Here is a 54,864-nt window from a genome sequence, read left to right as displayed (position 1 = left end):
CTCGCAGTCGGTGTAGCCGACCTCGTCCAGGGAGAGCTCGACCGGCCGGCTGCCGGCCGCCTCGGCGTTGTCGACGAGGACGACAAGTTCGCGATGGCCGAGTCTGGCCAGGTGCTTGCCCAGTTTGGCCGCCGCCTCGGTTTCGTCGATCGCCACCCAGGACAGGTCGGGGTGGTCGCCGCGGTCGGTCGAGACCATCGGGATGCCACGGTTCTTCAGGGTCTCCAGGGCCGGGTGACCACCGGCGACGCAGAAGATCGCGGCCGCGTCGATCGCGGCCTGCTGGACCGCGTTGGTCCCGCCCTGGATGTCGGTCGAGCTGAGCGGCATCAGCAGCAGGCTGGTGGTGAACTCCTCGGCGACCTCGGCCAGGCCGGCCAGGAAGCCGACCGCGTACGGATCGGAGAAGGCGTAGGCGAGCTTGTCGGTGAACAGCACGCCGACCGCACCGGCCTTGCCGCTGCGCAGGGCGCGGGCGGAAGCGTCAGGCCCGGCGTACCCGAGCTCCTGGGCCTTGGCCAGGATCCGCTCGCGGACCGCGGCGGACAGCTGGTCGGGCTTGTTGTAGGCGTTCGAGACGGTCGACGGCGACACCCCGGCGGCCTGCGCGACGGTTTTGATGGTGACCCTCGGCGACATCGTCCGAACCTCTCTCTGAGCAGTCTTCTGTATCGTTCTTCTAAATCGTTCTAGAAAAACGATACAGAAGGCGGCCGGAGAGTGCAACCGATAATTTCCGGCGGCGGTGTGGGCCGATGCAGGATGATGGCGGCATGGGTTCGTTGCTGGAGGTCATCGCTTTGCATCCGGCGGATGCCGAAGCGGCTCAGGAGGGCGGCGCGGACCGGCTGGAGCTGTGCGCCTCGATGGAGGCCGACGGCCTGTGCCCGTCGGTGTCGACCGTCAGCGCCATCCGCCGGGTCACCGATCTGCCGTTGCGGGTGATGTTGCGGTTGTCGGACTCGTTCGGCACCAACGGCGCCGAGCTGAACCGGCTGACGGCGATGGCGCAGTCCTATCTCTCGGCCGGGGCCGACGGTTTCGTGTTCGGGTTCCTGACGCCGGACAACGAGGTCGACGCAGACTCGATCGCCGCGCTCGCGAGCACGTTCGCCGACACCCCGTGGACGTTCCACCGGGCGGTCGACCACGTGCTGGAGCAGCGGAAGGCCTGGCGCGCGCTGCGGAGTCTGCCCGGCCTCGACTGCGTACTGACCGCGGGCTCGTCGCTCGGCGTCGAGCACGGGCTGGACGACCTGCTCGAGCTCGCCAAGGAGGACCCGCAGATCGCGAAGGTGATGATGGCCGGCGGCTCGCTCCGCCCGGAACACGTGCCATGGCTGTACGGCGCCGGCGTCCGGCGGTTCCATGTTGGGTCGTCGGTGCGGCAGGACGGCTCGTGGACGAAGGCGTATGTGAACGCACGCTTCGTCCGCGCCTGGCGCAACCTGCTGGACGCGCAGGACGAGAAGGCATGATCTATATCGACCCACCGGCCTGGTCGGCTCACAATCGCCTGTGGTCCCACCTGGTCAGCGACGAGTCGTACGACGAACTGCACGAGTTCGCACGCAAGGCCGGCATCCCCGCCCGAGGTTTCGACCGCGATCACTACGACGTACCGTCCGACCTGTACGACGATCTGGTGGCGGCGGGTGCCGTCCCGGTGTCCAGCCGGGTGATCGTGGAGCGGCTGATCGCGTCCGGGCTGCGGCATCGCAAGGGCAGCTGAGATGGAGCTGACGGGCTTCGCCGGTCTGGGCGCGGTGGTCGGGGTGTCGCATCGCGGCCAGCGTGAGACGGCGGTGACCGGGGTTACTGTCGGTACGCAGTACCGGATCGCGTCGCTGACCAAGACGTTGACGGCGGCGGCGACCGTCAAAGCCTTGCAGGACAAGGGGTTTGCGCTGGATATGCCGGTGGCTGAGCTCCTGCCTGAGCTTGACACGCTGCTGACCGTGGAGCAGGTGCTGTCGCAGTCTTCGGGACTCAAGCAGACGGTGAATGCCGCTGATGCCGCGGCGTTGGGTGAGACCGATGACGTGTTCCTGGCCGCGGCGAAGCTGGTCGTGCAGGGCGGGCAGGAATATCCGCCGGGGGAGCGGTGGGCTTACTACAACGGGAACTATTTCCTCGCCGGCGCGCTGCTTGCAAGGTTGACCGGAGGCACTTTCGAGGATGGTCTCCAGGCGCTGATCTCGGCAGCGGGTCTGAAGGCGACCGCCTTCACGTCCGGCGACTATCCGCGCGCTCGTCGGCCTAGTGGTGGGCTGTGGTCGACTGTGCCCGATCTGCTGTCCTTCTGTGAGTTTCTCCTGCGGGACAAGGCGTTGCTGGCTGAGGTCTCCACGCCGCGAGTGTCGACGCCGCTGAGCTACGGCCTCGGATGGGCGTTGGGTCCGGCAGGAATGATGTACATGAACGGTCGCCTCACGGACTACCGCGCGGCGATGTTGTTGTCACCGGCCGATGAGTGGGCCGCCGTCATGCTCGTCAACGACACCGACGCACTGCCAGCCATCTCGCAGTACCTGGATGAGCTGCAGCGCCCGCTCACCGGCGTACCGATGGCTGAGCTGATCGACGCTTTCGCCGCACAGTGAAAGGTGCCCAAGGCAACTAGCCTGGGGCACCTTCACTTCAATCGAGTAGCTCGGTGACCGTTCCCGCGGCAACGGTGTGACCGCCCTCGCGGACCGCGAAGCCGAGGCCGACCGTCATCGCGACCGGCTTCTCCAGCTCCACACCGAGTTCGATCGTGTCACCCGGCATCACCAGGGCGATCTCACCCAGGTCGATCCCGCCGGACACGTCCGTCGTACGGAAATAGAACTGCGGCCGGTAGTCCGCGGCGAACGGCGTGTGCCGGCCACCCTCGGCGGTCGACAGCGCATGCAGCTGCGCCCGGAACTGCCGGTGCGGCTTCACGCTGCCCGGCAGCGCCACCACCTGGCCACGACGGACCTCGTCGCGCTTGATGCCACGCAGCAGGACGGCCGCGTTGTCACCCGCCTCGGCGGACTCCAGCGACTTGCCGAACGTCTCCAGCCCGATCGCCGTACTGGTGACGGTCGGGCCGAGACCCACCACCTCCACGGCGTCGCCGAGCCGCAGCGAGCCCTGCTCGACCGCGCCGGTGACGACGGTGCCACGGCCGCTGATGGTGAGCACGTTCTCGATCGGCATCAGGAACGGCTCGCCCAGCTCACGGTCCGGGACCGGCACGTAGTCGTCGACGGCGTCGAGCAGGTCGCCGACGGCCTTCATCCACTCGGGGTCGCCCTCGAGCGCACGCAGACCAGAGACACGCACGACCGGTACCTCGTCGCCCGGGAAGCCGTACTCCGACAGGAGTTCGCGGACCTCGAGCTCGACCAGGTCGAGCAGTTCTGGGTCGTCGACGGCGTCCGCCTTGTTCAGCGCGACCACCAGGTACGGCACCCCGACGCGTTGCGCGAGCAGCACGTGCTCCCGTGTCTGCGGCATGGCACCGTCCTGGGCCGACACGACCAGGATCGCGGCGTCCACCTGGGCGGCGCCGGTGATCATGTTCTTGACGTAGTCGGCGTGCCCGGGCATGTCGACGTGCGCGTAGTGCCGGTTGGCGGTCTCGTACTCGACATGCGAGATGTTGATCGTGATCCCGCGCTGGACCTCCTCGGGCGCCCGGTCGATCCCGTCGAACGCGACGAACGAGTTGAGGTCCGGGTAGCGCTCGGCGAGCACCTTGGTGATCGCGGCGGTCAGCGTGGTCTTGCCATGGTCGACGTGCCCCATGGTGCCGATGTTGAGGTGCGGCTTGGTCCGCACGAACTGGCTCTTGGCCATGATTTATCCCTTGCTGGTCAGAAGATTCGAAGAGCCAGGACCCCAGGGCCCGCCGTCCGTACCAGCTGGTGCTCAGCGGTCGGAGGGGGCCGGTTGCGTGCCACCCTCCTCCGCGGGTCCTGCTTCAGCAGGAGGAGGGTCGGCTTCGCGCGCCGGTGTGCAGAGCTGAATCCTCTGACGTCCACGCGGCAGCGCCTGACAGGCAAGTGCCTGACAGGTACGCAGCTGAATCCACGCGGAACATGAGCATCACGGTAGAGATGAACGCTGCCAGGGGCAACGGAATTCCCGGCTACTTCAGCTTCTCCGTGGCGTACCGCAAGGTGGGTCGTTGCATGGCGCTCGCATGCTGGTCGAGGAAGCTTCTGAGCGCCGGTTCGTCCAGCACGCCGGCGTATTTGAGGGCAATACCGACTGGCTTCGACACCACTGGATCCGTGTCATCGAGGAGGAGTTCGGCGATCGCGAAGAGGTCGGCCAGGTCCGCGGAGGTGCCGAAGCGGGCGAAGTACAGGGGTGCGGTGATCGCCGTACGTCGGCGCAGTGGGTCGGTGGTTCGGGCGAGCTTGAAGAGTGGGTCCCGTTTGCGGGTCAGGAGGTAGCGCCCGACTACGTGCGGTGCCGCGCGATCGACCATGTCCCAGGTGTCGATGGCCTCGTGGCGGCGCAGATACAGCTCGTACGCCGCTTGCCGCTCGTCATCCGCCGTCTTCTTGGCCCGCGCCTTGAAGTCGAGCACGCAGAAGCCGGCCAGCCGCCCCTCGTACGACGACTCGTCCAGCAGCCGCTCGATTTCCGCGAACTCCATGGTGGTGAACGTCTTCGTAGTGTCGAAGGTGGCCCGCATCGGCACACCCAGCACTTCGCCCGAGCCGTGGTAATGCTTGTGCACCACCTCGCCCGGCTTAGCCTGCTCCCGCAGAGCCGCCATCATTGCGGCCGCCGTCAACTCCATCTCCAAAGACTAAGGCCAGCCGAGTGCCGTGAGGGTGGCCTTCGCGGCGGCGGCGATGAGCGCGTCTTCCCGCTTTGCGTCCTTCACGCCTTTGGTGGACATGACGGCCAGCATGATCGGTGCGTGGTTCGGGGGCCACAGGATGGCTACGTCGTTGCGGCCGCCATAGCCCGCGCTGCCGGTCTTGTCGCCGATCTTCCAGGTCTTGGGAGCGCCGGCGCGGATCAGCTTGTCGCCGGTGGTGTTGGTCTGCAGCCAGCCGATCAGCAGCGCGCGCTTGGCCGGCGGGAGCGCTTCTCCCAGGGTCAGCTTCTGCAGGGTGGTGGAGAGGGCGCGTGGGGTGGTGGTGTCGCGGAGATCGCCGGGCTTGCCTTCGCTCAACTCTGGCTCGTCGCGGTCCGACCGCGTCACCGTGTCGCCCAGCTTCCGGAGCCCCGCCTGGAAGCCGCTCGGCCCGCCAAGCTCGGTCAGGATCAGGTTGGCCGCCGCGTTGTCGCTGTAGCGGATCGTGGCGTCGCACAGTTGCCGGAGCGTCATGCCGGTACGGACGTGCTTCTCGGTGATCGGGGAGTTGGCGACCAGGTCGGATGCGGAGTACCGGATCAGCTTGTCGAGGTCCTTGTCCTGAGCCAGCAGTACGCCGCACGCGTGCGCCTTGAAGGTGGAGGCGAAGGCGAAGCGCTCGTCGGCGCGATAGGTGATCGTGCGGTTGGTGCCGGTGTCCAGCGCAAACACCCCGAGCCTCGCGGAGTACTGCTTCTCCAGTACTGCGAACGCCGGCGCCGGCGCAGGCGTTGGAGTGGGTGTGGTGCTGGGGGTGGTGGAGGTGGGCGCCGGGGCTGCCACAGGGTCGGGGTCTGAGGAGCAGGCAGAGCTGGTCAGCAGTAGCGCGGTCAGGGCGGCAAGGAGGGCTCGTCGCATGCCCTCGACCCTAGCTAATGCCCCGCTCAGTTCAGGGCGAAGAGGCGGGTGCCGTCGCTGAAGACGGGGCGGCCGCTGGCCACCGTGACGGCTGGCTTGTTGCAGGTGACCTTCTTGGTATCGGCCACCGAAGCTGCTGTCGCGCCTGGCACAAGAGGCCGAGCCTGTACGCCGGTAGTGCCGACCATCACCGGAGCACAGCTGCCGTCGGGCTGGGGCATCAGTGTGACCACCCGGCCATCGGGCAGCAGCCCGAAGCCGTCACGCGGGAACTCGGGCTTCTGGAGCTTCGGCGGCACGGGCAGCAGGTGGTGCCACTGCGGTGTGCCGTCCGCCGGGCTAAGCGCGGACACGTCGTACGTCTGGTCCTCACCGACCTCGGTGCTCGTCCGGCAAGTCACCAGCACGATGGAGGCGTGTGTTGCGGCCAGCTGCGCGTCACAGGACGAACGCCCAAGCCGCGGCCTCGGCGTACCGGGCACTGGGCTGGTCCAAAGGATGCGGCCTTCGTTGACGTCTACTGACCACTGATGCAGTGTCCCGCCGGCCGCACCGGTCCAGATGAGCCCGGAGACCTCGCGGGTATCCGGTACGGCGACAAGCTCCCCGATCCACGTGCTCGGGTCCAGCTCGGCGCTCAGGTCGAACCGGACGCCGAGGTTGACCTCCCAGCGCTGGTCGCCGTCCACAAGGTCCAGCCCACGCAGTACGGCGCCGTTGCCGCCGCACGCGTCCACGACGACCGCCTGGTCATTCAGCAGGACGCCCTGCGTCACTGTGCACTTCAGCCGCGCCCGCCAATGGGTCGGGCTGCTCACCCCATGCGCGACGACGTCCCGGCCCTCTGCCACCAGCAGCCGGTTCGCGTCGACAGCCAGGGCCGTGCCGTCCGTGTGGACCTCGGTGAGCACCTTGCCGGACTCTGCATCCAGTACTGCGTACGTCGGCAAGTCGATCCCGCTAGGAGCGTGAGCACCGTCGTAGGGCAAGTGCGCGGCGAGGGTCCGGCCGTCACTGGAGACCAGCAGCCCTTCGGAGCCACTAGACGCGGCGTCGTCGACGTCTGCCCGGGTGTAGCGCCACCGGATCTGCCCAGTGGTCGCGTCGGACATCACTACTCCGTCCGACCGCAGTTCGGCCACGCCACCCACGGTCCCGGCGATAGCACCCGTCGCGGGCACCTCGCGGCTCCAGGCGACGCTGCCGTCGAGCTGCACCGGCCGTACGCCGGGCGGCATGGTGGCCTCGGTGCTCACGGTGTTCGCAGTCTCCAGGCGCGCCTGCACGAACGGCTCACCAGCCGACACCACGATCCAAGCGAGCAGCGAGGCGCACACCACGGTCACGCCAAGGCTCAGCGCTCGCGGTGGAGACAGCGCGTACGGCGGAGCCATCCGCAGCCGCCGTGCCAACCCGAGGAGCGCCCCGGCGAGCAGTAGAGCGATAGAGGCGAGCATGAGATACGGCCAGCGCTCACTCATGGCAGAGCCGGGTTGAGCCGCTGGCCAGCGCCACCAGCAGATCCCGATGGCGATCACACCGACGGCAGCGAACACCATCGCCGGAATCGTCACCAGCCGCGGTTGAGCCCTCCGGAACCAAGCACACGTCAGTCCGGCAGCAACCGCAGTACCGGCTATCGGTGCCCAGACGGGGAAGCCGTTGATCTCGTCCGGCGCGGCAGGCCAGCGTGGAGCTGCGCCGAGGCCGCGGCCGAGTAGTACGGAGGCTGCGACCACGACACCGAGTGCGGCGCCCAGGTAGATCATCGGGATCAGCCCGGCGATCGGACGGGCCGCCTTAGGGCCCCACAGCTTCAGCTCGCGACGGACGTTCTCCCGGGCCGTCTGCTCCCAGTGCTCGCGACCGTGGCTGGTCGCGTAGAGGGATGTCTCGGCGAGACCCTGCAGGAACGTCATCCGTCCGCGGGCGAAGTCGCGGTCCTCGATGTGCTGGTACTCCGCGCGGATGCCGACGGCGTACTCGTCGTACCGGGTCGCGGACAGACTCAGCACGCGCAGGTCGGCGTCGCACAGGACCGCGCCGTTCGCGTCGCCCGGCTCGCAGTCGTGTTTGGCGGTCAGCCGGATCAGCCGGCCGATCTCGGCCACTCTGGGCGCTTCGACGCCGTACGCCGACAGTTCGAGCTCGGCGAGCTGGGCCGAGACCTCCTCGTTTTCACCGGGTTCGGCCTGCGGGTCGTAGATCGCGTCGTGGAACCAGGCGGCGAGCCGGACCGCGTCGGCGTCGTCGGCGTACCGGGCGAGTTCGTCGATGGTCTCGAGCATCTCGGTCAGGTGCCGCTGGTCGTGATAGTCGCGATGTTGCTCTGCGTAACGAGCCAGCAGATCATCGCCCAACGGCTGCGCGTGCGGCAGCAGGCGATTCCACTGGTCGCGCAGGTCCATGGCGGTGAGTCTCGCACCCGCTGACGGCCCTCACCGACCGATCTGGGGTTCCCGGTTAGGGTCGTGGCCAAAGCGATATCGGCTCGTCACAAGGAGGACACCATGCGCTTTGGTTTGGTCGGAACCGGCCCGTGGGCCCAACTCACCCATGGCCCCGGTCTGAAGGCCGCCGAAGACGTCGAATTGGTGGGTGTCTGGGGCCGGGACCCAAGGAAAACAAGCGCTTTGGCTACAGACCTCCAGACAACTTCGTACAGTGACTACGCAGAGTTACTCGAAGACGTGGATGCGGTCGCTTTCGCGGTGCCGCCGAAGGTGCAGGCGTCGATGGCGCTCGAAGCCGCTGCCATCGGCAAGCACCTGCTGCTCGACAAGCCGGTCGCCGACTCGCTCGACGACGCCCGCGCGCTCGCCGAGGAGGTCACCAACGAGGGAATCGCCTCGGTCGTCTTCTTCACCGGCCGCTTCGAGCCGGCGACCCGTGCCTTCTTCGACCAGGTCCAGGCGACCGGCGGCTGGAAGGGCGGCTGGTCCCGGATGCTCGCGTCGCTCGACGCGCCCGGCAACCCGTTCAGCGAGTCACCCTGGCGGCGTGAGCAGCGCGGCGCCCTCTGGGACGTCGGCCCGCACGCACTGTCCAACCTGAGCGGCCTGCTCGGCCCGATCGCCGACCTCCGCGCAGTCGGCGGCGAAGGCGACCTCGTCCACCTGGTCCTCACCCACGAGTCCGGAGCGACGAGTACGGCGAGCCTGTCGCTGTCAGCACCGCCCGAAGGCAGCAACTTCGAGACCGGCATCTGGGGAGAGACCGGTACTGCGATCCTGCCGCCCAGTGACACCCCAGCCGTCGACTCCTTCGCACTGGCCGCAACCGAGCTTGTAGCCGCCGCCGAGTCCGGCGACTCCCACCCGGTCGACATCATCTTCGGCACCCGAGTAGTGGAGCTGCTGGCCTTGGCGGAGGAACAGCTCAGCGAAGGGCGATGACGCCCGCCGGCCCTGAGGTGAGGATCAGGTTGCCGATGGCGACCGGGTCCCGCGTGCAGGAGATGCCGGCGGGCAGGCGGACCTTGCGATAGCCGGTTCGGTCGATGACGTTCGCCCAGCAGTCGCTGGAGGGGCCGGTCAGGGAGACGACCCGGGCATCGGCGGTCACGGTGACTCTGGTCCGAGGGCTCACGGGTGCCACCGTCTGCCACGCGGTCTGACCGGTCACCGCGTCGATCGCCGTGACCACTGTCTTGGTGTTCTGCCGAGCGTCTGGTCCCGGACAGTCTACGACGAGCAGGAGTCGCCCGGCCGCCTTCAGCAGCGTCCGGCACGACCAGGTCGGCGGCACCGGCCACCGCCACTTCGTCTCGCCGGTCCGCGGCTCGATACCCACCAGCGCCGCCGGTACGTCGGAATCGCCGCCCGGCTCGGCCACGACGACCAGCCCGCCGACGACGACCGGCCGGCGGTACATGGTGTCCGGCGCCTTGCTCCAAAGCTTCTTCCCGCTCTCCAGATCCAGCCCTACGACCTCGTCCGGCTCGGACCCGCAGCTGTGCCCCAGGAAGGTGACCACCGTGTCCGAAGTCGCCACTGCTCCGATGTCGGTGCAGCGGCCCGGCTCGAAGGTCCACCGGTTGCCGCCGTCCGGATCGAACCCGGACAACTTGTCGGAGCCACCGGAGACCCGCTGGCCCATCAGTAGCGGATCGGCCTGCTGGATGTTCTGGTCCCGGGTGCCCCCGGGCCAGGCGGCCTTCCGCTTGCCGGTGTCCGCGTCCAGCAGCAGGTAGCCGATGTCGGCGAACTCAGCCAGCACGTACTCGCCGTTGCCGGTTGCGACGATGTCCGGCTTCTCATCCGAGTCGGACCTGCTGTAGCGCCACCGCAGCTCCCCAGTGGCTGCGTCGAGCATCTCCACGACCCCGCTCTGCCGCGGAACAGCGATCCCGTACTTCGTCCCGACTGCCTCCTCGGCACCCGCACTGGTCAACGCGCGGCTGACCCACGCGACGTTGCCGTCGATCACCGACTCCGGCCTGGCTTCAGCCGGCCGCCGTGAGCTTTCCGATCGCTCGTTGGAGCCCAGCACATAGCCCCGGGCCAGCGGCTGCACGACCAGTAGGAGAAGCAGAGCGATCACGCCCGGTACTGCGAGCCACGCCAGCTGCTGCCCGAGATTCCGGGAAGGCAGGAAGCGTGCGGCCTTAGTGCGCAGTAGGGACGCGACCAGGGCCGCAGTACCGGCTGCTAGGAGTAGTAGGAGTGCTGAGATGACCAGTGGCACCCGGAGGCCGATACCGACCGCAGGGTTGGTCACTGGGACTTTGGCCCAGGCAACCAGCAGCCCTGTGACCGCGACGGCGACCACTGCGCCCGCGATCAGCCTGGAGCGCTGGCTGGCACTGCGGGCCGAGCGGAAGAGCACCGGAGCGCTGAAGAGCGAGAAGACGGCCAGAGCAACGGGCGGCCATCCAGCCTCCGGCTCTACCACCGGGACCTGCCAGGGAGCCCCCGCGGCGGCAATAGAGGCGACTGCAGCCGCCACAGCCGAGAAGGTCGCAGTGGCCGCTAGTGCCGCCTGCTGCCACCCCCGCCACGGTGCAGGCAGCTCACTGTCGAGCCCGGCAAGCTCGGCCTCTAGGTTGGCGCGAGCCATCGCACCCATCCGCTGCCGAGCCAGCTGCGTCCGGTACAGGTGCCCGTCGAGCAGTTGCCGTACTTCGTCGTACCGGCGTCCGATGGCGGTAGCGCGGTCACCCGCGTCCCGGCGTACGTCGGAGGCATGGGCGGCATACCGGGAGGGAGCCGTCGCCAGGATGCCGTTGACTGCGTCAAGCAGTACGTCGCCGTTCGCGTCTCGCCGGGGTGGCGCATAGGAGTCGGTGGGTGGTGTGACCAGTTCGCCGGTCAGCCGGACCAGCCGAGCGACCTCGGCGACACGGATCGGATCCACCCCGTACTCCGGCAGCAGGCGCTCGGCCAGCCGGGCCGACGACTCCGCGTCCTCGGCCGGCCCTCCGCCCGGCTGGTGGACGGCGCGGTGAAACCAGGCCGCGAGCCGGACCGAGGTCGGATCGGTGCTGAGCTGGATGAGCGAATCGAGCGTGCTGAGGACCGCTTCGAGGTACTGGTCGCGGTACGCGCGACGGGTCCGCTCGACGTACCTGGCGACGAGGTCGTCCGCCAGCGGAGCGGAGCTGGGAAGCAGCTCGCTCCATCTCATCCGCAGGACCACCACCGCCACAGTCTGCCAGTCCCACCACAACGGTGACCGCTCGATCGGCACACCTCTGCCTTGCGGTTGGGGATCGGTCAGCCGATCAAGACCCTAGGAAGGTCCTCGCTGTGCAAGACGGCCAGCGAGGTGACAGCACGGGTCAGGCAGACGTACAGGCGGCGCAGGCCGGTCCGCTCGTCGGCCTCGCCCGCGACGATCCCAGCCGGCTCGACCAGGACCACATGGTCGAACTCCAGACCCTTCGCCAGCCCGGCCGGTACTACGTCCACGTGGGCGTCGACGTCATCCTCGTCGCCCAGTACCGCGAAGCTCAAACCCTTGTCTTGCAAGGCTTTCCGGGCCGCCGGGACGAGCGCGTCGGGCACGATCAGCCCGATCGACCCCGGCCGGTCCAACACCTGGCCGACCGTGTCCACCGCGGCAGCCAGGCTCTCGGGCACTCGCGTGATGGTCAGCTCACCGCGTGCCCGCCGTACCGCCGTCGGCGGGGTCAGGTGGGGAGCGATCTGCGGCAGGAGGCGGGCGGCGTACTCGATCACCTGACCCGGTACGCGGAAGCCGGCAGTCAGTTCCTCGGTGTGGGCGCCGCTCTTGCCCAGGTGCCCGAGTGCCTCGTCCCAAGAGGGTGTCGCCCACGGTGTCGTGCCCTGCGCGATGTCGCCGAGCACAGTCATCGAGCCGGTCGAGCACCTGCGCCCGACCGCCCGGAGCTGCATCGCCGACAGGTCCTGCGCCTCGTCGAGTACGACATGTCCCAGGCTGGGCGTCCGGTCGACCAGGTCGGCGATCTCGTCGATGAGGGTGGCATCGGCGACAGACCACTTCGCGGCTCCGGCCGATCTGGGCGCCTTCTCCCACAGCAGCATGGTCTGCTCGTGAGGAGTCAGGATCCCTGAGGCGTGCTCAGCGAGCAGGTCGGCGCCGGTGAACAGCTGGAACAGCAGCTTGGCCGGGTCGACCAGCGGCCACAGCGCCTCGGCGTACTGCTTGACCGGACGGCTCCGGGCCACCGAGTCCTGCACGCGGTCGTCGGGGGAGTCCCCGGCGGCTTCCATCCGCAGCAGGACTGCATGTGCGAGCCGCTGCGGCAGCATCGACCGCCCGGCGCCGTAGCGGACGCCCCGGGTCCGCAGCTCGTTGACCAACTCCTCAGCCTGGTATGCCGCTACGCGCCATCGGTGAGATCCCCTAGGAACCACCAAAGCTTCCTTAGGGAACTGGACCTGGGACCAGACCGCGCGATGCAGTACTTCGGCCATCCGCGCGTCGCCCTTGAGCACGTCCAGGGCGGCTGGACCGGGCCCGGCGATCTTCACCCGGGCGACCAGCTCCTCGACCGTGGTCTGCTTCGCCTCGATCTCGCCGAGCGCGGGGAGCACGTCGCCGATGTAGCGCAGGAAGCTCGCGTTCGGGCCGACTACCAGGACGCCGGCCCGGCTGAGCTGGTCGCGGTACGCGTAGAGCAGGTACGCCGCCCGGTGCAGCCCGACCGCGGTCTTCCCGGTTCCCGGTGCGCCCTGGACGCAGATGGTGTCCTCGACCCCGGCGCGGACGATCACGTCCTGCTCGGGCTGGATGGTGGCGACGATGTCGCGCATCGGGCCTGACCTGGGGCGCTCAATCTCAGCGTCCAGAATGTTGCTGTGCTGCTCGGGAGCGGCGGAGGTCAGGTCTTCATCCTCGAACGCGGTCATCTCGCCGTGCGTGAAACCGAACCGGCGGCGGGTTCCGACGCCCATCGGCTCGGTCTTGCTGGCCCGGTAGAACGGCACCGAGATCTCGGCCCGCCAGTCCACCACGAGCGGTTCGCCGGCGTCGTCGTTCACGTGCCGGCGGCCGATGTGGAAGGTCTCCCGAGCCGGCTGCAGGTAGTCCAGCCGGCCGAAGAACAGCGGCACGTCGGGGTCGTCCTCGAGTTCCTTCATCCGCCGCCAGATCGCGGCCTTGAGGAACTCGGTGTTGACCCGGTCGGCGCTGGCGATCTCCAGCGAGCCGGTCTTCTCCCGCATCCGGGCCAGCGCTGCGCGCGAAGTACTGAGGTAGGTCTTCTCGGCGTGGAGGATCGGGTCGTCAGGGGGCATGACAGGACCTCCGCAAAGCGGTCGTGGGTCAGGGAAGCCCCGCCACGTTACTTGAGCACCAACTCCCGGGCGACTGATTTATCCAGCTCGGGCCTGTCGCTGCGCAGTCCGGGCCGGAGCAGCAGTGGCAGGCAGACGGCCAGCAGGATCAGGGCGACGATGCCGTCCAGCCAGTAGTGGTTCGCCGTCACCACCACCACGCCGATCGTGATGATCGGGTGCAGCAGCCACAGCCAGCGCCACTTGGTCCGGGTGATCAGGATCATCGACAGCGCGATCAGCGCGGCCCAGCCGACGTGCAGGCTGGGCATCGCGGCGAACTGGTTCGCCACCCCGCTGGAGCTGTCCGGACCGTAGACCGACTGGCCGAACCGCAGCCCGGTGTCGACGAAGCCAGGCATCATCCGGGGCGGCGCGAGCGGAAACAGGATGTGCCCGATCGTGGCCAGGCCGGTCAGCGCCACGACCGTCCAGCGCACCTGCGGATAGGCCTTCGGGCGCCAGATGCTCAGCCAGATCAGCACCGCGCCGGTCAGCGGTGCGTGCACGGAGGCGTAGTACAGGTTCGCTGACTCGACCAGATGAGGGGTCTGGAGCGCTGCCTGCTGGATCGCTGACTCGTTGGGCAGGTGCAGCCAGTTCTGCCAGGAGAGCACCTCGCGGGCATGGTCGAAGGCGGAGCCGGTGTGCTTGGCAGCGAACTGACGGCCGGCGCTGTAGATCAGGAACATGGTCGCCAGCAGGACTGCTTCTCGCACCACCCTCCACAAAACTGGTGCAGGTCCCGATGGGGACCTCCCCCGTTCACCGACCAGTTCCACCCGCTCCAATGCTTGTGTCCCCATACCCCTCGACGGTACTGGCCGAAGCGTCGGGAAGGGCCCAGGCCGAACCCTGATGTTGCCCTGGGCAATCCCCTACCTCAGCCCTTGACCGCGCCGGTCAGCACGCCCTTGGCGAAATGCCGCTGGAGGAACGGGTAGACGAGCAGGATCGGCACGATCGAGACGACCAGGATGGCCATCTGGATCGAGGACTGGGGTGGCAGCTGCTCGGTGCCGAGTTCGGCGCTGCCGAGTTGGGTGTCGTTGATGACGTACGTTCGCAGTACCAGTTGCAACGGCCAGAGCTTGCTGTCGTTGAGGTAGAGCAGGGCGGAGAAGAACGCGTTCCAGTAGCCCACCGCGTAGAACAGCCCGATCACCGACAGCACCGCCTTGGACAGCGGCAGCACGATGTAGGCGAAGGTCTTCAGCTCGCCGGCGCCGTCGATCCGGGCGCTCTCGGTGATCTCACCCGGCAGGTTGGCGAAGAACGCGCGCAGCACGATCACGTTGAACGCGCTCACCATCGTCGGCACGATCAGCGCCCAGATGCTGTCCAGCAGGCCGGCGCCCTTCACCACCAGGTACGTCGGGATGATGCCGGGCGAGAACAACATGCTGAACAGCACTACCAGCAGGATCGGCCGTCCGGCGGTGAAGCCCGGCCGCGCCAGCGAGTAAGCCAGCAGACAGGACGCCGTGAGGCTGAGCAGTGTGCCGATCACGGTGACGAAGATGCTCACGAACAACGCCTGCGTGACCACACCACCCGCGAACAGGGACTGGTAGGCGCCGAGGTCGACCGATCGCGGCAGCAACACCAGGCCGCCGGAGTCGGTGACCTGCTTGTTCGGCGCGATGCTGGTCGAGATCACCGCGACGAACGGGATGATGACAGCAGCACAGAACACCAGCAACACAAGGCCTTTGAACCCTCGCATCGGCCACGAAGGCATCTGCACGCCATTGACGATTCGGCGGGTCATCGGCTGTACACCCCTTGCTCTCCGAAGATGTGCGCGACCTTGTTGGCCGCCAGGACCAGCACGACGCCGACGATGCCCTTCACCAGACCGACCGCCGCGGCCACGCCCCAGGCCCCGCCGATCACGCCGTTGTTGTAGACGTAGGTGTCCAGTACTTCGCTGACGTCGCGTCCTACTGCTGCTTGCTGCAGGATGATCTGCTCGAAGCCGACGGTCAGTGAGTCGCCCAGCCGCAGGATGAAGAGCAGGATGATGATTCCGCGCAGCCCGGGCATGGTGACGTGCCACAGCTGCCGCATCCGGCTCGCGCCGTCCACGCTCGCCGCCTCGTAGAGCTGCGAGTCGATCTGGGAAAGCGCCGCCAGGAACAGGATCGTCGCCCAGCCGGTGTCCTTCCAGATGATCTGCGACGTCAGCAGGACGTGGAACAGCTCGGAGTTCCCGATGATGTCGAGCGTGGCCAGGTCGTGCGATCTGAGGTAGTTGTTCAGCAGCCCGCTGCCGCCGAGCATCTGCTGGAACAGTGCGACCACGATCACCCAGGACATGAAGTGCGGCAGGTAAAGGATGCTCTGCGCGATCCGCTTGATCCGCTCGGAGAACAACGAGTTCAGCAGCAGTGCGAGCAGGATCGGCGCCGGGAACACGAACACCGACTGCAGGGTGGTCAGGATCAGCGTGTTCTTCAACGCCTGCAGGAAGGCCGGGTCGCCGGTGAAGATCACTGAGAAGTTCGCCCAGCCGGCCCAGTCGCTGCCATTGATGCCCAGGAACGGCTGGTAGTCCTTGAACGCGATCACGTTGCCGAGCAGTGGAACGTAGTGGAAGGCAACGATCAGCGCAGTACCGGGCAGCGCGAACAGCAGCAGCACTCGATCACGGAACAGTCGCTGACCGAGTGACAGCTGCTGCTGCGGCTTCGCCTTGGTGCCTTGCAGCATTTATTTTCCTGCCGCGTCGGTGAAGGCCTTCTCCAGCTCGGTCCGCATCGCGTCGCCGCCCGAGGACTTCCAGGTCTTGACCGCCGCGGTCCAGTCCGCGACCGGCTTCTTGCCCTGCACGATCTGGTTCTCCAGGTCGGTCATCGTCTTCGTGAGCTGGGTCTGCTTCTTCGACTGCGTGTCGGAGTACAGCCCGTACGACGCGTCGAAGGTGAGTCGTGGTGCGACCTTCTCCTGGATCGCGTGCTGCTTGCGCGGCACGTCCGGCTTGCCTGACCAGTACAGGGCCAACGCGGAGTCGCTGACGTACTGCAGGCCGATCCCGGTCTCCACCACGCCGGTCTTGGTCGGTACCGGGTCGGTGCCGACGAGCGAGTAGTGGCGGCCCTCGACGCCGTACTTGCGGAACAGGTACTCCTCGGTGCCGAACGGCGCGGCCATCCAGTTGGCGATCTTGAGCAACGTCTCGACCGAGTGCTTGCTGTCCTTGCTGAACGCGGTGACGTTGTTCAGCGCCGAACCCATCCAGGGCGCGCCCTGGCCGCCGGCGAAGCCGGGGACGTCGAGCGTGTTCACCGAGAACGCCTCGTCGGTCGTGTTGTCGGCGTAGTACTGGTTCCAGGCGACGAAGCTGTCGTAGTCGAAGGCGGCGATCCCGCCGTTGAACCACTGCTTGCGTGCGGTCGCCTTGTCGTTGAACGCGTCCGGGTTGATCACGCCGGCGGCGACCATCTTGCGGGCCGCTTCGAGCGCCTCGAGCTGCGCCTCGTGCTCGTACGTCGAGCTGAACTTGCCGCCGTCCTCCTTCCAGACGTTGGGCACCTCGAGCATCTGCCGGATGGTCGACAACGGCACCCGGGTCCAGGCCCACTTGTTCTGCTTGGGCGCGGTCATCTCCTTGGCCAAGTCGAAGAACTCCTGGAAGTTCTTCGGTGCCGGGTCCTTGATGCCCTTGGCTGCAAGCAGGTCTGCTCGATACAGCGGCAGTGACGTCCGCGACATCCCCCGCGGCACCGGTACGCCGTAGATGGCGCCGTTGAAGACACAGCCCTTCCAGTACTGCGTGGGGATGTTCGCCAGGAAGGGGTACTTCTTCACGGCGTCACCGGACAGTTGCTCGGTGAGATCCATGCACTTGGCCTTCACCAGGCCGGGAATCTGCACGGTGTCGACCGGGATGTTGATGACGTCGGGCAAGTCTCCGCCTGCGACGCGAGTGGCGAACTTGTCCTTGTACTCGTCGTTCGACGCCATGCTGATCTGCAGCTCGGAGCCGAGCCGCTCGTTCAGCGCCTGCCAGAACTGGTTCTTGTCCGCCGCCGGTGGGATCGCGCCGGGGATGTTGGTCATGAAGGTGATCGGCTGGCCGTCACCGGGTTTGTCGGTGATCGCCTTCAGCGGGTTCGCCGGGTACTTGAGGAACCCGTCCAGCACCAGGTCCGTGCCCGGCAGGTCGGGTTTCACGCCGGTGAAGCGCGTGTACGTCGGCAGTTTCACCGCGAGGTTGGCGGCCGCCTGATTCTTCTTGCCGGCCGCGCAGCCGCTGATCAAGGGCGTACCGGTGACCGCGACCGCCGCCGCGGCCAGGCCGCCACCGAGGAACGTTCGTCTGCTGAGCTGCATGAGGCCTCACTTCAGGGGGAGCGATTGTGGCTGCGGCCTCACAGTGACATAGTACGTCCTATGTCTTCAAGAGTCGGCGATCCAGAAATCGTCTTCGACCCGGTCGGCAGCCGCTATCACACGTTTCGGATTCCCGCCGTAATCGCTGTGGGCAAGGCGGTGCTGGCGTTCTGTGAGGGGCGCCTGCACTCGGCAGCTGACGCCGGTGAGATCGAGGTCGTCCTACGTCGCTCGCTAGATGGCGGCTTAAGCTGGCTTCCGGCCCAGGTGGTCTCGGCGGCTCCGGGCAAGACGTGTGGCAACCCGGTGCCGATGGTCGACCCGGCCAGCGGCGACCTCGTGCTGGTCAGCTGCCAGAACGGCGCCGACGCGATCGAGACTTCCGTTGCCCGGGGCACCGATCCCGAGAACGGCCGGCGGGTGTACGTGCAGCGCAGTACCGACCTCGGGGCTTCCTGGAGCGAGCCGGTGGAGATCACGGCGCAGGTGAAGCCGGCCGATTGGGGCTGGTACGCCACTGGACCATGCCATGGCATCACGCTCGCTCAAGGCCGGTTGGTCGTGCCGGCCAACCACTCGGTCGTGCCGACCGGGGTCAACGGCGGGCATTGCATCTTCAGCGACGACGGCGGGCTGACCTGGTCGCGCGGTTTCGTCGATCGCAACGACGGCGACGAGATCAACGCGAACGAGACGACCGTGGTCGAGCTCGCCGACGGCCGGCTCTACTTCAACGCGCGCAACCACCTCGGGACCGGCCCGGCCCGGGTGCACGCGTACTCCTCGGATGGCGGCGTCACCCTCGATTCGCAGTACGAGGGAATCAAGGAGATCACCGCACCCGGGATCCAGGGCAGCGTGCTCCGGGTCGGCGACCGGTTGCTGCTGAGCACGCCGGTGGATCCGTCGGTTCGGCGGGAGTTGACCGTGTTTGTCAGCGACGACTCAGGTCTGAGCTGGCGGCCGGGAGTAGTCGTCCATCCGGGCATGTCCGGGTACTCCGATCTGGTGGCGCTGCCCGGCGGCCGGGTCGGGGTGTTCTACGAGGCGGGGGAGACGTCGTCCTTCGCCACTTTGCGCTTTGCCACCTTCGATCCGTCCACGCTTTGACCGTTTGAACCAGGGGAGATCTTTGTGCCTACTTCCGCCCAGAAGCTCAGCGGTGTCGTGCCGCCGTTCGTCACACCGCTGACACCCGAGTACGACGTCGACACCGCCTCGCTGGCGCGGCTGGTCGAGCACCAGTTGACTGGCGGCGTCCGCGGCGTCTTCGTGCTCGGTACGTCGGGTGAGGGGACCTTCCTGACCGACGAGCAACGGCAGACCGTACTGGAGACCGTCGTCTCCGAGGTGGCCGGTCAGGTGCCGGTGCTGGCCGGGGCGATCGACACGTCCACCGCCCGGGCCGGCGCGCACATCTCCGCCGCGCTGAAGGCCGGCGTCGACGCGATTGTTGCCACGGCACCCTTTTATGCGGCGACGCATCCGGCCGAGATCGAGCGGCACTTCACCCGGTTGGCTTCGGTGGCAGAGGATACGCCGATCTACGCCTACGACATCCCGTCGCGGATCGGTGGAACGAAGCTGCCCTCCGCGGTGATGATCGAGCTGGGTCGTCAGGGGATCCTTGCCGGAGTCAAGGACTCCAGCGGCCAGGACACGAGCCTGCGCAAGCTGGTGCTCGATCGCACTGACGCCGGGCTCGACGGGTTCGCGATCATGACCGGCTCGGAGCTGACGGTCGACTGCGCGTTGGACTTCGGCGTGGACGGTGTGGTGCCCGGGCTGGGCAACGTCGATCCCGCCGGGTACGTACGGATCTTCGATGCCGTCGCCGCCGGGGATCGCGAGCTCGCGCGGCGCGAACAGGACCGGCTGTTCCGGTTGTTCGAGATCGTCGAGGTCGCGGATCGGAGCCGGATGGGAGCGAGCTCGGCAGCGCTCGGGGCGTTCAAGGTCGCGCTGTTCCTGCTCGGGGTGATCGCGTGCCCGCTGACGGCGTACCCGTCGATTCCCCTGGACGACGCCGAGATCTCCCGGATCGGCGGTCTGCTGGAGCGGGCCGGGTTACGGTAAGTCCGTGAACCAGTCCTTCATCCGCGACCAGATGAAGTCGTTCATCCTCGAACGCGGCCTCAAAGCCGGCGACCCGCTGCCCAACGAGCAGGAGCTGATGATCCAGCTCGGCGTCGGGCGGCATCCACTGCGCGAGGCGATGAAGGCGTTGCAGGCGGTCGGCATCATCGAGATCCGGCACGGCCACGGCACGTACGTCGGTCAGGTGACGCTGCAGTCGCTGGAGGACGGGCTGGCGTTCCGGATGTCGCAGTCGATGGCGGGCGACCTGCGCGACGTACGGAATGTCCTCGAGGTCCGGCAGGCGCTCGAGGTCGGCCTGGCCGAGGAGGTGGTCGCCCACTTCAGCGGTGCCGGCTTCGACCAGCTGGACGAGATCGTCGCCCGGATGGAGTCGAAGGCTTCAGCAGGCGAATACTTCCCCACCGAGGACTGGGCCTTCCACGAAGCTCTGTACGAACCCCTTGGCAACGCCTTGATCATCGACCTCCTCAGCGTCTTCTGGCGAACCTTCGCCGACGTGGACGCCCGCCTCCCCGGCGCCCGCTACACCCCCACCGACGCCGCCGGCTGGCACCGAGACCTCCTCAACACCCTGAAGACCGGCCACCCCGAAGCCTTCGCCCACTCAATGAAGGCCCACTTCGTCGGCATCCACACCCGCCTCGCCTGAGCTCAGGCGAAGAGGTTTTCCGCGTCGACGATGGTGTACGCGTAGCCCTGTTCAGCTAGGAAGCGTTGGCGGTGGGCGGCGAATTCGGCGTCTACGGTGTCGCGGGCGACGATGGAGTAGAAGCGGGCGGTCCGGCCGTCACCCTTCGGGCGTAGTACGCGGCCCAGGCGCTGGGCTTCTTCCTGGCGGGAGCCGAAGGTGCCGGAGACCTGGATGGCGACCGACGCCTCGGGCAGGTCGATGGAGAAGTTGGCGACCTTGCTGACCACCAGCCGGTCGATCTCGCCGGTCCGGAACGCCTGGAATAGCCGCTGCCGTTCCTTCACCGTCGTCTCGCCCTTGATCACCGGGCATTCCAGCCGCTCACCGAGCTCGTCGAGCTGATCGATGTACTGGCCGATCACCAGCATCGGCTCACCCTTGTGGTGCTCGGCGATCCGCTGGACCAGCCGGGACTTGGCCGGTGTCGACGCGGCCAGCCGGTACCGGTCCTCCGGCTCGGCGGTCGCATAGACGAACCGCTCGGTCTGCTCCAGATCGACCCGTACTTCGACGCAGTCCGCCGGCGCGATCCAGCCTTGCGCCTCGATGTCCTTCCACGGCGCGTCGTACCGCTTCGGCCCGATCAGCGAGAACACGTCGCCCTCGCGTCCGTCCTCGCGGACCAGCGTCGCGGTCAGCCCGATCCGCCGCCGGGTCTGCAGATCCGCCGTCATCCGGAAGATCGGGGCCGGCAGCAGGTGCACCTCGTCGTACACGATCAGGCCCCAGTCGCGCGCGTCGAGCAGCTCCAGGTGCGTGTAGACGCCCTTCCGCCGGGTCGTCATCACCTGGTACGTCGCGATGGTGACCGGCCGGACCTCCTTGCGCGCACCGGAGTACTCGCCGATCTCTTCCTCGGTCAGCGTGGTCCGCTTGAGCAGCTCGTCCTTCCACTGCCGCGCGGACACGGTGTTCGTCACCAGGATCAGGGTGGTCGCCGACGCCTGCGCCATCGCGGCCGCGCCGACGATCGTCTTGCCCGCTCCACACGGCAGCACCACGACTCCCGAGCCGCCGTGCCAGAACGCGTCGGTCGCCTGCTGCTGGTACGGCCGGAGGTCCCAGCCGTCCCGGACCAGGTCGATCTTGTGCGCCTCGCCGTCGACGTACCCGGCGAGGTCCTCGGCCGGCCAGCCGATCTTCAGCAGGGTCTGCTTCAGGTGGCCGCGCTCGGACGGGTGCACCATCACGGTGTCGTCGTCGATCCGGGCGCCGATCATCGGCTTGATCTTGGCGGAGCGCAGTACCTCCTCCAGGACCGGCCGGTCGGTCGTGACGAGGACCAGCCCGTGCTGCGGGTGCTTCTCCAGCCTGAGCCGCCCGTAGCGGTCCAGGGTCTCGGCGATGTCGACCAGCAGCGAGTGAGGCACGGGGTACCGGCTGTAGCGCAGCAGTACGTCGATCACTTGCTCGGCGTCGTGGCCGGCCGCCCGAGCGTTCCACAGGCCCAGCGGCGTCAGCCGGTAGGTGTGCACGTGCTCGGGCGCCCGCTCCAGCTCAGCGAACGGCGCGATCGCCTTCCGGCAGTCCGTCGCCTCCGGATGAGCGGTCTCCAGCAACAAGGTCTTGTCGGACTGAACAATCAACGGCCCGTCGGTCACTACAGCTTCTCCCGTCACCAGCTACGGGCAGAACACCCCGCCCGACCCTCCATTGTGCCTCGTCCCGCCAAACGGCCTTCTCAGTTGTGCTGCGGGCGGTACTTGACCGTGCGGCCGTTCAGGGGCTGGACCGCGCGGCTGTCGCCATCGGGGAAGCGGGTCTGGAAGTGGCTCAGCGAGGCCGGGAGGATCTGCCGGTGGTGGTTGAGGACCAGCCAGGAGACCGGCTCGCTGTACGGCGCGGTGGTGAGCGAACCTTCGTAGCGGTAGGTGGACAGATCCCGCGGCAGCGCGCTCGCCAGGTTGGCGTGCGGGATGTGCACGTCCTCGTCGCACTCCTCCGGCACCGTGGCCAGCACCTTGTCCTGCAAGGTCCCACCGGCACCGCCGGTGGTGATGAACAGCGCGACGACGAGCTTCTCGCCGTTGGGCCCAAGGTGCACGAAGTGCTGCTCCAAGGGGAACTGCCGGCCGTTCAGCCGGTGCTCGGAGCGGGTGTGGAAGTGGAAGTTGGCCAGGTCGTACCGGACCCCGCCGACCGTCACCCACGCCGCGCCGGCCGGGATCTCGGACAGCACGGTCTCCTCGGCGGTCCGCGTCTCGCAACCGCCGGTCTGGCCGCCGTCCTTGCTCTCGTAGCGGACCGACAGATCGAGCGCGGACGGGTAGTGAACGTGCAACGCGGGCAGCGCCGGGCTGTTCACCGCATGGAAGGTGTGGATGTCGATCGGGCTCTGATGCGGCGTCTGCGCCGAGGCGCTCGACAGCAGGCCGGGTGCTGCTACCCCAGCGGCCGTCGCGGGGACTCCGAACAAAACGGCACGACGAGATACAGGCATTGACACGTGAGAACTCCGTATTCGGGCGGAAGTAGCTTGTGTGTTTAGGTGCCTCACACACCCGTTTCCCGAAGGTACGCTCACCTCAGGCGACCCCTGCGACCGGGTCAGATTTGGAGGAGTCATGAGCCTTACGCAAGGTGAGGCACAGGAACGTTCCAGGCTGCTCTCGGTCCATCGGTACGACGTCGCCGTCGACCTGACCGACCTGCCCGCCGGCTCGCGAGTCGTCTGTACGTCGACAATCGCGTTCACCTGTAGCGATCCGGGTGCCGAGACCTTCGTCGACTGTGTCGCTGAGATCGAGAGCGCCACGCTCAACGGCAGCGCGTTGCCGCAGGCTGTCGACGGGCGGATCACACTGTCCGCGCTGGCCGCCGACAACCTCCTCATCGTGGCCACGGTGACCGCTCCAGCCGAGTGGATGGTCCTGACCAACAGCGGCGACCCGCAGATCGAGTCCCTCGGTGCGACCCGGCGCTGGACCTTCCCACCGACCCCGCCGCTGTCGACGTACAACCTGGTGATCAACGCCGGCCCGTACTACGAACTGCGTCGCGAAGGAGCCGGCCACGACCTGGGTCTCTTCGCCCGCCAGTCGCTCGCGTCGATCCTGGATCGCGACGCCGACGAGCTCTTCACTCTCACCGCCCAGGGTTTCGAGTTCTTCACCAAGGTGTTCGGGATGCGTTTCCCGCAACGCAAATACGACCAGGTCTTCACTCCGGAGTTCCCCGGCGCGATGGAGAACTCCGGCTGCGTCACCTGGTCCGACTGGTTCCTGCGCCGGAGTACGCCGACCAGGGCGGAGTGGGATCTCTTCGCGCGGTACCTGCTGATCACCGGTGAAGCGACTGCCGGCGAGGTGGTTCGGTGCCTGACCGGAGTACTGGCGGTCGAGACTTCCGAGTCGCTGATCGAGCCGCATCTCAACCGGGCGGCCGATGTCGCGGTGTTGTGGAGCTCGGAGTCAGGGCGGGACGCGCTGATGGCCGAGGTCGCCGCCACGTGCCGAAGCCTTGCCGGCCAAGTGGCACTGCGCGGCTTCGCCAAGACTGCCGGTGATCTAGAAGCGGTTGCCTGGCTTCAGGCCGAGGCCGGCGACGACGTCGATCTGCAGTGGCGAGCACTGGTGCGCAAGGCTCAGCTCGGCGGCGACACCACTGCCGAGGCGGAGGCCTTGCTCGCCAGGGATCCGGACGGACGAGCTCCTGAAGCCGTTCACCGCGGCCTATCTCGAACTGCTCCCCGAGATCCACGACGGCGGGATGATGCCGGCGATGACGTACACGAAGCTGCTGTTCCCTCTGTTCGGGATCTCAGCGAGCTACGTGGATACAGCGCAGTCCCTGGTCGCGGACGCCATCCCGGTCGTCCGGTCGAGCCTGCTGGAGCGGGCGGACCTCGTCACCCGCATGCTCCGCTCCCGCGGCTGACTACTTCTCTACTGGGCGCGCTGTCGCGATCCGGTGCAGGGCGTACGTGCGTGGCTGGTCCGCGTCTTCGTCGTACGCCGTGAGCCAGCCGTCGGCGACCCGGACCGGCTCGACGATGCGTTCGGCCGGGGTGCCGTTGTGGTCGACGTACGAGATCCACGTGCGGGTGTGGGCCTCGGCCGCCTCGCTGAGCACGCTGATCGTCTCGGCGGGAGCGATGGTGTCGCCCGAGGTGTGTTCGGCCGGCCGTTCGGCGGCGACCCGGTCCCCGGAGCGAACTTTCTCGATGACGGCCTTGACCTGGTCTTCGGTGAGGTCGAGCGCGTTGTCGGCGAAGTCGCGGCTGGTACGGCGGCGCGGTGGCTCGCCGCGCCGGTTGCCGGTGGTGGTGACGTGGACGACGCCGTCGAAGGTCTCGCCGAGGGGCGCGAGCCCCGCGTCGCGCAGCCGGCTCAGGACGAGGTCGGGGGGCGAGGGGGAGACCACCACGGTCGGTGCGAGGCGGCGGAACCGGATACCGGGCAGGTTGGCGCTCAGGAGTCCGTTGAGCACGTTCTCGTCGTCACACCGCAGGTACGTCGACGCGGCGCCGATTCGCAGTACGCCGTGCCGCCGGGCGACGTCGTCGATCAAGTACGTGAGCGGCTGCGGGACCGGCGTCCGGGAGTGGTCCGCCAGCCACACATGCAGCTGCTCACTGGTCCGCCCGAGGTCGAAGGCCCGCCGGACAGAGCTCTCACTGAAGCGGTAGACCCCGCCGCCTCCGTGGGACTCCATGTCAGCCATAGCAGCCAGCTCATCCTGTACTACGCGCACGAGCGGCCCAGGCGCGACCGCAGTCAGATCGGCCTGCAGCAGCACCTCCGAGACCGGCTCCGGCACCAGTGGCTGGATGGCAGCGGCCAGGTCGTCAGTAGTCGGCTCATCCCTCAGCAGCACGGCCGCATGGGCGGCAAGCGCGCCCAGCCCGGTCAACCCCAGCAGAGCGGCCTCGGTGATAGTCCACTCGACCAGGTCGTCCCGGAACTGCCCACCCCGCCGTGGCCGGTGCCACGCAACCCATGTGACTACGGACTCGATCGCTGGCGCAGTGCCGTCAGCAGCCTCCGACAGCGCCTGCAAGGTGAGCAGCCTGATCTCAGGAGCCAGCAGTCGCTCCTGGTCGGGCGCTAGCGCGTTCACCAGCCGGTCGCGCGCAGCTGCGGTCGCACCGCCACTGTCACGCCGACCGATCAGCCCTATCGCCCGCAGCCCGGTGAACCAGGCGTTGACCAGCACAGCCCACCGGTGAGCGGTGTCGAGCTCCAGCCAGTCGTCATACGCCCCAGTGGGCAACCACAGCTCAGTGGTGCCGACCTCAACGCCGGCAACCAGCCCAGCGGAGTACGCGATCTCTAGGACGGCTCCGGCGGTCTGCTCGTCAGCGCCGATCTTGGTGGCGAGGCCGCGGAGTTCCCGCACGCCGACGCCGCCAGTACGCAGTACCGGTGGGGGATCTGTGCCTAGCTGCTCAAGGGCGCGATCGACCAGACGTACTAGGTCTAGCGCAGCGCCAGCAGCGGCACGGTCAGCTATCGACCTCGAGATCGGCTTGCCGTCGAGCGGAGGCGGTGTTGGCCTTGTCGAAGCCAGCACACGCCCACCACGCAGGTGCAGGCCGATCTGCCGAGGCAACACGACAGTGGTGGCGTCCTTCGGTACTACGAGGCCGCGCGCCAGTAGCTGCTCGATCGGGGAACGGGCGGAGGCGATCGTCACCGGGCGCTCAGCCTTCTCGACTGTGCCGGTGGGCGGCCCCCATGTGAGTTTCTCGAGCACCTCACGGGCTTCCGGACCGGCATCCTCGATCAGCTGGTCCAGATCGCCGAAGTGCCGGGTGGTGAGCGGTCCGAGCCCGGCCGGTGTCGGCCCCAGGAGCTCGTGCACGGCCCTGATCGGGCGGAGGTCGTCCTCAGTGCCCCAGACGAGCGCGAGAGCGAGCAGCTCGGTCACCCGCGGCTGCACGATCTCGACGGACTGGTCGACACCTTTCGCCAGGGCCTCGACGTCGACAGGCTCAGTCAGAGCGGACAGGGCTTCCAGCAGGTCGACACTGAACTCGTCGAGCCGGTTGATCGCGCGTGCTGCGGAAGCGTTGGTGGTTGCACGGGCCGCAAGCTGGCCTGTGTCGGCAGGGATCGGTGTCGCCAGGTCTGGCCGGTGCCGGAGCAACTGGCCGAGGGCAAGGTCGTCCCAGCCGCGCAGTGCCTCGGCGAGGGTGCGTGGGCGGGTCCGCTCGGTATTGCTCATCCCTCCAACGGTACGGGCAACAACCCAGCCCGAACGACCCGCGCCCCAACTCTTGTCAGTATTCGGTCAGTCGGCCAGGATCTCGAGGTCGACGCGGTCGGGGTAGAAAGCGAGGTGGTCGCGGATGTCGGCTACCGCCTCGTACGGGTTCTCGTAGGTCCAGACGGCATTCACGGTCTGCTCGCCGCCGGCCGGGATGCTGAAGTAGTTGGCTTCGCCCTTGTAGGGGCAGTAGGTCTGGTTCTCGGTGCGCTGCAGTTGGGTCAGGTCGACGTCCTTGCGCGGGATGTACTGCACGGCCGGGTAGCTGGCCTCCTGCAGTGACAGCGCGTCACGACTGTCCGCGATCACCTGGCCGGCGACCTTGACGACCACCCGGTCCGGGTTCTTCTCCACCGTGATCGGGTGGTCGGGACCAGGAATCTTGACCGGCTTGTCAGACATGTCTCAGCTCCAAAGGGCGTACGGCATCTACCTCAACCGACAACCAGCCCGGGGCGTGCGGCATTCCGTCAGATCGGCAGGAGTTTGACGACCAGGCACGGCCCGCCGTCGAAGGTGCCGCCGTCGATGCCGAGGGCCAGGCCGTCGGCGTACAGGAGTGGGCCGGTCAGGTACGCCGGGTCGATGCCGAGCTGGTCGGCCACGATGCTGTGGCCGTGCACGATCCGGCGGCCGCCGAGCCGTTCGAGCAGTTCGGCGGCGATCACCGGCCCGACCTCGCCGCGGAAGGCGTACCGCGACGTCATCCGGCGCCAGATCTCCCACCAGACGACGATGTCGTCGGTGTGCAGCTCGGCGTGCACGGTCGCGTTGATCTCGTCGATCGTGTCACCCCACGCGAGGTACTCCTCGGTGTCGGAGTGCATCAGCAGGTGATCGGCGTCCAGCCCGAGCATCGGCTGGTCCAGCAGCCAGGCGACGTCGTCGTCGGTGAGCAGTTCCTGGTCGCGGTCCTGGCCGCCGTTCAGCGCCCAGCTGCGCTCGAAACTGCGCGAGGTGATGCCCTCGTGCGGAACGAAGGTGTCGCCGAACTTACGCATCCCCAAGGCCAGGATCTCGTGGTTGCCGAGCAGCACCTTGACCTCACCCCGACCAGCCTCGGCCTGCGCCACCAGGCGCCGGACCAGCGCCAGTACGCCGACGCCGTCCGGGCCGCGGTCGAAGAAGTCGCCCAGGAACCACAGCCGGACATCCTGGTCCGACCAGTTGCCCCCGGCGTCGATCAGACCGGCCTCGTGGAGCGCCGCGGTCAGCTTCTCCGGGTGACCGTGGACGTCGCTGACCGCGTAGGTCCCGGCCACCTGTCAGGTGCCGCTCTTGGCCGTACCGAGCGTCTTGATCGCCTTGGCGGCCGCGTCGCCGAACGGGCCCTCGATGTCGCCGCTGTCGAAGCTCATCGCGAGCGCGACGTCACCGATCCCGGTGAAGGCGAACACCGCCTCGAGACCGTCCAGTGCGCCGCCGGACGCGGCGAACCGCGCTCCGACCGGGTTGGTCCCGGCCTGCGGTACGGAGATCTCGCTGATCATCATCGTCGAGCTGCCAACGCCCGGGATGGTGAGCTTGGCCTGCTTGCAGGACTTGATCGCGGTCCGGACCCGGGTGAGCAGCGCGGTGACCGCGGCCGGGGAGCCCATCGCGTCCAGCTGCTGGTCGAAGTACGGGCCCTGCTGGCCGCCGGTGAACGAGCGGTTCACGCTGGCCTTCGCGCCCGGCGAGGCCTTCGCGTTGAAGAGCAGGACGAGATCCTTGCAGCGGGCCTCCTTCGACGACAGCTTGGAGTCGTCCTCCTCGGCCTCGGTGTCGATCGAGAAACCGGCCGGGAGATCGGGCAACGCGAACAGCGCCTTCGTCAGCTCCGGCACGGTCCGCGGTTTGGCGGCCGGCGGGGGCGGAGGAGTCAGGGTGGGGGGCGGCGTCGGCGTCGCGGACGGCGTCGGAGTACTGCTGCTCGGCGGGGGAGTCGACGCGCTGGGCGCAGTACCGGCGTTGCCGGAGTCACCGCAGGATGCAGCCGCGAGCACCAGCCCGACGGCGATCGTCAGAGAAACGAGGGAACGCTTGGTCGCCATGGCGCACCCTACCGCGCCCAGGACCAGCGGACTTCGAGGGACACCTCTATCGTCTGCTCACCAGGAGTGACCGCGAGTTCGGAGCGGTAGGCGTCGGAGGCCTTGCCGGCGGAGCCCAGCATGGCGAACGGCGCGTGACTGTAACTCTCGGCGACGGCGGCGATGGAGCCCAGTGACTGATCCGCCAGCGCGGCCAGCTGGGCGGCTTTCGTCCGCGCCTGGGCGAAGGCGAGCTCGCGCGCCCGTTCCATCAGCGGCAGCTTGTCCGCGACGTCGAACTGCAGATGGTCCAGTCCGAGATTGTTGCCTGCGGCATCTACCGCCGCGTTCAGCAGCCGGCCGAAGCCGGTCAGGTCCCTGGTCTTCACGGTCAGCGAGTGAGAGGCACGGTACCCCGCCACGGCCATCGAGTCGGCGTACTGCGGATAGACATTGACCGAGCTGGTCTCGATTTCCTCGGCCGCGACCCCTTGCGCGCTCAACGCCGCGTGAACAGCATCGGTCCGTAAGGCAACTTGTGCGACGGCAGCCGCAACGTCGGCCGCATCATGCCCGACACTCAAAGTCAGACGCAGCAGGTCAGCCGGCGCAGTAGCTTGCCCGGTCCCAGTGACAGTGATCCCAGAGTCCATACAGGTCAGTCTGACAGGAGAGTCGTGATGCGTAGGAAGACAGTGCTGGCGAGCGTGTTGGCCGGGGTGCTGGTGGCGGGGTTGAGTGTGGTGGGGGCCGATGCCGCCGGGCGGGATGACCAGGTTGCGCGGGCGTTCGAGGGGACAACGCGTAGTACTGCGTGGGCGCAGGTTGCGCGGATTCCGTTGCGGTTTCCGACGTACCACCCGCAGGGGTTTGCGCTGGTGGGGGATCTGATCTTCCTGTCCAGCGTCGAGGTACTCGAGGCGCCGGTGCGCTACCCGGTGCCGGTGGATGGCTATGACCGGAGCCCGGGTAAGGGGATCGGGCACGTCTTCGTGCTGGATCGCCAGGGCAATCTCAAGAAGGACATCCGGGTCGGCGAGGGTACGGCGTACCACCCGGGCGGGATCGACTTCGATGGCGAGAACGTGTGGGTGCCGAGCGCGGAGTACCGGCCGAACTCGCGGGCGATCGTCTACAAGATCAACCCGAAGAACTACCGCGTGACCGAGGAGTTCCGGGTCCGCGATCACGTCGGCGGGGTGGTGCGGGATCGGCGTACCGGGCTGGTGCACGGCGTCAGCTGGGGATCGCGGACGCTCTATCAGTGGACAGCCTCCGGCAAGCAGTTGGCGGCAAAGGCGAACCAGAGCCACCTGCTCGACTACCAGGACTGTGACTACGTCAGCCGCAGCAAGCAGCTGTGCGGCGGAGTCACCGGGCTCAAGACGCCGACAGGTGGCAACTTCGAGCTCGGCGGCCTCGCCCTGCTCGACCTGAAGGACGACAACCGGATCCTGCACGAGATCCCCTTCCCGTCGTACTCCGCCGCCGGCCACTCGGTGACCCGCAACCCGGTGGCGCTGGAGGTGGACGGCAGCAAACTGCGCCTCTTCACCGCCCCCGACGACGGCGAAGAGACCGCCGGCACCGAGCTGCTGGTTTTCGAGTCGCCCATCAGCGGCTAGATGAGAGATCTGTAATGTTCGGCTCATGCGGTTCTTCGGGAGGGATCGCAGAGTTTGAGTATGCGATCTCCACGAGTGGTCTACGGGGTAGTCGCCGTCGTCCTGGCGGTGGCCGGGTTCGTGCTGCCGCGATACCTGGATCGGTCCGCGCCTGAGCTCGGCGAGACCGTGGTCATACCTGCTGGTGCACCGGGCACGCCGACGACGACACCGACTTCACCGCCGGAGCCCGGCGCGGGCCTGGTTCCGCCGGCCTCGCCCCGGACGGCCGGCCAGGACGACCCCGACGACGATGCGGATGACCTGGACGACGATGACTGACCGGTGGTCCGGTTGAGCCGGCCGGTCATCAGCGCCCGGCTGCGGATCATCTCCTGGATGCTCGGTGTACTGGCCCTGGCCCTGGGCGCCGTCGTCTTCCTGACCTGGCAAGTCCTCGCCGCTCGCGCCGACTCGGCCGCCGACGACGAGCTGAGCCACGAGGCCAACAAGTTCCGCAGCTATGTCGCCTCGCCGTCGGCCGGTGCGTTCCGTACGCCGGAGGAGCTGCTCGAACGCTGGCTGCAGCTCAATCTGCCCGATGACTCCGAGACATTCTTCAGCATCGTCGACGGCCGCCCGTACCGTCGCGGCCAGGGCTCGCCGCAGGCCCGGCTCGACGCCGACGCCGCCTTCGTCCAGCGGATCGCAGGAGCCACCGAACCGGAGTACGGGTGGGTCCAGAGCAGCGCCGGCAAGGTCCGGTACGGCGTACTGCCGATGCGGATCGGCACGCAACCCGTGCGGGCCCAGTTGGTGGTGCTCGAGTTCCGCGACATGATCGCGCAGCCGTCGGAGGATGCGGCGCGGGCGCTCGCCATCATCGGTGCGCTCACCCTTGCGATGGCCGCCGGGGCCTGCTGGCTGGTCACCGGACGCGTGCTGGCCCCCATCCGGCAGCTTCGTACCACCGCGGAGCAGATCGGCGAATCGGATCTCCGCCGCCGGATCGATGTCGTCGGCAACGATGATGTGGCGCAACTGGCCCGGACCTTCAACACGATGCTGGACCGGCTGGAGGTCGCGTTCGTGGCGCAACGGGAGTTCGCCGACAACGCCGGGCACGAACTGCGGACGCCGATCACGGTGATCCGCGGCCACCTGGAGCTGATGAGTGACGATCCGGCCGACCGCGCCGAGACCAAGGCGCTGGTGCTGGACGAGCTGGTCCGGATGAACCGGATGGTCGACGATCTGCTGGTGCTGGCCAAGAGCGACCGGCCCGACTTCCTCGCACCGGCCGAGGTCAACCTGACCGAGCTGGTGGTGGAGGTGGTCGCGAAGGCGCGGCCGCTGGCCGACCGGACCTGGCGGGTGGACGAGACCGCCGACGCGGTGATCGTCGCCGACGGGCAGCGGCTGACCCAGGCGCTGATGCAGCTGGTGTCGAACGCGGTGCGGCACACGAAGACCGGCGACCGGATCGCGGTCGGATCGCGGGTGGAGACGGATCAGGTGGTGTTGTGGGTTGCCGATTCGGGGAGCGGGATCGCGGCCGCGGACGCCGAGCGGATCTTCGAGAGATTCGTCCGCGGCGACGAGCAGGTCCGCACCGAGGGGGCCGGACTGGGGTTGTCGATCGTCCGCTCGATCGCCCGGGCGCACGGCGGCGACGTACGGGTCGTTGCCCACGATGGACCAGGTGCGCGTTTCGAACTGACTCTTCCGGAGGTGCGTGGATGAACCGGATCTTGATCGCCGAGGACGAGGAGCGGATCGCGTCCTTCGTCGAACGGGGCCTACGGGGCAACGGGTTCGTGACGACGGTGGTCGGCGACGGCGAGACGGCGTACTCCGAAGCCGTGAGCGGGAGCTACGACCTGCTGGTGCTCGACATCGGGCTGCCCCGGGTGGACGGCTTCACGGTCCTGCGACGGTTGCGCGAGGCAAGAGTCACGATGCCGGTCGTGATCCTGACCGCTCGGGACAGTGTGCGCGACACGGTGGCCGGCCTGGAGAGCGGCGCGGACGACTACCTCGCCAAACCGTTCGCTTTCGAGGAACTGCTGGCGCGAGTCAGGCTACGGCTGCGCAGCGACAGTTCCGGTACTGCGGACGCGAACGTCTTGCAGGTAGGCGATCTGGGCCTCGACCTGCGCACCCGGCGAGCGCTGGTCGACGGCCGGACAGTCGAGCTCACGGCGCGGGAGTTCCTGCTGGCCGAGGTGTTCTGCCGGCATCCGGATCAGGTGCTGTCGCGCGAACAACTGCTCTCCCAGGTCTGGGGTTTCGACTTCGACCCGGGCTCCAACGTCGTCGACGTCTACATCCGGTACCTGCGCCGCAAGCTCGGCCAGGACCGGATCCAGACCGTGCGCGGAATGGGCTACCGGCTGCGACCTTAGAACTCTCTCATCACGGCCTCAGCCAGCTCTCACGGCCGGCCGTGAGGGTGGAGATCTCACCACCCCTTGAGAGGAAAGCATGATGACGGGTCTGGGATTCACCGTACCGGCCGACCTGCTGGCGATCGCACTACTTGCCTATGGCACCTACTTCCGCCGCTATCACCGGCGTGACCTGCTGCTGGCCTATGTCGCGTTGAACATCGGCGTGCTCGCCGTCACCGCGATGCTGGCCGGCAGCGGCGCCGGGATGGGGCTCGGCCTCGGCCTGTTCGGCATCCTCTCGATCATCCGGCTGCGCTCGGACTCGATCACCCAGGAGGAAGTGGCGTACTACTTCATCGCGCTCGCGATGGGGCTGGTGAACGGCCTGCATCCCGGCCCGTTCTGGCTCGCGCCGACGCTGAGCTTTCTGCTCGTGGCGGTCATGTACGTCGTCGACCACCCGCGACTGACCAGCCGGTCACGGCGGCAGAAGGTCATCCTCGATCGTGCCTACCCGGACGTCCGGGAGGTCGGGCCGGTCCTGGAAACATTGCTGCGCGCGGACATCAAGCACTTCGTCGTCCTCGATCTGGATCTGGTCACCGACACCACGGTGGTGGATGTCCGCTACCGGATCCGCCCGCCGGCGCCGAGGGCGGTCAACGCCGTCCCCGTCCACCAGTACGCGTCATGACGGCGCGTCGAACGGTGGCGGCGATGACCGGCGCGCTCGAGCCCTTCCAGCCGATCACGCTGGCCGACGTACTCGCCGAGGCGGCCCTGCAGGTGCGGATCGATCGCAAGTACCTGGTGCCTCTTGAGACCTTCATCGAGCTGACAGTGCGACTGCGGGATCGGTTCGCAGCTCTGCAGATCGACGGGAAGCGCACCTTCGGGTACGAGTCGGTGTACTTCGATACTCCCGATCACCAGCTCTACCTGGACCATGTGCAGCGGCGGAGGCGCCGGTACAAGCTCAGGACTCGCGCTTACCTGGATAGCGATGAGTGCAGCCTCGAGGTCAAGCTGAAAGGCAACCGCTCGGAGACGGTCAAGTCGCGGATGCCTTATGCGCTGGAGGATCGCGCCCGGCTGACGCCCGCGGCGCAGGACTTCCTGGCTGAGCAGTTGCGCACGCAGTACGGCGTACAGGCTGAAACTGGGCTCGGACCGGTGCTGAGTACGACGTACCGACGAAGCACGCTGGTGGACCCCGATGGGCATGCTCGACTCACTTGCGACATCGACCTACGCTTCAGCAGCCGCCACCAGACGGTGGACGTCACACCTCACGCCGTCCTGGTCGAAAGCAAAACAGCCGGCCGCGCAGGAGCCGCCGACGAGGTACTGCGCGACCTACGAGTACGCCCGATCCAAGTCAGCAAGTACTGCGTCGCAGCCGCCCTCCTCAACCCCCACCTCCGCTCCAACCCCTGGCACAGAACCCTCCAGCTCTTCCACTAGCCGGCCCGCGCGACTATGCAGACCGGTGCCATCGATGAACTAGCCGAACACCCGTTCGCCTGTTCTGCCGTCCCGACCGACAGGACATAGTCGGTTGTTCGGCCGGGCGCCACGCTCACGGAAGCGGCAGCCAGCCCCAATGCGAGCACTATGTCCTGTCGGTCGGGACAGAAATCCGCCCTGAGATGGGTTGCACGTCCTAACTCACTTCAGGGTTTGGTGGGGTGAGGTGCCGGCGACGGGGATGGCGTCCCGGCGGAGTTCGGTGATCAGGCGTTCGCGGCGCCGGATGAGTTGCTTCAGTTCACTGCTGCTGTACTCGACGATCTCGCAGGGGTTGCCGGACCAGCGGGTGGCGTGGTCGGCGAGGGTTTCGAGCTGCTCCAGCCAGCGTGGATCCGAGTCGGAGATCTTGTCCGGACGCACTACCAGGACGTCGATATCGCTGTCCGGTCCGCCCTGTCCGCGCGAGGTGGAGCCGAACAGCCAGACAGCCGCGGCGGGCACCTTCCAAGTCGCGGCCTCGGACTGGAGCCGGCTGAGGAATCGGTCGCGAAGGTTGGCCAGTTCTCCGATCGCGGCCGCGGCGACGTGCTCCCGGTTCAGCGTGTAGAGCTTCGCGCGGCCGGCAGGCCGGGCGATGACCAGCCCGTTGCGCACCAGATCGTCGAGCACCTTCTGTACTCCACTCACACTTGCGGGCGGGATCAGCAGCCCTGCCACGGCGCGCCCGGTCAGTGCCTGCTCGGTCCTGGCCAGCACGCTGAGCACTCGACCGTGAAGGCCGGGGAACGCCGCGGATATCGGCTCCGAGAACTGCATGGCACAGCAGCATGCCGCCGCGGTTCGAGGCGATCATCGACAGGCCTTCCTGCAGCGTACGGACTTCCGGGCCTGGCGGGATCAGCTGCCGGGTGGAGACCGTGAGGGTCTGCGCAAAGCGCTGAACGGATCGTTCAACGGCAGTTCGGTGACGTCGATCGTGCAGCCCGGGTACTGCTGCTGGAACGCGGCGACGGCCTAGAGGATGTCGTCGTTCGCCGTCCCCTGGAACCCGATCCGCAGTCGCCCTTCGACTCCACGCGCGGTCTGCCGGGTGGACTCGACCACGCGCTCCAGAGCGGCGTACGCCAGACGCAGCGACGCCACGAACTCCCGGCCGAGCGGAGTCAGCCGGACCCGCCGGCTGGTCCGTTCCACGAGCTGCCCGCCGATCCGGTGCTCGAGCGACCGGAGCAGCTGGCATGACACAGGTACTTCAGAGGCCCGAGGCAACAGCCGCGAAGGGTTGGGCCGCGGCGGCGGCGATGGCGGTGACCGTCTTCAGCGTGGTGACGGCGGAGATGCTGCCGGTGGGACTACTGACGCCGACCGGCGGAGAACTCGCGGTCGGTGAGGGGACCGCTGGGTTGACGCTGACGGTGACCGGACTGGTGGCGGCGTTGTCCGCGCCGCTGTTGCCACGCGTACTGGGCACGGTCGACCGGCGGGCGGTGCTAGTCGGGTTGATGGTGCTGCTGGCGGTGGCGAGCTTGCTGGCAGCCTGGGCGCCGACGTTCGCAGTACTGGTGGCGGCCCGGTCTGTCGGACCGGCGACGTCGTTGATCTTCAGTGGTATCGCGGTGGCCTCAGTGCTCGGGGTTCCGGCCGGTGCGTACGTCGGGGAGCTCGCCGGCGGTCGAGTGGTGGACGGCCTCGGTACCACGACTGTCACCTGGCTGGCGGGGCTGCTTGCTCTCGCTGCTCTTGGAGTCGCCCTGCGGTCGCCAGCGCGCCGAGGCTGAAGGTTGCCCCTAGCAAGCAGACGGCGACCCAGCCGGAGCGGGAGTAGAGCGCTGTCGACAGAATCGCGCCCAGTCCGCTGCCGACGGAGTAGAACACCATGTAGCCACCAATCAGCCGGCTGCCCGCCTCGGGCCGCAACTCGTAGATGCGGCTCTGGTTGCTGACATGCACAGCCTGTACGGCGAGGTCCAGTACGATCGCACCGATCGCCAACGCCCAAAGGGATTGTGGCGTCCAGACGATCAGCAACCAACTCGTTGCCAGGAGCGCCGATGCACCGACCGTCACCAGTTGCCCATGGCCCCGATCGTTGAGCCGCCCGGCCGGTCCGGCGGCGAGTGCGCCGACGGCGGCGATCAGGCCGAACGCGCCGATCTCCGTGTGGGACAACGACTTCTCGGTGAGCGGCAGGACCACCGAACTCCACAAGGTGCTGAACGCGGCGAAGGTGAAGAACGCCAGTACTGCGCGTGCGCGGAACACGGGCTCTTCTCGCCAGAGCGCCAGCGTCGAGCGCAGCAGCGCGGAGTACGAGAGGTTTGCTCGTGGTTGCGGGGCGGTCCGGAACAGCGTCAAGGCGATCAGCAGGCTCAGTCCGCAGGAGATCAGGTAGACCGAGCGCCAGCCCGCCAGGTCCGTGAGCAGACCTGAGGTGGTGCGGGCCAGCAGGATGCCGATCACGATGCCGCTGGTGACCGTGCCGACCGCGCGTCCTCGCTCGGCGGGTGCGCTGAGCGAGGCGGCAAAGGCGACCAGCGACTGGGTGACGACGGCGAGCAGTCCCACTGCGGCCAGTCCGATCAGCAGCATCGCGGCGTGGCTCGCGATCCCGACCAGGAGCAAAGCCGCGGCCAGCAGCAGGAACTGCAGGCGGATCAGCCGGCGTCGATCGATCAGGTCACCGAGCGGGACGAGGAAGAACAGGCCGAGCCCGTAGCCGATCTGGGTGACGGTGACGAAGGCGCCGACGGTCCCCGGCGAGATCCCGAGGTCGGCGCCCATCGTGACCAGCAGCGGCTGCGCGAAGTACACGTTCGCCACCGCGACGCCGGCGGCCACTGCCAGGAGGATCCTCTGTGGTTGCATCTTGCTACCGTAGGCTCAGGTGGTAGCATGTTGCAACCATGGTGAAGCGAACGAGTTTTGGAATGGCGGACTGCCCGGTCGCGCGGTCTGTCGACGCGGTCGGCGACTGGTGGTCGCTGCTGATCGTGCGGGACGCGTTCGACGGCAGTAGGCGCTTCGGCGAGTTTCAGCGCAGCCTCGGCGTCGCCAAGAACATCCTCAGCGCAAGGCTCAAAGCGCTCACCGACAACGGCATCCTCGAGCTGGCCCCGGCCGGCGCCCACAACGAATACGTCCTGACCGCGAAGGGCGAGGCGCTCTTCCCAGTCATCGTCGCCCTCCGCCAATGGGGCGAAGCCTTCTCCTTCGCCCCCGGCGAACCCCACTCAAAACTTCTCGACCGCCGCAACGGCAAGCCGCTCAAGCCCTTGGAGATCCACGCCGCCGACGGCCGCCGACTAACCCCAGCCGACACCGAGGTTCACAAACTCAGCTGACATCCAGTCGTCTGACCACCGTGTCGAGTGTCGGCCAAGGAGGACCCTCGCGCAGCGAGCGCAGCAGTTCCTCTCCGAATCGCCTCCCGTTCGGAAACTGGTCGCCAGCGTCCCAACGCCACGCTGCGACCATCGCGAGAACGAGCTGCCGGCACTCGTCCAGCAGTCCTCGGTCGACACCCGGGTAGTGCTCGCAGACCGCCTCGGGAACATGGGCGAGATCGAACTCGACGGGTCCGCGGCAGCACGTCTCGAAGTCGATCAGCAACGGGCCGTTCTTCGTGCTGAGCACGTTGTCAGGATGCGCCGCGGTCGTCGATCGCCCGTCGCAGGCTTCCTAGTCTGCTGCTGAGGAACACGCGGTCTGCGCCGGCGAGCTCCGGCGAGAGATCCGGGTCGGCAACGATTTCTTCCGCCTCCGCGATTCGAGCCGTGAACCGTGGGGTCGCCATCTCAACCATGCGCATGCCAGCGTGCAGCCGCTCCAGCGCCTTGGCGTAGTCGACTGGCGAGACGTGAGGTGTCACGGGCTCGTAGTAGATCCACAGCGTCACTGCGAAGCCATCGCGCTTGTACACAAGCGGGTCCACCCGAGGCTCCAAGGCGCCCACCGGGCAGCCGGCCTCGGCGAGCCGTTGAGCGAGCTCGACTTCGAGCTGTGCGACCTCTTGCCCCACATGGGCGACCCGGGCAAGGACGTCGTCAGGCTACATTTGTGACCTTGTTCGGTCCCCTGGTTTTCAGCGGACGGCGGCGAGGGCGGCGGTGTCTTCCTGGCCGAAGGTGTCTTCGAGGGTTTCGGGGGAGTAGTCGAGGTCGATGCCGGTCACGTCGGCTCCGATGGCTGATTCGATCGCGTTGAGTCGGCGGGTTGCGCGGTCGCCGGCGTAGGTCATCAGGGCGGTTGGGTCGATCTCCGGTGGGATCTCCGGCATGTTGTCCAGGGCCCACTGGATCTGCGTCAGGGCGTGTGGGAGCAGGTCTTCCATCGTGTCGGTGACGACCTGCCAGTTGGATTCGTCGGCGGCGATGTGGCGGCGGCAGGTGAAGGTGCCCCAGGCCATGTGGCGGCGTTCGTCGTCGCCGATGCGGCGGACGAGTTCCTGCATGCCCGGGAGTACGCCGCGGCTGGTGCAGAGCAGGTTCCACGCGTGATAGCCGGTCAAGGCCAGCGTGCCTTCCACTACGTGGTTGTAGGTGACCGAGGCCCGCACCTGGTTGGCGGGCGAGGGGTCGTCGGCCAGGGACTTCAGTGCGACCGGCAACGCTTCGTAGAAGATCGCCCGGTAGCCGGGGTTGTTCTCGATGTACCTGTGCAGGTCGTCGGTAATCCCGATCGCGTCCAGCCACATCCGGAAGACCGCTGTGTGCTTGGCCTCTTCGAAGCAGAACTGGGTCAGATACATCTCGTCGCCCAGCCGGCCCTCCGCGGCCATCGCGGCCAGGAACGGCTGGATGTCTTCGGTGACAGCCTCCTCGCCCGCGATGAACTGCGCGCACAGCATCAGCGCCGCCTCGCGCTCGTTATCGGTGAAGCTCTCCCAGTCCTTCGCGTCCTGCCTGAAGTCGATGTCGCGCGGATTCCAGAACTTGCGATTGCCCTTGTCGAACAGCCGCAGCGGCAGCGCGTCCCAGTTGAGACCGCCCTCCCGCAGCGAGCTGAAACCCTGCCGGTGAAGGGGATTCGCCGTCATAACTACCTCCTGGAGCTCAGAAACGGACCGAGCACCCGGGCGACCTGATCGGCGACCACGGCCGGAGCCGCACCGGGGTTCACGATGTGACTCAGTACGACGCGCAGCGCGACGTCCATGCAGATAGTCGCGTCTTCGGCCGGCACCTCCGGCCAGTGCTCACGCACGTGCGCGTCCAGCCGCTGATGGCTGAGTTCCAGCACCTGCTGCCCGCGGGTGGTCAGCAGTTGACTCGCCTGGTCGGACCCCGGCTGGCCGAGCGCGGCCTTGATCAGCGGGTTGTCCGCCGCGAGATTCAGGGCGCGCTCGACTGCGGCACGGAGCCCGTCGATCGGGTCGGCATGTGCGGCCAGGGCGTCGTTGACATCGACCAGGAATCGCTCGGTCTCCCGCGCCGCGACGGCCTGCAGAACTCTCCACTTGTCGCCGAACTCGTTGTAGACGGTCTGCCGGGACACCCCGGTACGACGCCCGACGTCGGCCATCCGCAACCCGTCGTACCCGCCGGCCACGATCGCGTCGTACGCAGCGTCGAGCAACTCGTCACGCAACCGCCGCTTGGTCCGCTCGGCGAAGGAGTCCATACGCCTCAGGCTTTACATCCGAGCGCAAAATGTCAAGAGCTCGGACGCATGACCAGCAAACGTCAAGCGGAGAAGTGCGTGGCGTCCCCCGTCCTCGGCGTACTGCGAACGCCGTCGATGCCGACCGGGATATCGCCGGCGAGCGTGATCCGATTTAGACATAGGAGCCGTTTCGGGATGCGAGACCGGCGGCCGGAGCGGGGCACGTAAGGTTGGGGACGTGTCAACCGCCGAGATTCAGTCCAGTCCTCTGACCAGTGATGTGCCCGAGCTCGTCGTCGGGTTCGACCTGGACATGACGCTGATCGACTCCCGGCCGGGCATCAAGGCCGTCTGGGATCTGCTCGCCGCCGAGACCGGTGTGCCGATCGACACGGAGCTGGTGGTCAGCCGGCTCGGGCCGCCGCTGACCTGGGAGATGGCCAACTGGTTCCCGGCCGAGCGCGTCGACGAGATGGTCGCGCGGTACCGCGAGCACTACCCGGCGCACGCGATCACCGGCAGCCTGCCGTTGCCCGGGGTGGCCGAGTCGCTGACCGCGATCCGGGCGCTGCGCGGACGGACGGTTGTGGTGTCGGCGAAGTACGAGCCGAGTGTCAGGCTGCATCTGGAGCACCTCGGGCTGGACGTGGACGAGCCGGTCGGCGATCTGCATGGCGCCGAGAAGGGCATCGCGCTGCTGGAGCACAACGCGACCATCTACGTGGGCGACCACACTGCTGACATCGACGGAGCGCGTGCTGCCGGTGCTGTCGCGGTTAGCGTGGCCACTGGGCCGTTCGCGGCGGATGAGCTGCGCGCTTACGGAGCGGACGTCGTACTGAACGACTTGACTGAGTTCCCGGCCTGGCTGGACGAGTATGTGCTTGAGCAGCGGCTAGAGGCCCTGATGAAGCGGCTGTCCGGCTACGAGAGCCTGGTGGTCGCCTTCAGCGGTGGCGCCGACTCTGCCTTCCTGCTGGCTGCGGCCGCGCGTGCAATCGGTCCGGCGAACGTAGTAGCGGCGACTGCTGTCAGCCCGAGCCTGCCGGTCGCCGAGCTGGAGCCGGCCGCGCACTTCGCCGACAGCATCGGCGTTCGGCATGTCACGCCGCACACGCACGAGATGGACCGCGAGGGATATCAGGCCAACGCCGGCGACCGGTGTTACTTCTGCAAGGCCGAGCTGGTGGAGACACTGCAGCCGATCGCGGACGAGTTCGGCATCGCGGCGATCGCGACCGGGACGAACGCCGACGACGCGATCGCCGGCTTCCGGCCGGGGATCAAGGCCGCCTTCGAGCGTGGCGCGATCACCCCGCTGCGCGACGCCCGGCTGACCAAGGCGCAGATCCGCGAGGCGTCCCGCAGCTGGGGACTCGAGACCTCCGACAAGCCGGCCGCGGCCTGCCTGTCCAGCCGGATCGCGTACGGCATCCGGATCACGCCGAACCTGCTGGCCCGGGTCGACCGCGCCGAGCAGGCGATCCGCGCCCACCTCACGCCGTACGGCGTCCAGAACGTGCGGGTCCGCGACCTCGGGGAGTCGGCGAGCATCGAGATCGACGCCGCCCTGCTCGGCACGGTCGACAACAGCGAGCTGGTCGAACTCGTCCGCGCCGAGGGCTTCGCGGCGGCCGCCGTGGACGCCCGGGGATTCCGGTCGGGCTCGATGAACGAGCGCTTGGCTGACCCCGACCGCTACCGCTGACCCCAGGTGGGTGCGGAATCGTTGCCTCATCAGAAACTTTCTAGAGGCGCAGGCCTCCTGCTTCACGTAGGCTGGGTAACTCCGTCCTGTTCCGACGATTGACACTGAAGAGGTTCCCGTGCCTGTAGGCAAGGTCAAGTGGTATGACTCCGAGAAGGGGTTCGGCTTCCTCAGCAAAGAGGAGGGCGGGGACGTCTACGTGCGCGCGGAGGCGCTGCCAGCCGGAGTGACCAACCTCAAGCCGGGCCAGAAGGTCGAGTTCGGGGTCGTCGAGGGTCGCAAGGGTGAGCAGGCGCTCCAGGTCCGGCTGATCGACCCGCCGCCGTCGGTGGCCAAGGCGATGCGGCCGAAGCCGGAGGAGATGGCGCTGGTGATCGAGGACCTGATCAAGCTCCTCGACAACATCGGCGAGGGCTACCGCCGCGGCCGCCACCCCGACGCCAAGGCCGCCCGCGGCGCCGCCACGGTACTGCGCGGCGTCGCCGACAAGCTCGACGTCTAAGACGCGCGGCGGGTGATCAGCGCCTCGATGCCGTCGAGCACGGTGTCGAGGCCGAAGAAGAACTCGTCGGCGTCGTAGTCGACATCGAAGTCCTCCGCGGGCCTCGACCGCAGGTTCCCGGCGATCGTCGGGTCGCGTCCCGGAAGGCGACCGCCCAGGCGGTGATCCGGGCCCGCCAGCCCGCTTCGGGGTCCTGTACTTCGCGGTGCCGTACCTCAGCGCCGATCTCGGCGTCACGGCCACCGAGCAGCTCTGGATCTTCGACATCTACGCCTTCGTGCTGGCCGGCCTGCTGATCACGATGGGCTCGCTCGGCGACCGGATCGGCCGCCGCTGGAGCAGTTGATCGCCGCCCGCGCGGTGCTCGGCATCGGCGGCGCGACGCTGATGCCGTCGACGCTGGCGCTGATCCGGAACCTGTTCCACGACCCGGTGCTCAGCGGCGTGCTGCTCGAGCACTTCTGGTGGGGTTCGGTGTTCCTGATCAACACGCCGGCGATGCTTCTGCTGCTGGTTCTCGCGCCGCTGCTGCTGCCCGAGTTCAAGACTGCTGTGAAGGGCCGGTTCGACCTGCTCAGCTCGGTGCTGTCGCTGGCCGCGGTACTGCCGGCGCTGGCGTTGGTGGGCAACGCGGTGTTCATGACGCAGTACCTGCAGCTGGTGCTCGGCATGGGCCCACTCAAGGCGGCGCTGTGGTCGCTGGTGCCGTCGGTGGTTGTCGCAGGCGCTGCGCCGCTGGGTGCTGCGCTGGCGCAGAAGTTCGACCGGGCGTACGTGCTGGGTCTCGGCTTCGTGATCGCGGCGAGCGGATTCGGCGTACTGACCAAGATGCACGTCGAGAGCAGCCTGGCCGGCCTGGTGATGGCGATGTCACTCATCACCGAGACGATCGTCGGCGCGGTCGCACCTGAGCGGGCCGGCTCGGCCTCCGCCCTGATGGAAACATGCAGCGAGTTCGGCGGCGCGCTAGGCATCGCAGTACTTGGAAGCATCGGCACCGCGGCCTACCTCAGCGACCTGACCCTCCCACCAACCGTCCCCACCGATGCCGCCTCCATCGCCCACGAAGGCCTCGCCGGAGCAACCGCCGTCGCCGCGCAACTCCCGGTGCAACTCGGCGAAGCCCTCATCTCAGCAGCCCGCCACTCCTTCAGCCACAGCACGAACGTCGCAGCCCTGGTAGGCACCATCCTCCTGCTAACCACCGCAGCAGCTGTCACCTTGGTACTCCGCGGCACCCACCCGGCACCGCACGCCGCCGAAGTTGCCAAAGGCAACAAACCCGAGCTGACCACAGTCAGCTGATCACCCGAGTTCACGTGCCCGCCATCCCGGTCCCCGTCAGCCGACAACACCTGATCATTCGCCCCCTTTTCACCCGCCCAACTCACCTTGGGCGCCGGTCAGGCGCCCAACCCGCCGAACGACGCCCGGCCCGTGCCCAAGGTCGATCCCGTCACCCCGAGCCCGGCGAAAATCGGCCCTCCTGACTGGTCCGTGGGAGAACCCGAAAATTCTCCCTGACCCCGCACTCTGCTGGCCGCCACTTCGAACCCGCTGGCTGGTGGTCAGTGGGGGCGGCGGCGGAAGGGGCTTTTTCGGCGGGGTGGTTCTGGGGTGGGGTGCTGGTCTTCGCGGGGAGGGCGTGGGGGTTTGGTTTCGATGGTGCGTTCGGAGGCCCACGGAGCCTCGTCGACGGCTGTTTCGTCGTCGTCTTCGTCGGGCTGGCCGCTCCACCAGCGGCCGACCGTCGGCTGAGTGGTTGGTGGGGTAGGGCGCGGCGGGTGGTCGGGGGAGCCGGGGTCGAAGCGGAGTTCGATGGTTGGTTCTTCTAGCCGGGTGGTGGGGGTGGTGCGGCGGCCGGCGGCTCGGCGTTCGGCTATGGATTCGGGTTCGGGCTCGGTGGTCATGATCGTGCGGGTGGTGCCGGGCTCGCGCGAGCGCGAGCGCGGGCGCGACGGGGGTTGTGGGGCCGGCTTCTGGCGGATGACCAAGATGACGGCGACGACCAGTACTCCGGCAAGGAAGCCGAAGCCGAGGCGGGGGATCAGCGGGAGCACGATTCCGCAGGCGCCACCGATCACCCAGGACAGTTGCAGCACCGTCTCCGAGCGGGCGAACACCGACGTCCGCACGGTCTCCGGTACGTCGCGCTGGATCATCGCGTCCAGCGACAGCTTGCCGAGCGAACTGCACAACCCGGCGACCAGACCGAGCACGATCAGCAACGGGAACCCGTAGAACACCGCGACAGCGACCGCCACCACCGTGTCCGCGAGCAGCACGACGAGCACCACCGCCTCGGGTTTACGGGCCTTGAGCAACGATCCCGTCAGCGTGCCGAGGCTGTTCCCGATCCCCGCGGCAGCGATCACCGCCCCGGCGGCGACCACTCCATCGATCCCGGCGATCGGTTTGTCGCGCAGCAGGAACGCCAGGTACATGGTCAGGAAGCCCGACACGAACCGCAGTCCGAGGTTGCACCGGATGCCGCGTGCCACCGCGGCAGTGACCGCCCGGCGCCGGGCAGCGCGTCCCTCAGTACCGGTCATCTCTTCGCCGGCCGGGGAGTCGACGCGGCTCGGCAGCCGGATCGCGAGGACCAGGCCGACCGTGTAGACGAGGGCCGCCCAGCGCAGCGACCACTCCGGGCCGATTACGGCGAAGGCGCCCGCGATACCCGCGCCGACGGTCGCGCCGGCCACACCGGCGAGCGAGATCCGCGAGTTGGCCGTGACGAGCGAGACATCCTTCGGCAACAGCCGCGGTACTGCGGACGCGCGCGTCACGCCATAGGCCTTAGATGCGACCAGACAGCCGAGCGCGGCCGGATACAGCCACGTCGAGCTGTCGTGAATCGAGGCGGCCAGACTCCAGACGAGGAATCCGCGCAACCCGAGCGTGGCGCCGATCGCCCACCGCCGACCGTGCCGGAACCGGTCCAGCACCGGGCCGATCAGCGGCGCCATCAGCGCGAACGGCGCCATCGTCAGCAGCAGGAACAACGCGACCCGGTCCCGGGCCTGCGAGCTCGGTACTGCGAAGAACACCGTCCCCGCGAGCGAGACCGCGAAGGCCGTGTCGCCGGCCGCGTTGACGAAGCCCAGCTCGATCAACCGCGAGAGTCCAGACTCCCTGGCCCCCTGAGCGCCGGTCAGCCCGCGGATTCGCCGCCCGGTCGCTTTCCCCACTCGGCCGGTGGCAGCAGCCCCCACCTTGGAGACCTGCCCGACCCTCTTCCCAGCGGTTCCGAGCTTCTTGCCGGCGGTCTCCAGCTTCTCCTTCCGGCCGTTCGCAGCGGGCCCGTCGGCGCGTGGGCGCGGGCGGTCTGCGGGGTCGGGATGGTCCATGCCACCATCCTGCCTTGTGAGGGGGACAGACCGGAGTCTCCACGCGGTTCGAATCGTGGCGGCGGGCGTGCGAGAATGACCGATTGTGACTCCCGTCAAGACTCCGGAACCGGTCCGAGGCAAGCCCGACGCCGTCTGCGTCGCGGCGGTCGAACCTGCCCGCGAGGCGGCGATCGCCGAGGCCGGCGCCGCCCAGGTCGGTGACCACCTCGGTCATCAGGTCGACGGTGAGCGACTGGTCACGCACTATTTCGCCTCCACCCACGCCGGCTACCGCGGCTGGCGCTGGGCGGTCACGCTGACCCGCGCCTCGCGCGCCAAGACGGTCACGATCAACGAGGTCGTGATGCTGCCGGGTGGCGAGGCGATCGTCGCGCCCGAGTGGGTGCCGTGGTCGGAGCGCGTCCAGCCCGGCGATCTGCGCCCGGGCGACCTGTTCCCGACGCTGGCGGAGGACCTGCGGCTCGAGCCCGGCTACACCGACACCGGCGAGCCTGACGAAGTACTGGCCGTCGTCGACGAGCTCGGCCTCGGTCGCGAGCGGGTGCTGTCGCCGATCGGTCGCGAGGAGGCCGCCGAGCGCTGGTACGCCGGTGACTTCGGCCCGGCGTCGGCGATCGCGCAAGCAGTTCCGTACAAGTGCTTCGCCTGCGGCTACTGGATCCGGCTGAACGACAGTCTCGGTCAGGCGTTCGGCGCGTGCACCAACGAGATGGCGCCGGGCGACGGCCGCATCGTCGCCTACGACTATGGTTGCGGTGCCCACTCGGACGCCGTGATCGAGTCCCCCGACCAGCCGTCGACCGAGCACGCCTTCGACACGACCGGGTACGACGAACTGGCGATGGAGACAGTCCGGGCGTTGAACCCTGTCGACGACGAGCCGCCGTCGGACGAAGAGATCCTAGTGACCGCAGCGGAAATCGACGCGGAAGCGACCGAGAACTACTAGTCCTCGATCTCGGACCGGTGGCCGGCCTGGATGGCGGCCCAGCGGTGCCGGCAGTACAGCAGGCCGATCCAGCCGAGGCCGAAGCCCGCGACGGTGACCCACAGCCACCACTCGTCGCCGCTCTTCTTCAGGTCCTCGCGGAAGATCAGGACGACGACGAACGCGAGCGCCCAGGCGACGATGCCGACGATCACGCTCGGGATGCCGGACAGATCCAGCGGCTTGACCTCGGCGTGCACGAGCTCGCCGCGGGCCAGCTGACTGGTCGGGTCGTTCCGCTTCTTCGAGGCGGGCGGCTCTTGAGGATCTGACACGCTCCCAGCTTAGCTGGCCCGAATCGCTCGCCATGGCGAACGCCACCTGGCACCATGCCGTCATGAGTTCGACACAGGCGCCCACGGCCCGCTCCGGTCCCGCGTTTCTCGACAACTTCTTCAAGATCAGCGCACGGGGATCGACGCTGGGCCGTGAGGTCCGTGGCGGTCTCGTCACCTTCTTCACGATGGCCTACATCGTCGTGCTGAACCCGCTCATCATCGGCACCGTCAAGGACGGCAGCGGCCAGTTCGTCGGTGGCGGCACCGACGCGGCGGTCGCGATCGCCAAGATCGCCGTCGCGACCGCGCTGGTCGCGGGGGTGGTCACCATCTTGATGGGGCTGGTCGCGAACTTCCCGCTGGCGCTGGCCACTGGGCTCGGCCTGAACGCGTTCCTGGCGTTCAGCGTGGCGAGCAAGATGACCTGGGCGGACGCGATGGGCCTGGTGGTGATCGAGGGCATCATCATCTTGCTCCTGGTCCTGACCGGGTTCCGTAAAGCGGTCTTCGAGGCGGTGCCACGGCAGCTCAAGATCGCGATCAGCGTAGGCATCGGCCTGTTCATCGCCTTCATCGGCGTGGTCGACGCGGGCTTCGTACGCCGTCCGTCGTCGCCGGCCGGACCGCCGGTCGAACTCGGTGTCGGCGGCAACCTTCGCGGCTGGCCGGTGCTCATCTTCGTGGTCGGCCTGGTGCTGATCATCACGCTGTACGCGCGCAAGGTGAAGGGTGCGATCCTGATCGGCATCCTGGCCGCGACGGTGCTCGCGATCGTGGTCGAGTCGATTGTCGACATCGGCGCCCGGACCGCCGAGAACCCGGGTGGCTGGGGCCTGACCGTGCCGAAGCTGCCGAAAGACTGGATCACCACGCCGAACCTGGACACGATCGGCGAGTTCAACCTGTTCGGCTCGTTCGAGAAGGTCGGCGTGGTGACCGCGCTGTTGCTGATCTTCACGCTGATGCTGGCCGACTTCTTCGACACGATGGGCACGATGACCGCGATCGGAGCCGAGGCCGGGCTGCTCGACAAGGACGGCAACCCGCCGAACACGCAGCGCATCCTGATCGTCGACAGCGTCGCGGCCGCCGCCGGTGGTGCCGCCTCGGTGTCCAGCAACACGTCGTACATCGAATCGGCGTCGGGTGTCGGTGAGGGGGCACGGACCGGGCTGGCGAGTGTGGTGACCGGTGTCTGCTTCCTGATCTCGATGGTGGTCGCGCCGCTGGTCACGCTGGTGCCGTACGAGGCGGCCACCCCGGCCCTGGTGCTGGTCGGCTTCCTGATGATGGCGCAGGTGAAGGGGATCGACTTCGACGATCTCGAGGTGGCCATCCCGGCCTTCCTGACCATCATCTTGATGCCGTTCACGTACTCGATCTCGGCCGGTATCGGCGCCGGATTCGTGTCTTACGTGCTGCTCAAGGTGGTCCGCGGCAAGGCCCGTCAGATCCACCCGCTGATGTGGATCGTGTCGGCCCTGTTCGTCGTCTACTTCGCGATCGGCCCGCTCGGAGACTGGCTCACCTGATGGTAAACTGCCGCGGGGCACCCGCGGCGGGTGGAGACTGATGCGGCACCAGCTCAACTTCTTGCGCGAAGCTCTAGATACTCGGCGCGAGCGGTGAAGAGCTCGCGGAGTTCGTCGGTGACGTTGTCGAGCCACTCCTCGCGGTACGTCGCGTCCGTCATCAGCGAGATCGAGTAGTACAGGCCGGTGAAGGTCGCGATGCCGATGGCGACCTTTACCAGCGCGGCGCTGATCAGCAACTTGTGGTCGAGCAGCGTGAACTCGTGGGACCAGGAGCCGGGGTTGATTCCCCACCCTTCGTAGATGTGCCGGCTGATCGCGAGCAGGCCGAAGCCGACGAAGAACAGGCCGACGCCGGTGCTGACCACGAGGCCCTGCATCCACTGGCGGATCACCAGGCTGACGCTGAGGTTCAGCCGCTGGACCCGGCGCAACGGCGGGCCGGAGCCGGCGTCGCGCTCGATCGCGTCCAGTTCCTTGGGTAGCCGCAGGATGAGGAACAGGTCGCTGAGCAGGGCGAAGGCGACCACCAGGATGACGATGAAGGTGACCGGCATGCCGGCGAACACCTGCCACATCTCGGTGTTCACGAACAGCACCAGCGAGAACACCAGCAGCAACGGAAGCGCGCGGACCAGGCTGGCGAGCGAGTTCGCCAGCTCGGTCGCGAGCCGGCGGACACCCCAGACCGTCGTACCGATCAGGCCGTAGCCGACCACCAGGTAGACCGCGCCGACGAGCAGCAGGTTGCCGATGGCAACACCGAAGAACTGGCGCAGCTGGACCTCGGTGGCCAGCGGCAGCAGCGCGGGCAGCAGCACGAAGACGGCCAGTTCCGGCGTACCGAAGCGGGTCGGGAAGGACCAGAACCGGCGGCCGCGCAGACCGTTCAGCAGGCCGAAGCCCGCGATCAGGGCGGCCAGCCCGCCGACGGCGGCGAGCAGGTTCTGCCACCAGTGCCAGCTGAGCGAGGTGGCACCGAGCATCTCCGCGATGAACACCAGGGCCAGCACCGGCGTCGCCCGGCTGAAGATGTCGTGGGTCGGCGAGAAGTCCTCGATGAACAGCGGCAGCCCGGCCCGCCGGAACCGCTGCTCGTACCGGGCCAGCTCCGCTGATGTCGCCATGCGCGAACCCTAGCAAGATCATTTTGTTTAGCAAAGGTAATGAGTTAAGCTAACGATATGCCCGAAGTCGTAGCCCAGCAGGTGAAGAGTGACGTCGGGCTGGCCAGCGCCCTGAGGTCGTCCACGTTGCGGTTGTCCCGGCAGATCCGCCGGCAGCGCGTCGAGGGCCACGACCTGACCGCCAACCAGCTCGGCGTGCTCGGTGCGCTCGGCAAACACGACGCGATGACGATCGGCGAGCTGGCCGCGCACGAGCAGGTCAAGCCGCCGTCGATGACGCGGATCGTGTCCAACATGGAGGAGGCGGGCCTGGTGGCTCGCCGCCCGCACGAGACCGACAAGCGCCAGATCGTGGTCGAGCTGACCCAGGCCGCGCACGACCTGCTGCATGCCAACCGCCGGCGCCGCGACGAGTGGCTGCAGACGAAACTGAAGAAACTGACCCCTGAGGAGCGCGACATCCTGCGCAAGGCAGCCCCTGTTCTCGAACGCCTGGCGGCTACATGAGTCCGACCTTCCGCGCGTTCAAGGTCCGCAATTTCCGGCTCTACGCCACCGGCGCGATCATCTCCAACGTCGGCACCTGGATGCAGCGGGTCGCCCAGGACTGGCTGGTCCTGGAGCTGACCCACTCCGGCACCGCCCTCGGCATCGTCACCGGCCTCCAGTTCCTCCCCGCCCTGCTGGTCTCGCCGTATGCCGGCCTGATCGCGGACCGGTTCCCCAAGCGCCGGGTGCTGACCATCACCCAGATCGCGATGGGCGCCGTCGCTCTCGTCCTGGGCACGATGACCGTCACCGGCGTGGTCGAGGCCTGGCACGTGTACGCGCTGGCCTTCCTGTTCGGGATCGGGACCGCGTTCGACGCGCCGACCCGGCAGGCGTTCGTGGTCGAGATGGTCGGCAAGGACGAGCTGTCCAACGCCGTCGGCCTGAACTCCGCGTCCTTCAACGCCGCCCGGCTGATCGGCCCGGGGCTGGCCGGCCTGCTGATCCACTGGATCGGGACCGGGCCGGTGATCATCATCAACGGCTTGAGCTACGCCGCGGTGATCCTGTCCCTGCACCTGATGCGCTCCAGCGAGTTGCACACGCCCAAGGTCGCGGCCCGGGAGAAGGGCATGATCCGCGACGGCATGCGGTACCTGTGGCGCCGTCCTGACCTGATGATGGTGCTGGTCGCGGTGTTCTTCGCCGGCACCTTCGGGCTGAACTTCCAGATGACGTCCGCGTTGATGGCGACGAGCGCGTTCCACATGGGCGCGGGGGAGTACGGCATCCTCGGCTCGATCCTGGCGATCGGCTCACTGGCCGGCGCGCTGCTCGCGGCCCGCCGGGTCCGGACCCGGGGCCGACTGGTGATCGGCGCCGCGCTGGCCTTCGGGGTGATGGTCATCGTCAGCGGGCTGATGCCGACGTACCTGTCCTTCGCGCTGGTCCTTCCGCTGGTCGGCTTCGCCGCGCTGACGATGCTCACCGCGGCGAACGCGACCATGCAGTTGGGCATCGAGCCGACCATGCGCGGCCGGGTGATGGCGCTCTACATGACGGTCCTGATGGGCGGTACGCCGCTCGGCTCGCCGTTCATCGGCTGGGTCGGCCAGGAGTTCGGCGCCCGCTGGTCACTGATCGTCGGCGGCAGCCTCACCCTGCTCGGCACCACCGCCTCGGTCCTGTACTTCTCCCGCCGCCGCGGCCTCGCGATCCGCCCCCACCTGCTGCCGCGCCCCCGCCTCGAGATTCTGACCCCGACCACCGACCTCCTGGGCGAGAAGTCCACCCTCACAACCAAGCCCCGAGTCGTCGCCTAAACGGGCCACTTGCTGCCACACGCACAATGGGGTGTGGCTCATTACGACTTGGTGGTCGTCGGCAGCGGCTCCGGCAACACGATCGTGACCAGGCAGTTCGCGGACTGGAAGGTGGCGATCGTCGAGCGCGGAACGTTCGGCGGCACCTGCCTGAACGTGGGCTGCATCCCGACCAAGATGTTCGTGCACACCGCGGACCTGGCCGCCGTCCCCTCGCACAGTTCCCGGCTGGGCGTGGACGAGCAGCTCACCGGGGTGCGCTGGCCGGACATCCGGGACCGGATCTTCGGCCGGATCGACCCGATCTCGATCAGCGGGTCGGAGTACCGGCTGCACCACGCGAACAACGCCAACGTGACGCTGTACCACGGCACCGGGCGGTTCACCGCCGAGAACGAGCTGACCGTGACGGCGATCGAGGGCGGGCAGGTCGAGGTGCTGACCGCTGACCGGTTCGTGCTCGCCGCCGGGAGCCGGCCGATCGTGCCGTCCATCCCTGGCCTCGACGAGATCGACTATCAGACCTCCGAGACGATCATGCGGATGGATCGGCTGCCGGGGCGCCTGGGCATCATCGGCGGTGGCTTCGTCGCGGCCGAGCTGGCGCATGTGTTCTCGTCGCTCGGCGTCAACGTGACGATGATCGTGCGTTCCGACCTGCTGCTGCGGCACGAGGATCGCGAGATCGCGGAGCGCTACACCGAGATCGCCCGGGAGCGGTATGCCGTCAAGTTCAGGCACGAGGTGATCGGGGTGCAGCGGCGCGACGACGGGATCGTGGTGAAGACGCTGAGCCCGTCCGGCGCCGAGGAGTTGGTGGTCGACGAGCTGCTCGTCGCCGTCGGGCGTACGCCGAACTCGGATGTCCTGAACGTCGGCGCCACCGGGATCGAGCTGGAGCCGGACGGTCGCGTCGTGGTCGACGAGTTCCAGGAGACGGCGGTCGAGGGGATCTACGCGCTCGGCGACCTCTGTTCGCCGTACCAGCTCAAGCACGTCGCCAACCACGAGGCGAGGGTGGTGCAGCACAACCTGCTGCACCCGGAGGACCGGATCGAGTCCGACCATCGCTACGTGCCGCATGCCGTCTTCGGCTCGCCGCAGGTCGCGTCGATCGGGCTGACCGAGGAAGATGCGATCGAGCAGGGCGTCCGGTACGTCGTGGGCCGCCAGGCGTACGCCGATATCGCATACGGCTGGGCGATGGAGGACACCACCGGCTTCGCCAAGATCCTCGCGGATCCCGGCACCGGCCAGATCCTCGGCTGCCACGTGATCGGCCCGCAGGCGGCGACCGTGATCCAGCCCGTCATCCAGGCGATGAGCTTCGGCCTGGACGCCCACACGATGGCCCGCGGCCAGTACTGGATCCACCCCGCGATGCCCGAGCTGATCGAGAACGCACTGCTGAAGCTCAAGCTGGACTAGCGAAAGGCGGCGATGACCTCGCCGGCGGTCTCGAGTGGGGTGAGGTCGTCGTCGAGGTTCGGCAGGCTGAAGATCCCCTCTGTGGCGCCGGCTTCGGCTAGTTCGCGGAAGCGGCCGATCTGGTCGGGGATGCTGCCGGCGTTGACTGCGGCGGCGTACTTGGCGGGGTCTTGGTTGCGCGGGCGGAGTTGGTCTACGAGTGCGGTGACGTGGTGGTGGTCCTTGCCGATGAGCGTGGTCGACAGGTGCGTCAGTCGCGGGGGCTCCCGGTCGGGCTTGGTGTGCGCCGCCAGGTAGTCGGCGTACTGGCGGACCTTGGTGGCATCACCGAAGACGTTCGCGGCGTCGGCGTACCGGGCGGCCAGGCGGAGCGTGCGTTTGCCGCTGCCGCCCAGCAGGATCGGTAGGGAATCCTGCAGTGGTCGCGGGTAGCAGGCTGTCTCCGGTATGTCGAGGACCTTGCCGCGCCAGGGTTTGTTGCCTGGTCCCCATAACACCGGCAGCAGCTGCAACGCGTCCTCGAGCAGGGCGTATCGATCGCTGACTGAGGGAAAGTCCCAGCCATACGCCTTGTGCTCCTGCTCGAACCAGGCGAGCCCCACCCCGCAGATCGCGCGTCCACCACTCAGTACATCGAGCGTCGCGGCGATCTTGCCGAGGTGAGCGACGTTGCGATAGGTGATGCCGGTGACCAGCGTGCCGAGCCTCAGCCGCTCGGTGCAGGCCGCGAGATAGGCCAGCGTCGTCCAACTCTCCAGAAAGTCCTCCCAAGCCCGGCCGACCTGTGGAATCTGCCGGAAGTGATCCATCACGTAGATGCTGTCGAACCCAGCCGCCTCGGCCCTCCTCGCGACCTCCCTGACCCATTCGCCGGTAGTCGTGCGACCGGCCTTGTGGGTATAGCTGCTCAACTGCAGGCCGAACGTCAACCTCGTAGGGTCTTTCTCCTGCCGCCGCGCCGCCTGCCCAGCCTCGACAAACGCCTGCGGTACGACGCGGATCGCACCGGGCGTCAGGATGTCGTCGTACCCCTCGTCCGGCAGCTCCCTCTTGACCGCCGCCCAGGCCTTGAGCTGACCGGTCAGCACATCGGCGGGGATTCGCTTGGCCCGCTCCCGATTGCGCCGCCGGCACTCTGCCGCCGGGGTATCGAAGGCGACCGCCACACACGGAACGCCTTGTTCTCTTGCCAATGCCAGCCAGTTTCGTCTCCTCTCCCGATCCAGTCCCAAAGTGTCGATCACCGTGGTCAACCGCCGGTCGATCCGCTGCCGAACGATCTCCTCCAGCAACTTGAAGGCATCCGCACTGGCCGCCAGATCGTCCTCACCAGCACCGACCAGAGCCCGCAGCCGATCACTCGACACGATCAAGTCACCCGCGAACGTCTCCGCGGCCCACGTCGACTTCCCCGCTGCTCCCGGCCCTACCAACACCACCACACAAGGCGCCGGCAAGCTCCGGCCTTCACCATTCATACCTCAGTCTACTCGTTCTGCCTTCGCTCGCCGGCGGCGAAGTTTTCCCTTGTGGATAAGGAGATCCGGCGCCGAAGCGATTTGCGATGACCGCTCACCGAGAGTAGTATCGATCTTATGTTCGAATATGAGCTAGCAGATCTAGACGCGGCGAAGACCCTCGCCGCGTCGGCGCGGGAGCAGGCCCAGGAAAATGAGGCAGGCATCCAGCGGCTGCTGCTGGCTGTGCATTTTGCCGACCTGCATCCCAGCCCGGCGATGATCCCCGGCGATCAGAGGTCTCCTGGCGGGGAGCGTGGCATCCGCTACGGCGGACCAGGCTGCCCAGGAGTCGCCGAGTTCGCCGTCGCAGAATACGGCGTCGTGCACGGCGTATCCACCGAATCGGCGGCCAAGTACATCGGCCAGGCCCTCGCACTGTGCCACCGCCTGCCACTGATCTGGCAACGCATCAAGGCCAGGGAAGTGACTGCCTGGAAGGCCCGCCAGATCGCCACCGCCTGCGTCGAACTCTCGATGGAAGCAGCCGCCCTCGTCGACGCCCGAGTCGTAGCCATCGTTGACACCGTCGGCCCCGTCCAGTTGCGCAACATCGTCAAGGCCGCCCTCTGGGACGCCGACCCCGAAGCCGCCCAGGCCGCAGCCGAACAGAAGGCCCGCGAACACGGAGTATGGGTCGGCCGCTCCGACGACCACGGCACCAGTGCCGTTTACGTGAAGGGCCGTACCGGGGACGTGATCCGGTTCGACGCAACCATCAACCAGATCGCCGACGCCCTGGACGC

55 protein-coding genes and 1 pseudogene (1 of these 56 only partly in view) are annotated in these 54,864 nt (G+C 67.8%); 27 read left to right on the top strand and 29 right to left on the bottom strand.

The genetic code is table 11. The annotated features are described in order from the left end of the window. Positions 1-639, bottom strand: the 5' portion of a protein-coding gene (locus tag A3ES_RS0137005; RefSeq protein ID WP_020391889.1) for a LacI family DNA-binding transcriptional regulator. The gene continues 402 nt to the left of window position 1, outside the view; only the first 639 of its 1,041 coding nucleotides appear in the window; its start codon is at positions 637-639; its stop codon lies off the left edge, out of view. A 134-nt stretch (positions 640-773) separates the two neighbouring features. Between A3ES_RS0137005 and A3ES_RS0137000 the strand changes: the two genes are divergently transcribed. From A3ES_RS0137000 to A3ES_RS0136990, 3 genes are read left to right on the top strand one after another with little or no spacing between them, the layout of a single operon-like run. Continuing rightward, the gene (locus A3ES_RS0137000) at positions 774-1,478 is read left to right on the top strand and encodes a copper homeostasis protein CutC (RefSeq protein WP_020391888.1); all 705 of its coding nucleotides are present in this window, start codon (positions 774-776) and stop codon (positions 1,476-1,478) included. Beyond that, complete coding sequence (locus A3ES_RS0136995; RefSeq protein ID WP_020391887.1) at positions 1,475-1,732, top strand: DUF4031 domain-containing protein; 258 nt, start codon at positions 1,475-1,477, stop codon at positions 1,730-1,732. Before A3ES_RS0137000 ends, A3ES_RS0136995 begins: the two co-directional genes overlap by 4 nt. Before the next feature lies 1 nt (position 1,733). After that, positions 1,734-2,603: a serine hydrolase domain-containing protein gene (locus A3ES_RS0136990; RefSeq protein WP_020391886.1), complete on the top strand. Its 870-nt coding sequence runs from the start codon at positions 1,734-1,736 to the stop codon at positions 2,601-2,603. Positions 2,604-2,640: 37 nt separating this feature from the next. Here A3ES_RS0136990 and tuf read toward each other — a convergent pair whose 3' ends face one another. The 4 genes from tuf to A3ES_RS0136970 all read right to left on the bottom strand — a co-directional run bounded on the left by tuf (position 2,641) and on the right by A3ES_RS0136970 (position 8,112). Further along, positions 2,641-3,828 (bottom strand): elongation factor Tu, encoded by a 1,188-nt coding sequence (tuf, locus tag A3ES_RS0136985; protein ID WP_020391885.1) that lies wholly within the window; start codon positions 3,826-3,828, stop codon positions 2,641-2,643. 292 nt (positions 3,829-4,120) lie between these two features. Further along, positions 4,121-4,783 (bottom strand): DNA alkylation repair protein, encoded by a 663-nt coding sequence (locus A3ES_RS0136980; RefSeq protein WP_020391884.1) that lies wholly within the window; start codon positions 4,781-4,783, stop codon positions 4,121-4,123. 9 nt (positions 4,784-4,792) lie between these two features. Further along, a complete protein-coding gene (bla, locus tag A3ES_RS0136975; protein ID WP_040456404.1) occupies positions 4,793-5,704 on the bottom strand; it encodes a class A beta-lactamase in 912 nt (303 codons plus the stop codon). Between the two features lie 26 nt (positions 5,705-5,730). Further along, complete coding sequence (locus tag A3ES_RS0136970) at positions 5,731-8,112, bottom strand: PQQ-binding-like beta-propeller repeat protein (protein ID WP_020391882.1); 2,382 nt, start codon at positions 8,110-8,112, stop codon at positions 5,731-5,733. A gap of 102 nt (positions 8,113-8,214) precedes the next feature. On the opposite strand from A3ES_RS0136970, the gene A3ES_RS0136965 reads away from it, so the two are divergent. Then, positions 8,215-9,099: a Gfo/Idh/MocA family protein gene (locus A3ES_RS0136965; protein ID WP_026163553.1), complete on the top strand. Its 885-nt coding sequence runs from the start codon at positions 8,215-8,217 to the stop codon at positions 9,097-9,099. On the opposite strand, the gene A3ES_RS0136960 is transcribed toward A3ES_RS0136965, so the two are convergent. The 6 genes from A3ES_RS0136960 to A3ES_RS0136935 all read right to left on the bottom strand — a co-directional run bounded on the left by A3ES_RS0136960 (position 9,083) and on the right by A3ES_RS0136935 (position 17,799). After that, positions 9,083-11,392 carry an outer membrane protein assembly factor BamB family protein gene (locus A3ES_RS0136960; protein WP_020391880.1) on the bottom strand — a complete coding sequence of 770 codons (2,310 nt, stop codon included), beginning with the start codon at positions 11,390-11,392 and terminating at the stop codon, positions 9,083-9,085. The two genes, A3ES_RS0136965 and A3ES_RS0136960, sit on opposite strands and share 17 nt — an antisense overlap. 26 nt (positions 11,393-11,418) lie before the next feature. Further along, on the bottom strand, positions 11,419-13,425 hold the full coding sequence (locus A3ES_RS0136955; protein ID WP_020391879.1) for a HelD family protein: 2,007 nt from the start codon (positions 13,423-13,425) through the stop codon (positions 11,419-11,421). A gap of 47 nt (positions 13,426-13,472) precedes the next feature. Beyond that, positions 13,473-14,183 carry a phosphatase PAP2 family protein gene (locus A3ES_RS0136950; protein WP_020391878.1) on the bottom strand — a complete coding sequence of 237 codons (711 nt, stop codon included), beginning with the start codon at positions 14,181-14,183 and terminating at the stop codon, positions 13,473-13,475. Between the two features lie 164 nt (positions 14,184-14,347). Further along, positions 14,348-15,235, bottom strand: a complete 888-nt coding sequence (locus A3ES_RS0136945; RefSeq protein WP_020391877.1) for a carbohydrate ABC transporter permease — start codon at positions 15,233-15,235, stop codon at positions 14,348-14,350. Continuing rightward, entirely contained in the window at positions 15,232-16,176 is a 945-nt protein-coding gene (locus tag A3ES_RS0136940) for an ABC transporter permease (protein WP_020391876.1), read from the bottom strand. The genes A3ES_RS0136945 and A3ES_RS0136940 overlap by 4 nt, the downstream gene beginning before the upstream one ends. Next, complete coding sequence (locus A3ES_RS0136935) at positions 16,177-17,799, bottom strand: type 2 periplasmic-binding domain-containing protein (protein ID WP_020391875.1); 1,623 nt, start codon at positions 17,797-17,799, stop codon at positions 16,177-16,179. A gap of 60 nt (positions 17,800-17,859) precedes the next feature. Between A3ES_RS0136935 and A3ES_RS49750 the strand changes: the two genes are divergently transcribed. Genes A3ES_RS49750 through A3ES_RS0136920 form a run of 3 tightly spaced genes read left to right on the top strand, consistent with a single transcriptional unit; the run spans position 17,860 to position 20,548 of the window. Beyond that, positions 17,860-18,909, top strand: a complete 1,050-nt coding sequence (locus tag A3ES_RS49750; RefSeq protein WP_063746039.1) for a sialidase family protein — start codon at positions 17,860-17,862, stop codon at positions 18,907-18,909. 24 nt (positions 18,910-18,933) lie between these two features. Then, a complete protein-coding gene (locus A3ES_RS0136925) occupies positions 18,934-19,875 on the top strand; it encodes a dihydrodipicolinate synthase family protein (RefSeq protein ID WP_020391873.1) in 942 nt (313 codons plus the stop codon). 4 nt (positions 19,876-19,879) lie between these two features. Beyond that, positions 19,880-20,548, top strand: coding sequence for a FadR/GntR family transcriptional regulator (locus A3ES_RS0136920; RefSeq protein ID WP_020391872.1), 669 nt, complete (start codon positions 19,880-19,882; stop codon positions 20,546-20,548). Positions 20,549-20,550: 2 nt separating this feature from the next. Here A3ES_RS0136920 and A3ES_RS0136915 read toward each other — a convergent pair whose 3' ends face one another. Continuing rightward, positions 20,551-22,191 (bottom strand): DNA repair helicase XPB, encoded by a 1,641-nt coding sequence (locus tag A3ES_RS0136915; protein ID WP_020391871.1) that lies wholly within the window; start codon positions 22,189-22,191, stop codon positions 20,551-20,553. An 80-nt stretch (positions 22,192-22,271) separates the two neighbouring features. Continuing rightward, the gene (locus tag A3ES_RS51890; RefSeq protein ID WP_237745164.1) at positions 22,272-23,030 is read right to left on the bottom strand and encodes a carbonic anhydrase family protein; all 759 of its coding nucleotides are present in this window, start codon (positions 23,028-23,030) and stop codon (positions 22,272-22,274) included. A gap of 124 nt (positions 23,031-23,154) precedes the next feature. On the opposite strand from A3ES_RS51890, the gene A3ES_RS0136905 reads away from it, so the two are divergent. Then, entirely contained in the window at positions 23,155-24,549 is a 1,395-nt protein-coding gene (locus A3ES_RS0136905) for a gluzincin family metallopeptidase (RefSeq protein WP_020391869.1), read from the top strand. On the opposite strand, the gene A3ES_RS0136900 is transcribed toward A3ES_RS0136905, so the two are convergent. The 5 genes from A3ES_RS0136900 to A3ES_RS0136880 all read right to left on the bottom strand — a co-directional run bounded on the left by A3ES_RS0136900 (position 24,467) and on the right by A3ES_RS0136880 (position 29,462). Beyond that, complete coding sequence (locus A3ES_RS0136900; protein WP_020391868.1) at positions 24,467-26,755, bottom strand: helicase-associated domain-containing protein; 2,289 nt, start codon at positions 26,753-26,755, stop codon at positions 24,467-24,469. The genes A3ES_RS0136905 and A3ES_RS0136900 overlap by 83 nt on opposite strands. A 66-nt stretch (positions 26,756-26,821) precedes the next feature. Then, positions 26,822-27,199, bottom strand: a complete 378-nt coding sequence (locus A3ES_RS0136895; protein WP_020391867.1) for a DUF427 domain-containing protein — start codon at positions 27,197-27,199, stop codon at positions 26,822-26,824. Between the two features lie 68 nt (positions 27,200-27,267). Further along, positions 27,268-28,059, bottom strand: a complete 792-nt coding sequence (locus tag A3ES_RS0136890) for a metallophosphoesterase (RefSeq protein ID WP_020391866.1) — start codon at positions 28,057-28,059, stop codon at positions 27,268-27,270. 3 nt (positions 28,060-28,062) lie between these two features. Further along, positions 28,063-28,830, bottom strand: a complete 768-nt coding sequence (locus tag A3ES_RS0136885) for a hypothetical protein (RefSeq protein ID WP_020391865.1) — start codon at positions 28,828-28,830, stop codon at positions 28,063-28,065. Positions 28,831-28,838: 8 nt separating this feature from the next. Beyond that, positions 28,839-29,462: an SIMPL domain-containing protein gene (locus tag A3ES_RS0136880; protein WP_020391864.1), complete on the bottom strand. Its 624-nt coding sequence runs from the start codon at positions 29,460-29,462 to the stop codon at positions 28,839-28,841. Positions 29,463-29,489: 27 nt separating this feature from the next. On the opposite strand from A3ES_RS0136880, the gene A3ES_RS0136875 reads away from it, so the two are divergent. The 6 genes from A3ES_RS0136875 (at position 29,490) to A3ES_RS0136850 (ending at position 34,267) form a co-directional block, all read left to right on the top strand. Next, positions 29,490-30,434 (top strand): DUF6454 family protein, encoded by a 945-nt coding sequence (locus A3ES_RS0136875; protein ID WP_040456402.1) that lies wholly within the window; start codon positions 29,490-29,492, stop codon positions 30,432-30,434. Positions 30,435-30,494: 60 nt separating this feature from the next. Then, positions 30,495-30,755 carry a hypothetical protein gene (locus A3ES_RS0136870; RefSeq protein WP_040456401.1) on the top strand — a complete coding sequence of 87 codons (261 nt, stop codon included), beginning with the start codon at positions 30,495-30,497 and terminating at the stop codon, positions 30,753-30,755. Positions 30,756-30,758: 3 nt separating this feature from the next. Continuing rightward, a complete protein-coding gene (locus A3ES_RS0136865; protein WP_020391861.1) occupies positions 30,759-32,156 on the top strand; it encodes a sensor histidine kinase in 1,398 nt (465 codons plus the stop codon). Then, positions 32,153-32,818, top strand: coding sequence for a response regulator transcription factor (locus A3ES_RS0136860; protein ID WP_020391860.1), 666 nt, complete (start codon positions 32,153-32,155; stop codon positions 32,816-32,818). The genes A3ES_RS0136865 and A3ES_RS0136860 overlap by 4 nt, the downstream gene beginning before the upstream one ends. An 82-nt stretch (positions 32,819-32,900) precedes the next feature. Further along, the gene (locus tag A3ES_RS0136855; protein ID WP_020391859.1) at positions 32,901-33,497 is read left to right on the top strand and encodes a DUF4956 domain-containing protein; all 597 of its coding nucleotides are present in this window, start codon (positions 32,901-32,903) and stop codon (positions 33,495-33,497) included. Continuing rightward, on the top strand, positions 33,494-34,267 hold the full coding sequence (locus tag A3ES_RS0136850) for a polyphosphate polymerase domain-containing protein (RefSeq protein WP_026163550.1): 774 nt from the start codon (positions 33,494-33,496) through the stop codon (positions 34,265-34,267). Before A3ES_RS0136855 ends, A3ES_RS0136850 begins: the two co-directional genes overlap by 4 nt. A 204-nt stretch (positions 34,268-34,471) precedes the next feature. On the opposite strand, the gene A3ES_RS49740 is transcribed toward A3ES_RS0136850, so the two are convergent. After that, the gene (locus A3ES_RS49740; protein ID WP_020391857.1) at positions 34,472-35,089 is read right to left on the bottom strand and encodes a nucleotidyltransferase domain-containing protein; all 618 of its coding nucleotides are present in this window, start codon (positions 35,087-35,089) and stop codon (positions 34,472-34,474) included. Here A3ES_RS49740 and A3ES_RS55265 point away from each other — a divergent pair. Beyond that, positions 35,088-35,291: a hypothetical protein gene (locus tag A3ES_RS55265; RefSeq protein ID WP_020391856.1), complete on the top strand. Its 204-nt coding sequence runs from the start codon at positions 35,088-35,090 to the stop codon at positions 35,289-35,291. The genes A3ES_RS49740 and A3ES_RS55265 overlap by 2 nt on opposite strands. Here the strand turns inward: A3ES_RS55265 and A3ES_RS55260 are convergent. Beyond that, on the bottom strand, positions 35,288-35,518 hold the full coding sequence (locus A3ES_RS55260) for a LysR substrate-binding domain-containing protein (protein WP_020391855.1): 231 nt from the start codon (positions 35,516-35,518) through the stop codon (positions 35,288-35,290). The two genes, A3ES_RS55265 and A3ES_RS55260, sit on opposite strands and share 4 nt — an antisense overlap. On the opposite strand from A3ES_RS55260, the gene A3ES_RS53085 reads away from it, so the two are divergent. Next, on the top strand, positions 35,512-36,051 hold the full coding sequence (locus A3ES_RS53085; protein ID WP_202806676.1) for an MFS transporter: 540 nt from the start codon (positions 35,512-35,514) through the stop codon (positions 36,049-36,051). The two genes, A3ES_RS55260 and A3ES_RS53085, sit on opposite strands and share 7 nt — an antisense overlap. Here the strand turns inward: A3ES_RS53085 and A3ES_RS49735 are convergent. Beyond that, positions 35,978-37,138, bottom strand: a complete 1,161-nt coding sequence (locus A3ES_RS49735; RefSeq protein ID WP_040456400.1) for an MFS transporter — start codon at positions 37,136-37,138, stop codon at positions 35,978-35,980. The two genes, A3ES_RS53085 and A3ES_RS49735, sit on opposite strands and share 74 nt — an antisense overlap. 38 nt (positions 37,139-37,176) lie before the next feature. Between A3ES_RS49735 and A3ES_RS0136820 the strand changes: the two genes are divergently transcribed. Further along, positions 37,177-37,614, top strand: coding sequence for a winged helix-turn-helix transcriptional regulator (locus A3ES_RS0136820; RefSeq protein WP_026163548.1), 438 nt, complete (start codon positions 37,177-37,179; stop codon positions 37,612-37,614). Here A3ES_RS0136820 and A3ES_RS55740 read toward each other — a convergent pair. From A3ES_RS55740 to A3ES_RS0136805, 4 genes are all read right to left on the bottom strand, one after another. Then, on the bottom strand, positions 37,607-37,906 hold the full coding sequence (locus A3ES_RS55740) for a hypothetical protein (RefSeq protein WP_202806675.1): 300 nt from the start codon (positions 37,904-37,906) through the stop codon (positions 37,607-37,609). The two genes, A3ES_RS0136820 and A3ES_RS55740, sit on opposite strands and share 8 nt — an antisense overlap. A 4-nt stretch (positions 37,907-37,910) precedes the next feature. Beyond that, a complete protein-coding gene (locus tag A3ES_RS55735; RefSeq protein WP_202806674.1) occupies positions 37,911-38,204 on the bottom strand; it encodes a hypothetical protein in 294 nt (97 codons plus the stop codon). Between the two features lie 150 nt (positions 38,205-38,354). Beyond that, positions 38,355-39,308 (bottom strand): R2-like ligand-binding oxidase, encoded by a 954-nt coding sequence (locus tag A3ES_RS0136810; RefSeq protein WP_020391851.1) that lies wholly within the window; start codon positions 39,306-39,308, stop codon positions 38,355-38,357. A 2-nt stretch (positions 39,309-39,310) separates the two neighbouring features. Continuing rightward, positions 39,311-39,892 (bottom strand): TetR/AcrR family transcriptional regulator, encoded by a 582-nt coding sequence (locus A3ES_RS0136805; protein WP_020391850.1) that lies wholly within the window; start codon positions 39,890-39,892, stop codon positions 39,311-39,313. 220 nt (positions 39,893-40,112) lie between these two features. On the opposite strand from A3ES_RS0136805, the gene larE reads away from it, so the two are divergent. The 4 genes from larE to A3ES_RS49725 all read left to right on the top strand — a co-directional run bounded on the left by larE (position 40,113) and on the right by A3ES_RS49725 (position 43,389). After that, positions 40,113-41,582: an ATP-dependent sacrificial sulfur transferase LarE gene (gene larE / locus A3ES_RS0136800; protein ID WP_020391849.1), complete on the top strand. Its 1,470-nt coding sequence runs from the start codon at positions 40,113-40,115 to the stop codon at positions 41,580-41,582. 118 nt (positions 41,583-41,700) lie between these two features. After that, entirely contained in the window at positions 41,701-42,084 is a 384-nt protein-coding gene (locus A3ES_RS0136795) for a cold-shock protein (RefSeq protein WP_020391848.1), read from the top strand. Between the two features lie 205 nt (positions 42,085-42,289). Next, positions 42,290-42,430 (top strand): hypothetical protein, encoded by a 141-nt coding sequence (locus tag A3ES_RS55730; protein WP_020391847.1) that lies wholly within the window; start codon positions 42,290-42,292, stop codon positions 42,428-42,430. Next, positions 42,427-43,389, top strand: a complete 963-nt coding sequence (locus tag A3ES_RS49725; RefSeq protein WP_020391846.1) for an MFS transporter — start codon at positions 42,427-42,429, stop codon at positions 43,387-43,389. Before A3ES_RS55730 ends, A3ES_RS49725 begins: the two co-directional genes overlap by 4 nt. A 263-nt stretch (positions 43,390-43,652) precedes the next feature. On the opposite strand, the gene A3ES_RS49720 is transcribed toward A3ES_RS49725, so the two are convergent. Then, complete coding sequence (locus tag A3ES_RS49720) at positions 43,653-45,434, bottom strand: MFS transporter (protein WP_020391845.1); 1,782 nt, start codon at positions 45,432-45,434, stop codon at positions 43,653-43,655. Positions 45,435-45,519: 85 nt separating this feature from the next. Between A3ES_RS49720 and A3ES_RS49715 the strand changes: the two genes are divergently transcribed. Then, on the top strand, positions 45,520-46,386 hold the full coding sequence (locus A3ES_RS49715) for a DUF3027 domain-containing protein (RefSeq protein ID WP_020391844.1): 867 nt from the start codon (positions 45,520-45,522) through the stop codon (positions 46,384-46,386). Here A3ES_RS49715 and A3ES_RS0136775 read toward each other — a convergent pair. Then, entirely contained in the window at positions 46,383-46,700 is a 318-nt protein-coding gene (locus A3ES_RS0136775) for a DUF2530 domain-containing protein (protein WP_020391843.1), read from the bottom strand. The genes A3ES_RS49715 and A3ES_RS0136775 overlap by 4 nt on opposite strands. A gap of 62 nt (positions 46,701-46,762) precedes the next feature. On the opposite strand from A3ES_RS0136775, the gene A3ES_RS0136770 reads away from it, so the two are divergent. Beyond that, a complete protein-coding gene (locus A3ES_RS0136770) occupies positions 46,763-48,235 on the top strand; it encodes an NCS2 family permease (protein ID WP_026163547.1) in 1,473 nt (490 codons plus the stop codon). A 53-nt stretch (positions 48,236-48,288) separates the two neighbouring features. On the opposite strand, the gene A3ES_RS0136765 is transcribed toward A3ES_RS0136770, so the two are convergent. Continuing rightward, positions 48,289-49,362, bottom strand: a complete 1,074-nt coding sequence (locus A3ES_RS0136765; RefSeq protein WP_020391841.1) for a hypothetical protein — start codon at positions 49,360-49,362, stop codon at positions 48,289-48,291. Positions 49,363-49,419: 57 nt separating this feature from the next. Here A3ES_RS0136765 and A3ES_RS0136760 point away from each other — a divergent pair, with 57 nt between their 5' ends. Genes A3ES_RS0136760 through A3ES_RS0136750 form a run of 3 tightly spaced genes read left to right on the top strand, consistent with a single transcriptional unit; the run spans position 49,420 to position 52,601 of the window. After that, positions 49,420-49,869: a MarR family winged helix-turn-helix transcriptional regulator gene (locus A3ES_RS0136760; protein ID WP_020391840.1), complete on the top strand. Its 450-nt coding sequence runs from the start codon at positions 49,420-49,422 to the stop codon at positions 49,867-49,869. Continuing rightward, positions 49,866-51,173: an MFS transporter gene (locus tag A3ES_RS0136755; RefSeq protein WP_020391839.1), complete on the top strand. Its 1,308-nt coding sequence runs from the start codon at positions 49,866-49,868 to the stop codon at positions 51,171-51,173. The genes A3ES_RS0136760 and A3ES_RS0136755 overlap by 4 nt, the downstream gene beginning before the upstream one ends. Positions 51,174-51,206: 33 nt before the next feature. Then, positions 51,207-52,601 (top strand): mycothione reductase, encoded by a 1,395-nt coding sequence (locus A3ES_RS0136750; protein ID WP_026163546.1) that lies wholly within the window; start codon positions 51,207-51,209, stop codon positions 52,599-52,601. Here the strand turns inward: A3ES_RS0136750 and A3ES_RS0136745 are convergent. Continuing rightward, positions 52,598-54,079 carry an LLM class flavin-dependent oxidoreductase gene (locus tag A3ES_RS0136745; protein WP_040456398.1) on the bottom strand — a complete coding sequence of 494 codons (1,482 nt, stop codon included), beginning with the start codon at positions 54,077-54,079 and terminating at the stop codon, positions 52,598-52,600. The two genes, A3ES_RS0136750 and A3ES_RS0136745, sit on opposite strands and share 4 nt — an antisense overlap. Before the next feature lie 117 nt (positions 54,080-54,196). Here A3ES_RS0136745 and A3ES_RS49710 point away from each other — a divergent pair. Next, positions 54,197-54,864 (top strand): annotated as a pseudogene (locus tag A3ES_RS49710) (hypothetical protein); the annotation flags it as partial.

This window comes from Kribbella catacumbae DSM 19601 (assembly GCF_000372465.1).
GTDB classification, from domain to species: domain Bacteria; phylum Actinomycetota; class Actinomycetes; order Propionibacteriales; family Kribbellaceae; genus Kribbella; species Kribbella catacumbae.
The sequence above is the reverse complement of the archived record's forward strand: the minus strand, read 5'-3'. Positions and strand labels throughout refer to the sequence as shown.

Bases quoted from the DNA above. Each gene is read 5' to 3' on its own strand.
- A3ES_RS0136885 (WP_020391865.1), bottom strand. From the start codon at position 28,830: ATGGCGACCAAGCGTTCCCTCGTTTCTCTGACGATCGCCGTCGGGCTG.
- A3ES_RS0136970 (WP_020391882.1), bottom strand. From the start codon at position 8,112: ATGGACCTGCGCGACCAGTGGAATCGCCTGCTGCCGCACGCGCAGCCG.
- A3ES_RS0136855 (WP_020391859.1), top strand. From the start codon at position 32,901: ATGACGGGTCTGGGATTCACCGTACCGGCCGACCTGCTGGCGATCGCA.
- bla (WP_040456404.1), bottom strand. From the start codon at position 5,704: ATGCGACGAGCCCTCCTTGCCGCCCTGACCGCGCTACTGCTGACCAGC.
- A3ES_RS51890 (WP_237745164.1), bottom strand. From the start codon at position 23,030: ATGCCTGTATCTCGTCGTGCCGTTTTGTTCGGAGTCCCCGCGACGGCC.
- A3ES_RS0136980 (WP_020391884.1), bottom strand. From the start codon at position 4,783: ATGGAGTTGACGGCGGCCGCAATGATGGCGGCTCTGCGGGAGCAGGCT.
- A3ES_RS0136755 (WP_020391839.1), top strand. From the start codon at position 49,866: ATGAGTCCGACCTTCCGCGCGTTCAAGGTCCGCAATTTCCGGCTCTAC.
- A3ES_RS0136765 (WP_020391841.1), bottom strand. From the start codon at position 49,362: ATGGCGACATCAGCGGAGCTGGCCCGGTACGAGCAGCGGTTCCGGCGG.
- A3ES_RS53085 (WP_202806676.1), top strand. From the start codon at position 35,512: ATGACACAGGTACTTCAGAGGCCCGAGGCAACAGCCGCGAAGGGTTGG.
- A3ES_RS0136990 (WP_020391886.1), top strand. From the start codon at position 1,734: ATGGAGCTGACGGGCTTCGCCGGTCTGGGCGCGGTGGTCGGGGTGTCG.
- A3ES_RS0136945 (WP_020391877.1), bottom strand. From the start codon at position 15,235: ATGACCCGCCGAATCGTCAATGGCGTGCAGATGCCTTCGTGGCCGATG.
- A3ES_RS0136955 (WP_020391879.1), bottom strand. From the start codon at position 13,425: ATGCCCCCTGACGACCCGATCCTCCACGCCGAGAAGACCTACCTCAGT.
- A3ES_RS0136905 (WP_020391869.1), top strand. From the start codon at position 23,155: ATGAGCCTTACGCAAGGTGAGGCACAGGAACGTTCCAGGCTGCTCTCG.
- A3ES_RS0136895 (WP_020391867.1), bottom strand. From the start codon at position 27,199: ATGTCTGACAAGCCGGTCAAGATTCCTGGTCCCGACCACCCGATCACG.
- A3ES_RS0136760 (WP_020391840.1), top strand. From the start codon at position 49,420: ATGCCCGAAGTCGTAGCCCAGCAGGTGAAGAGTGACGTCGGGCTGGCC.
- A3ES_RS0136850 (WP_026163550.1), top strand. From the start codon at position 33,494: ATGACGGCGCGTCGAACGGTGGCGGCGATGACCGGCGCGCTCGAGCCC.
- A3ES_RS49740 (WP_020391857.1), bottom strand. From the start codon at position 35,089: ATGCAGTTCTCGGAGCCGATATCCGCGGCGTTCCCCGGCCTTCACGGT.
- A3ES_RS0136875 (WP_040456402.1), top strand. From the start codon at position 29,490: ATGCGTAGGAAGACAGTGCTGGCGAGCGTGTTGGCCGGGGTGCTGGTG.
- A3ES_RS0136935 (WP_020391875.1), bottom strand. From the start codon at position 17,799: ATGCAGCTCAGCAGACGAACGTTCCTCGGTGGCGGCCTGGCCGCGGCG.
- A3ES_RS0136995 (WP_020391887.1), top strand. From the start codon at position 1,475: ATGATCTATATCGACCCACCGGCCTGGTCGGCTCACAATCGCCTGTGG.
- A3ES_RS0137000 (WP_020391888.1), top strand. From the start codon at position 774: ATGGGTTCGTTGCTGGAGGTCATCGCTTTGCATCCGGCGGATGCCGAA.
- A3ES_RS0136860 (WP_020391860.1), top strand. From the start codon at position 32,153: ATGAACCGGATCTTGATCGCCGAGGACGAGGAGCGGATCGCGTCCTTC.
- A3ES_RS49720 (WP_020391845.1), bottom strand. From the start codon at position 45,434: ATGGACCATCCCGACCCCGCAGACCGCCCGCGCCCACGCGCCGACGGG.
- A3ES_RS0136940 (WP_020391876.1), bottom strand. From the start codon at position 16,176: ATGCTGCAAGGCACCAAGGCGAAGCCGCAGCAGCAGCTGTCACTCGGT.
- A3ES_RS49750 (WP_063746039.1), top strand. From the start codon at position 17,860: ATGTCTTCAAGAGTCGGCGATCCAGAAATCGTCTTCGACCCGGTCGGC.
- tuf (WP_020391885.1), bottom strand. From the start codon at position 3,828: ATGGCCAAGAGCCAGTTCGTGCGGACCAAGCCGCACCTCAACATCGGC.
- A3ES_RS0136805 (WP_020391850.1), bottom strand. From the start codon at position 39,892: ATGGACTCCTTCGCCGAGCGGACCAAGCGGCGGTTGCGTGACGAGTTG.
- A3ES_RS0136880 (WP_020391864.1), bottom strand. From the start codon at position 29,462: ATGGACTCTGGGATCACTGTCACTGGGACCGGGCAAGCTACTGCGCCG.
- A3ES_RS0136965 (WP_026163553.1), top strand. From the start codon at position 8,215: ATGCGCTTTGGTTTGGTCGGAACCGGCCCGTGGGCCCAACTCACCCAT.
- A3ES_RS0136810 (WP_020391851.1), bottom strand. From the start codon at position 39,308: ATGACGGCGAATCCCCTTCACCGGCAGGGTTTCAGCTCGCTGCGGGAG.
- A3ES_RS55265 (WP_020391856.1), top strand. From the start codon at position 35,088: ATGGCACAGCAGCATGCCGCCGCGGTTCGAGGCGATCATCGACAGGCC.
- A3ES_RS0136820 (WP_026163548.1), top strand. From the start codon at position 37,177: ATGGTGAAGCGAACGAGTTTTGGAATGGCGGACTGCCCGGTCGCGCGG.
- A3ES_RS0136870 (WP_040456401.1), top strand. From the start codon at position 30,495: ATGCGATCTCCACGAGTGGTCTACGGGGTAGTCGCCGTCGTCCTGGCG.
- A3ES_RS0136770 (WP_026163547.1), top strand. From the start codon at position 46,763: ATGAGTTCGACACAGGCGCCCACGGCCCGCTCCGGTCCCGCGTTTCTC.
- A3ES_RS49735 (WP_040456400.1), bottom strand. From the start codon at position 37,138: ATGCAACCACAGAGGATCCTCCTGGCAGTGGCCGCCGGCGTCGCGGTG.
- A3ES_RS0136745 (WP_040456398.1), bottom strand. From the start codon at position 54,079: ATGAATGGTGAAGGCCGGAGCTTGCCGGCGCCTTGTGTGGTGGTGTTG.
- A3ES_RS0136900 (WP_020391868.1), bottom strand. From the start codon at position 26,755: ATGAGCAATACCGAGCGGACCCGCCCACGCACCCTCGCCGAGGCACTG.